The sequence below is a fragment of the Streptomyces sp. AgN23 genome (assembly GCF_001598115.1).
Lineage (GTDB): Bacteria > Actinomycetota > Actinomycetes > Streptomycetales > Streptomycetaceae > Streptomyces > Streptomyces antimycoticus.
The window spans coordinates 4,358,263-4,412,818 of record NZ_CP007153.1; the positions used below are offsets into that span (position 1 = coordinate 4,358,263).

Consider the following 54,556-nt stretch of genomic DNA (forward strand, 5'->3'; position numbering starts at 1 on the left):
CACCCGCCCCGGTACCGGCCAGCACGCCGGCCACGGCGAGCGACGTGATAAAGATGCGAATAGGCGACATGTTCCCCTCCAGTGCGACACATTCGGCATTGTGCCGAATTGATGGCGTCGCTGAATCTTCCGCACTGGAGACACCCATGCCAGGGTCCACCACCGGCGCACCGTGGTGGGGACCGGGTCGAGCGCGGCTGGTGCGCCGGTCGATCACGCCTAGCCGCCCCTCGAGGAGGGGCCCTTGGGTTGCGCGGCTCGGCCGGGTGCGACGCCGTCTCGCGCCTTCGGCGCATTCGAGCAGCGGGGCAGGGGGTGGGGGCGCGGCCACGTCGCCGAGCGCCGGGCAACCGGATGTGACCGTCGGTGGCGGCTACGGCCTCCCGAGGCAGGGCCGTTGCCGGACCGCCTGCCGGGGGGGGTGGGGCACCCCTCTCGAAACTGTTTGACCAATTAGTTGCTTTAGATCAAGCGTTTTTGGGAGGGGTACCCGGAGGGGTCGCCCTGAGCCCGTCGACCCACACCCCGGATCGGCCCCGACCCTCGGGCACGGAAGCCCGCCACGGCGCCGGCCCCCACGGCCCGGCCCCCACCGGCCCGGCTGCCGGCGGCGAGGCCCCGGCCCCCCATCCCCCGGACCCATGCTCAAAGTCACCTCGCCTCGGTGATCCGCGCCCATACGGTCTTGCCCGGCCCCCTTCGCTCCCTGATGCCCCAGCGATCCGCCACCGCCTCGACCAACATCAGCCCCCTCCCCTCCTCGTCGTCCGACGTGGGCGCCTTCGGCACGGGGCACTTCTCATGGGTGTAACTCACCTCGATCTCCAGGACGCCGCCCCGCTCGTCGTACGCCAGCCACACCGCGAAGTCCCGCCCCGGTACGCGCCCATGGAGCGCCGCGTTGGCCGAGAGCTCGGCCACGACCAGGATCGCCGCGTCATAGCCGCCCACCCCCGGGGTGAGCCCCCACGCGGTGAGCTGGTGCACGGCCAGCAGCCGGGCGAGCCGGGCACCGCGCCGGGTGGCGGAGGAGCAGTACGAGCAACAGGTCGTCGCGCACCTGGCTGGGCAACGCCTGCTCAAGGAGCGGCCGAACACCTCGTTCTGCTTCACCACTGAACAGGCGCTGCTGGAGCGGCACTTCGGCGGCCCGGAGGTGACCAAGGCCCCTCCTCGATCACCTGCTTGAGCAGCAGCGGCGCCGGAACGTGGAGGTCCAGATCATGCCGCTGCGACAGGAGGACCCCCGGCTTCGAAGGACCGATGCGCCTGGCGGAAACGGCGGACCACCGGTGGATCGGCTACGTCGAAGCACATGACTCCCCCGAAGCCTGGGACGCCTTTATCGCACACATCTGACCTGCTCGCGCCGCCGCCGCTAAGCTGTTCGGATCGGAGGTGGCGGTGGCGGCGCACTCGCATTCGCATTCGCATGCGCGGGGGATGACGAACGACATCCAGGAACGCATCAAGCGGCTGATCATCGACCAGCGGCTCCCCTCGGACACCCCGCTGCCCACCGAGACCGAGCTGATGGAGCTGCTCGGCGTCAGCCGCAACTCCGTGCGGGAGGCGCTCAAGGCGTTGCAGGCGATGGGGATCGTGGAGATCCGGCACGGCTTCGGGACGTACGTCGGGCCGATGTCGATGGCGCCGATGATCGAGGGGCTGATCTTCCGTACCGTCGCCGGGCACTACCGGGGCGAGGACAGCCTGCTCCAACTCCTCGAGCTGCGCGAGGCCGTGGAGACGGGGCTGATCGCGCGGCTGGCAGGCCGCATCCCGGAGGCGGATCTCGCCGAGCTGGACGCGGTCGTGCGGCGGATGGAGGCGGAGGCGGCGGAGGGCTCGGTGCGGGCCGAGACCGACCGGGCGTTTCACGCCGCGCTCTACGGGAGCCTGGACAACACGCTGCTGAGCGAGGTGCTGGAGGCGTTCTGGGACGCCTTCCACCGGGTGCGCACCGATCTCGTGGACGTACCGACCGATCCGCGGGTCACCTGCAAGCAGCACCGGGAGATCCTGGAGTCGGTGCGCTCGGGGGACGCCCTACGGGCCGAAGAGGCGATCCGCGACCACTTCGGGAACATCCGCATCCGACTGCGTTCGGCGCAACGCGACTAAGGGGTCCTTGCTCGACGCCCGCCCGGGTCGCGCGGTCTGGCACCCCACCTCGCCGCTTTGCCGAAAAGCCCTGGTAGCTCCGCTACGAGGACTTTCCGGCGCCTTGCGATGCTCCCCCAGCTACCGCTGGGAGGTGGATCGGCGGAAGTCGACTGCGACGCGAAAGGCCGCACTGAAGGGGCCCGGGGCTGTGCCGACGTGCGGATCCCCGCGTAGCAGGGCTTCGCCCATGAACTCCGGGGTCTGGGCGGAGCCCAGTTGTGGAAAGGGGCGGGGAGGGGAATAGCCCGCCGCAGGCGTCACGGCACCTCCCGGATCCATCTTTTCTTCCTGCTGCTCTTCGGCGGGTCGCTCGCCTCTTCCTTCTACTTCGGCCACAGTCATCCAGCGATGACCGTTTGGGCATCAATTGCCCTGGCTGTCACAGCCGCACCGATCATCGCCTGGCGGTGGACCGTCCGCCAGGAGAAACGGAACCCGCAGCCCGCTCTTGGGGGACGATAAGAAGTGAAGTACCGACCGAGTCGCCGCACCCGTCGCTTCGGGATCGGTGCGGCGGCAATCACCGTGCTGGCCGGGATGAACGGCCCGGCTCTCTACCGTTTCAGCTCGGACAAGTACCACGCGTACAAAATCAACCAACCGGAGTACAAGGCGGAGAACGGCCACTGGGATGTGGTCGACGTCCCCCAGCAATACCGGATCAATACAATCCACGCCGCCCTGCTGCATACGGGCAAGGTGCTGCTGGTGGCCGGCTCCGGGAACAACGCCAAGAACTTCGCCGCCAAATCCTTCCGCAGCGTCCTGTGGGATCCGGAGAAGAACACCTTCACCAACATTCCGACCCCCAAGGACCTCTTCTGCTCCGGGCACTCCCAGCTCCCGGACGGAAAGCTGCTGGTGGCGGGCGGCACCCAGCGCTACGAGAAGCTCAAGGGCGATGTCGAGAAGGCGGGCGGACTGATGTTCGTCCACAACGAGGACCCCGACAATCCCAAAACCCTCCCCGCCGGGACCCGCTTCACCGGGAAGGAGAGCGGCAAGACCTTCGTGTCCAAGGACCCGCTTCTCGTTCCGCGCGCGACGAAGAAAACGAACCCCAAGACCAAGAAGGTCACGGTCAGCGCGAGCACGGCACGGGTCTATGTGGAGGCGCTGCGCAAGGGCAGGAAGTACCAGACCGGCACCGAGGACAATTATCGGATCGCCGGACTGAAGGGCAAGGACCGGCAGAACTTCTACGGCATCGCGCAGAAGCTGTCGTTCGACAAGAAGGACTTCCAGGGCATCAAGATGGCCTATGAGTTCGACCCGGTGGCCGAGCGGTACATCCCGGTCGATCCGATGAACGAGGCCCGCTGGTACCCGACGCTGACCGGCCTCCAGGACGGCAAGGTGCTCGCGGTCTCCGGACTGGACGAGATCGGCCAGGTGGTCCCGGGGAAGAACGAGATCTACGACCCCAAGACCAAGAAGTGGAAGTACCTGCCCAAGAAGCGCTTCTTCCCGACGTATCCCGCGCTGTTCCTGACCGGCAAGGGACGGATCTTCTACACCGGCTCAAATGCCGGATACGGCCCGGACGACAAGGGCCGCACCCCCGGCATCTGGGATCTGAAGAGCAACCGGTTCGACGTGGTCCCGGGCATCAGTGACCCGGACGCGCTGGAGACCTCGATGTCCGTGCTGCTGCCGCCCGCACAGGACCAGCGGTACATGGTGCTGGGCGGGGGCGGGGTCGGCGAGGACGCCACGTCCACGGCGAAGACCCGGATCGCCGATCTGCGTGCCGATAAGCCGCGCTTCAGGAACGGGCCGGAGCTGTATGCGAAGGCGCGCTATCCGAGCAGTGTGATCCTGCCCGACGACACCGTCCTGACCACCAACGGCTCGGGCGACTACCGGGGCCGCGGCGACACCAATGTGCTCAAGGCCGAGCTCTACACCCCGAAGACCAACACCGCGCGTCCGGTGGCCGATCCGCTGGTGGGCCGCAACTACCACTCGGGTGCGCTGCTCCTGCCGGACGGCCGGGTCATGACCTTCGGCTCGGACTCGCTCTTCGGCGACAAGGCGAACACCAAGCCGGGTGAGTTCCAGCAGCAGATCGACCTCTACACCCCGCCGTATCTCTTCCGCGACTCCCGTCCGAAGCTCACCGACACCGCGCCCAGGACGGTCAAGCCGGGCAGGAAGTCCACGTACCGGACCGCGCACCCATCGGCGATCACCAGGATGCGGCTGATCCGGCCCGGGTCCTTCACCCATGTGACCAATGTCGAGCAGCGGTCGATCGCGCTCGACTTCACGCGGACGAAGGACGGGGTGACGGTGACGCTGCCGAAGGACGCGTCACTGGTGCCGCCGGGGTGGTACATGCTCAACGCGGTGGACGACCAGGGCACACCGTCGAAGGCGGTGTGGGTAAAGGTGCCCGCGCCCGCGCCCCCGAAGAAGTAACAGCCTTCGGGCCGCCCTTCAGCTGCCCTTGCGGTTGGCGTTACGGGCGAGATCGAGCGCGTACCGGGGCCACCACCGACCCGCGGTGGGACCGCCCTTGCAGGTGCCGTCCGACTCGCCCGGACGCTTGATCCACAGATAGGCGTCGACCAGTTTGTCCCCGGTGTCGGTGGTCGGCCGCTCGCCCAGTGCCCGGCCCTTCGGGTTGCACCATGCCTGCGGGTCGCCCTTACCGGGGGCCGGCCCATTGCCGTTACGACTGGTGTCGATCACGAAGGGCTTGCCGCCGGTCAGCGCGGACAGCCTCTTGCCGTACGCCCTGTTCTCCTGGGTCGTCTGGTAGTTGGAGGTGTTCAGCGCGAAGCCGTCGGCCTTACGGATACCGGCCCGCTTCAGCGGCTCGACCATCCGGCGCGGGTCCTTGATCCAGTGGGGGTTTCCGGCGTCCAGATAGACCTTGGTGCGCGGCAGCCCCTTGAGCTTGTCCACAGCGCCGGTCAGTAAGTCGTACCGCTCCGCGTGGAACTGCTTGGGCGTACAGCCGTCCACCACGTGCGGCAGCGCGTCGGGCTCCAGGATGACCGCCGCCCGGCGGTCGCCGATCCCCCGGACCACCTTGTCCAGCCAGGTGCGATAGGCGTTGCCGTCGGCGGCGCCGCCCTTGGAGTACTGCCCGCAGTCGCGGTGCGGGATGTTGTAGAAGACCAGCAGCGCGTCCCGGTTCACGTGAGCCGCGGCCGCGGTGAACCACCGCGCCTGCCCCTCCGGATCGTCCACCCCGAGCCACTCCGCGACGGGCTGCTCCGCGATCTTCTGTATCAGCCTGGCCTCGCCGTCCGCCCCCTTCTTGCGATACGCCGCCACCTGCCGCGCCGCGCTGCCATCCGGATTCACCCAGTAGGGAACCGTGGACTTGGGCCGCTGCTTCGCCTGCCAGGCGAGGGAGGCATGGTCGCTGTCCCCCTTCGAGGCCCCGAAACACCCGGAGAGCGCCACGAACGACAGCAGCGCCCCAGCGGCGGAGAGAGCGCGGATGCGGGTACGGGCAACGTGCCGCGAACGGCCGGTGCAACTGCCGTACATCCACTCCCCCTTGGGTGCACGCTCCGGGGAACAGGCGGTGATCCCCCGGCGGGACAAGACCGGTCGAATCAATCCTTACACACCACCCCGAACCACCGCGGCCTCATCCACAACCCACCCCGTTTTTCGCCCATACGCCATGACACGGTGCGCTCCGCGGCAGGGATGGCGCCCCGAGCGGGGGTGCGGGGCGCTGTGCCCCAGCGGGGGCGCGGGGGGCCGTGCCCGAGCGGGGATACCAGGCGCCATGCCCCAGCGGGGGCGCGGGGCGCCATGCCCCGAGCGGGGATACCAGGCGCCATGCCCCAGCGGGGGCGCGGGGCGCCATGCCCCGAGCGGGGATACCAGGCGCCATGCCCCAGCGAGGGCGCGGGGCGCCATGCCCCGAGCGGGGATACCAGGCGCCATGCCCCAGCGAGGGCGCCAGGCGCAGTGCCCGAGCGGGAACACCGGGCGCCATGCCCCAGCGAGGGCGCCAGGCGCAGTGCCCGAGCGGGAACACCGGGCGCCATGCCCCAGCGAGGGTCCACGGCGGAGCCCCGAGCAGGGATGCGGGAGGCGGAGCCCCAAGCCGGGGTCTCCGGGGCACAGTCCCGAGCGGCGGCCGGGGCTGAGCCCCAAGCGGGGGCGCGGGGCGCCATGCCCCAGCGGGGGTGCGGGGGGCCGTGCCCGAGCGGGGGTGCGGGGCGCCATGCCCCAGCGGGGGCGCGGGGCGCCATGCCCCAGCGGGGGCGCGGGGCGCCATGCCCCAGCGAGGTGCCGGGCGCTGTGCCCCAGCGAGGTGCCGGGCGCTGTGCCCGAGCGGGGACACCGGGCGCCAGGCCCCAGCGAGGGTCCACGGCGGAGCCCCGAGCAGGGATGCAGGGGGGGCGGAGCCCCAAACGGGGGTGCAGGGGCACAGTCCCGGGCGGGGACAGGAAGGCAGTCCCGGGCGGGGGTGCAGGGCTGAGCCTCAAGCCGGGGGCAGGGGGCGCAGCCCTGGGCGGGGACAGGGGCGCAACCCCGAGCAGAGCCAGGGCGCAGCCCCGGACGGGAGCCAGGGGCGCAGCCCCGGACGGGAGCCAGGGGCGCAATCCCAGGCGGGGGCAGGGGGCGCAGCCCCGAGTGGGGGCAGGGGGCGCAGCCCCGAGTGGGGGCAGGGGGCGCAGCCCCGAGTGGGGGCAGGGGGCGCAGCCACCTGGTTTCGGGGAGGGGCGGGGTGGGGTGGGGGCTTTGCCCGCCGCAGGCGCCCGCACCCGCCCCGAACTAGTGCGCGCTGCGACTGCCGGCCGACACGTTGTGGGCGGAGCCCGTCGTGCCGGTCAGGTAGGCCGAGACGACGACGTTCGCCGTATACGTCCGGGTCGAACGGTCGAACTTCCCTCCGCAGGTGATCAGCCGCAGCTCCGCGCGGTCATGGGACCGCGACCCGTACACCCGTCGCGCGTCGAAGTGCTTCTCCGGCACCACCTCGACGTCCTCGACCGTGAACTCCGCCGTCGTGCCGTCCGATCGCGCGACCCGCACCCGCTCCCCCCGCTTGAGGTCGCTGAGCCCGTGGAAGACCGCCGGTTTGCTCTTCGTGTCCAGGTGGCCGACCAGCAGCGCGGCGCCCGGGGAGCCGGGCTCGGGGCCGGCGCGGTACCAGCCGACCGTGCCGGGGCGGCTGACGGACGGGGGTTTCACCGCTCCGTCGCGGTCGAGGCCGCTGGCGACGATGGGGGCGCGGACCCCCGCCGCCTCGATCACGACCCGCTTCGGCCGGGCGGACGCCAGTGGTGCGTGCGCCGGAGGCAGCGGATGGGCGGACGGGCGTCCGACCGCGGCCACGTCCCCGGTCATCGGCGCCGGACCGCCCGTTCCCTCCGTGGTGTCCCGGCCCCACATCCACAGGCCGAGCAGCAGCGCCACCCAGGCCACCCCGGTGGCCAGCCGTCCGAGTCCGGAGAAGCGATTCCCGTCCACGTACCCGTCCATCTCGGTATCCATGTCCATGGCGATCAGCCCGCCGTACCGGAGGGATGACGGCGGCGGTGGACCGCGAGGCCGCCGACGGCCAGGGCCGTACCGCCCGAGAGCACCAGGCCGTACGCCTCCGCACCGCCGATGCCATCGCGCGCCCGGGCCTCGTCGTGCGCGGTGCCGCCGCCGCCCGCGCGGACAGGGGCGACGGGCGAGGGCGGGCGTTCCACGGCGAGGGAGACCCCGCTCATGCCGCCCTTACCGTCCTCACGCGCCTCACGGTCCTCGCGCGAGAGACTGTCCGCGCAGTCGACGGTGACCCGGTGCGCCCCCTTGGTCGCCGTCGAGCGGATCGTCGCCTCGCTGAAGAGCGCATTCCCCTCCGGCGTCAGCTCCGCGTCGTCCACGAACACCGGTGACGATGCCGTGGCCTCCCGGTCAGGGCAGCCGAAGGCCCAGATCTCGACCTCGGCGCCGGGGGCGAGTGCGTGCGGACTGATCCGGATCGTGGTGGTGACGGAGTGGCGCTGGTCGGCGAGGGCCGGAGCAGCGGCCGTCACCGCCGCGACAGCGGCGCATGCTGCGGTGCAGAGAGTGAGTGCGACGATGCGCATGGTGACAACCTCCCGATACCAAGAGGCTCACGCGCCCGGCAGGGGCCCGCATCCGCTGCGGGCCCCTACTGCGCCATCCGGGGCACAGCGGCCGCCGGTGGGGCGGGCAGGGGGCCCGGCGGATCAGGCAGGGGTGACCGGCGGGTCAGGCGATGCGTTCCACGAGATTCGCGATGGAGTCGACGACCGTGGACGGGCGGTACGGATACCGGTCCACCTCTGCCGCCTTGGTCACCCCGGTGAGCACCAGGAAGGTCTCCATACCGGCCTCGAGCCCGGCCCGGACATCGGTGTCCATCCGGTCGCCGATCATCGCGCTGGTCTCGGAGTGGGCACCGATCGCGTTCAGCCCGGAGCGCATCATCAGCGGATTGGGCTTGCCGACGAAGTACGGCTTCTGGCCGGTCGCCTTGGTGATCAGCGCGGCCACGGAACCGGTAGCGGGCAGCGCACCCTCCGCGGAGGGGCCGATCTCATCGGGGTTGGTGGCGATGAACCGCGCACCGTCGTTGATCAGTCGGATGGCCTTGGTGAGCGCCTCGAAGCTGTACGTACGGGTCTCGCCGAGCACCACATAGTCCGGCTCGACATCCGTGAGGACGTAGCCGATGTCGTGCAGCGCGGTGGTCAGCCCCGCCTCCCCGATCACATACGCGGTGCCGCCGGGGCGCTGCTCATCCAGGAACTGGGCGCTGGCCAGCGCCGACGTCCAGATGTTGGCCACCGGGACGTCCAGCCCGATCCGGGACAGCCGGGCGTGGAGGTCGCGCGGGGTGTAGATGGAGTTGTTGGTGAGCACCAGGAAGGGCGTGCCGGACTCGCGCAGCCGCTTGACGAAGGCGTCGGCACCCGGCACCGGTATCCCCTCATGCATCAGGACACCGTCCATGTCGGTGAGCCATGACTCGATCGGCTTGCGCTCTGCCACTGGTTGCTCTCCGCTCGGAATCGGCCTCTGGCGACGACCTCAGCCTAACCGGGGAAAGTCCCGGGGGGACCGCCCCGTGTCCGGGAGCACAATGCGTTCGCCGTCCGTTCGCGCCGCGTCCCAGCGCGACAGATCCGCACAGGTGTCTGATCCTGAGGGAGGGGCGGATTCCGCCTCCCTGGAACGAGCCGGACCGTAAGGAGGCCGCGATGGGCATGATGGACAAGCTCAAGGGCGCGATCAGCAAGAACCCGGACAAGGCTCGGAAGGGCACTCGTAAGGGGGCCGAGGCCGCTGACAAGAAGACGGGCGGCAAGTACTCGGAGCAGGTCCAGTCCGGCTCGGACAAGATCGACGACGAGCTGCGCCGCCGGGGCGAGGGGCCCCGGGGCCAGTAGCTCGGAGTTGAGGGCGTCGGGGACGTCGGGGCTTCAGGTCCCCGACCGCCGGGATTTCACCACGAGGACGGTGCCGCAGGTCACGAGCGCGGCGCTGATGACGCCGAGCCCCGCGAGCAGGGCGGTGTGACGACCCGTCGCGGCGAGTTCGGGCACCCGCTCGCGCTCGTGGCCGCCGTCCTCCTCATGACGTCCATCGGTGCCGGTGCCGGTGCTGGGGTCGACTCGGGACTCCTGTCCGGGGTCGGTCTCGCCTCCGGGGTCGGTCTCGGCACCCGGATCGGTCTCGGCTCCGGGGTCGGTGCCCAGGTCCGTCCCGGTGCCCAGGTCGGATTCGGCGCTGGGGTCGTCGGTCTCCGCGCCTAGCTCGGTGTCGGTGCCCAGGTCAGTGTCCGTACCGAGGTCGGTGTCGGTGTCCACACCTTCGTCGAGGCCGGTGCCGACGTCGGCGTCCACCTCGGTGTCGGTACCCGCCTCGGTGTCGGCGCCCGTACCGGCGTCGGTGTCCGTACCGGCGTCGGCGTCCGTACCGGCGTCGGTGTCCGAGCCGAGGTCCGCGTCCGCGTCGGTGTCCACGTCCGTGTCGACATCCGCACCCAACTCGGTATCAGTGCCCGTATCCGTCTCGGCATCCGCTCCGGTCCCTGTGTCCGTTTCGGCACTGGGATCGGTGTCGACGTCGGCCTCCGCGCCGACGTCGGCGTCCGCCTCCGCGTCGGCACCAGTGTCGCTGTCGGCACGGGGCGGCACCGTGGCCGGATGGCTCTCCTCATGGCTTGCGCCGGCGCTCGGCGTCCGGCTCGGCGCGGCGGAGGGCCGGGTCTTCTCGGGCGTGCGCGTCGGAACGGCCGTGGGGCTCTTGGAGCGAGTGGTCGGCTGCGGGGCGGGCTTGGTCTCGGTGGCTCCGTCGGTAGCGGCTCCGGCGCCAACACCGGTATCCGTCTCCCTATCCCTGACGGCGCCCGTAGCCGCCCTCGTCCGCGTTCCGGTACCCGCCCCGGCCTCCGTACCCGCCCCGGCCTCCGTACCCGCGCCCGCGCCCGAACCCGAACCCGTGCCCGAAGCCGCCCCCGTCGCCGCCGGGCCGATGTGGAATGCGTAGTCGTTCGACTGCCCCACCCAGTCGCCGTCGTTCGCGCGCCGCTGTACGGCGATGGCGTTGGCCGTCACCGGCCCCTCGGGCGCGTCCTCGGTGAACCGCGTGCGCACCTGCACGTCGACGGTCTTGTGCGCGGGCACGGTGAAGCCCTTGAAATGGCTGTTGTCGAAGACCCCGATGTTCTCGTCCTCGTCCGTCGTCTGGAAGGAGACGGCCCGCCAGGTGGCGCCGCCCTCCGCGGACGGGTCCAGGAACTCGAAACCAATATGGCGGGGCCGCAGTTCACGGGCCTCGTCGATCAGGACGGCGATGGGGTGGATGGCGCGGCACCCGGTGTCCGTGGCGTTGCGCAGTTCGAGGTGCCAGCCGCGCCAGCCGCCGCCCCGGGCGTACTGATCCGGACCATCGCGCAGATGGGCTTCGATCGGGAAGTCGGGGGCGTTCCGGCCCCCGCAGGCGGCGGACTCGGCCTCGGCGGCGTACACCGGGATTCCATAGAGGGCGGGGGCGAACGCGAGCGCGGCCGCCGGAAGGACAGCTCGTAGGGACAGTGCGGTGGGCAAGCGCATGAGTGACCTCTGCTGTGCGGGGTTTCCCCGAGCACTGCGCTACATTCCGCGTCCGCACGCCGACACACCGCACCAGGCCCGGATTGCCCCCGACTGGCGGTCAGGATCCCCCTCGATCAGCCCAGTGCGAACAGCGGTGCGAGGACGAGCCGGGCGGCGCCCTCGACGACGGCCCGCCCGCCCCGCTCCACCACATCCACGGGCACGGTAAGGCGGCTGGCGCGGGCGGAGTCCTCGGCGATCATCGTGGCCACACCGCGAACGTAGGGCTCGGGGTCGGCCAGCACCACCCGGCCGCCCAGCAGCACCCGGTCGATGTCGAGGAGCCGTACGAGGTTGGCCGCGCCGACGCCGAGCAGCCGCGCCGCGTCCGCATGGTCGTCGCGTGCGACGGCGGCGAGGCACAGCGCCTCCAGGCAGCCGCGATTGCCGCATGCGCAGGGCGGACCGTCCAGCTGGATCACCTGATGCCCGAACTCCCCCGCGTCGGTCCGCGCCCCCCGGTAGACCTCCCCGCCGAGCATCAGACCGGCGCCGAGGCCGGTGCCCAGATGGAGATACGCGGCCGATGGGGCGGTCCCGGCGGTCACCAGCCCGAGCGCCGCGGCGTTGGTGTCCTTGTCGAGGACGACGGGCAGGCCGAGCCGCTCGGCGAGCGCGTCGCGCAGCGGGAAGCCGTCCCACTGGGGGAAGCCGGTGACGCGGTGCAGCACGCCGGAGCCGTGGTCGAGCGGTCCGGGCGCGGCGACGCCGACACCGAGCAACCCGCCGCCCAGGCCACCGCCCGCCGCGGCTCCGGTCGCGCCACCCGTCTCCGTACCGGTCTCCGTAAGGCCGGTACAGGCGTCCGCGAGGAGCGCCCTGACCTCGGCGGTGGCCGCCGTGAGCGCCTGCTCCGCCCCCGCGCCGAAGTCGAAGGGCGCCGTACGGGCGGCGACCGGTGTGCCCGCGAGGTCGACGAGAACGGCCGTCAGCTCATCGCGGTCGAGGTGCAGCCCGATCGCATGGCGGGCGCCCGGGACCAGGCGGAGTACGGCGGGCGGTTTGCCGCCGGTCGAGGCGCGCTGACCGGCCTCCACCGCCAGCCCCTCCGTCCTCAGCCGCGCCGTGATCTTGCTGACGGCCTGGGGGGTGAGGCCGGTGTGGCCGGCCAGCTCCGGTCGGCTGACGCCGTCCTCGCCCGCGTCGCGCAGCAGACGCAGGACGAGCGCGGCGTTATGGCTGCGCAGGGCGGTCAGATTGGCTCCGGGCCCGGCCGCCCCCGACATGGTGCTGTTCACCCCTCCATTGTGGCCACCGCTTGCACTTTGGCAACACTGTTGCCAAAGTTGCCTTATGGATGCCATGGATGACAGCAGCACCGTCCGCGTGGGACTGATCGGCTACGGCCTGGCCGGATCCGTCTTCCACGCCCCCTTGATCGCGGCCACCGAGGGACTGGTGCTGGACACCATCGTCACCTCCAGCCCGGAGCGGCAGCGGCAGGCACGCGCCGAGTTCCCCGATGTCCGTCTCGCGGACTCCGCCGATGAGCTGTGGGGCCGGGCGGATGAGCTGGACCTGATCGTCATCGCCTCCCCGAACCGCACCCACGTCCCGCTCGCCCGCGCCGCCGTCGAGGCGGGGCTGCCGGTCGTCGTCGACAAGCCGCTGGCCGCGACCGCCGCCGAGGCCCAGGAGCTGGCCGCGCTCGCCGAGGCCCGCGGACTGCTGCTGAGCGTCTTCCAGAACCGCCGCTGGGACAACGACTTCCTCACCCTCCGCAAGCTGCTCGCCGAGGGCGCGCTCGGCGACGTGCGGCGCTTCGAGTCCCGCTTCGAGCGGTGGCGGCCGCAGCTCAAGGGCGGCTGGCGGGAGTCCGGCGACCCGGCCGAGGCCGGCGGGCTGCTGTACGACCTGGGCAGCCACCTCGTCGACCAGGCGCTCACCCTCTTCGGCCCCGTCGAGTCCGTCTACGCCGAGGTGGATGTGCGCCGTCCCGGGGCGCAGACCGACGATGACACCTTCATCGCCCTCACCCACACCAGCGGGGTCCGCTCCCATCTGTGGATGAGCGCGATCACCGCCCAGCTCGGCCCGCGCTTCCGGGTGCTGGGCAGCGGGTCGGGCTATGTGAAGTACGGTCTCGACCCGCAGGAGGCCGCCCTGCGCGAGGGGCTGCGCCCCGGCGACCCGTCCGCGGAATGGGGCGCCGAGCCGGAGAGCGCATGGGGCCGTCTGGGCGCCGGAGAGTCCCCGCTGACCGGCGGCGGGGTCCCCGTGCCGACCCTCCAGGGCGACTACCCCGCGTACTACGCCGCCGTCGCCGCAGCCCTCCGCGACGGCACCCCGCCGCCGGTCACCGCCGCCGAGGCCGCGGCCGCCCTGCATGTGCTGGAGGCGGCCCGGGTGTCGGCCGCGGAGCGCCGTACCGTCCGGATCGAGGTCCCCGCATGAGCGAGCACGCCGAGCTGATATCCCGCATCGAGGAGCAGGAGCGCCGGCTGCGGCTGCCCCGCTTCGACAACGACGACGCCTGGCGTCTGGGCTGCCTCATCGCCGACCTGGCCCAGGAGCGCGGCGCCGCCGTCACGATCGGCATCCACCGGGCCGGTCAGCGGCTCTTCCACCGCGCCCTGCCGGGCACCTCCCCCGACAACGACGCCTGGCTGGAGCGCAAGTGCCGGGTCGTGGAGCGCTACGGGGCGAGCTCATTCCTCGTCGGCGCCCGCTTCCGCGCCAAGGGCGCCGGCTTCGAGGAGTCCTCCCGCCTCGACCCCGACCGGTACGCCGCGCACGGCGGCGCCTTCCCCCTCCATGTGACGGGCACGGGCGTCATCGGCGCGGTCGCCGTCTCGGGGCTGCCGCAGGCCGAGGACCACGCGCTGGTGGTGGAGGCGCTGGAGCGCTATCTGGCGGCGACGGCCTGACGGCCGCACGGTGGGGCGGCCCCGACGGGCCGCCCGCCCGGCATCCGGCTACGCGTCCTTGAACTCCTGGCGCTGGCGGCCCAGCCCGTCGATCTCGAGCTCGACGACATCGCCGGAGCGGAGGTACGGCTTGGGCTCGGGTCGGCCCATGGCCACGCCCGCCGGGGTACCGGTGTTGATGACATCGCCGGGGTAGAGCGTCATGAACTGGCTGAGGTAGCGGACCACATGGGCCACGCCGAAGATCTGGTTCGCGGTGGTGCCGTCCTGCTTGACCTCGCCGTTGACCCAGAGGCGCAGGCCCAGCGCCTGCGGGTCGGGGATCTCGTCGGCGGTCACCAGCCAGGGGCCGAGGGGGTTGAACGTCTCGCAGTTCTTGCCCTTGTCCCACTGGCCGCCGCGCTCGATCTGGAAGGCGCGCTCGGAGACGTCGTGGGCGATCGCATAGCCCGCGACCGAGGCGAGGGCGGCCTCGTCGGAGTCGAGGTAGCGGGCGGTGCGGCCGATGACGACGGCGAGTTCGACCTCCCAGTCGGTCTTCACGCTGCCGCGCGGGACGAGGACCGTGTCATCGGGGCCGACGACCGTGTCCGGGGCCTTCATGAAGATGATGGGCTCTTCGGGGGCGCTGGCGCCGGTCTCGGCGGCGTGGTCGTGGTAGTTCAGCCCGATGCACACGATCTTGCCGATACTGCCGAGCGGCGGGCCGATGCGCACTCCGCCGTCCTCGATCACCGGCAAGGCGTCGTCGCCCTCGGCGGCCGCCGCCGCGCGCAGCCGCGCGAGGGCGACCTCGTCGGCGAGGAGGGCGCCGTCGATGTCCGGGACCAGGGCGGACAGGTCGCGCAAGGTGCCGTTCTGATCGAGCAGCGCGGGGCGCTCCGCGCCCGCCGGTCCGACTCGCAGCAGTTTCATCCCAAGGCTCCCGAGGTCACAGGCCGGTGCGAGGCGCCTTCCGGCTGATCGATCCTCCCTTCAGGGGCATCCAGCCCGCAAGACCTCATTCACGGACTGGGACAGCGGTTTCGCTCGTGACTTCGACGGGTGCCGTTGTGGGCGCCGTTGGGGCCCCGCCACGGGTGCCGCCGTGGGTGCCGCCACGGGTCCGTCATGGGTGCCGCCACGGGTGCCGTCATCCGCGGTGCAGCAGGGCCCGCTCCACCGCCGTCCAGGTGGTGCTGGTCGCCAGGTACAGCGCCGCCGCCAGCGGGACCACGGCGGCGGTGACGAGGGTGCCGAACGACAGCAGCGGCAGCGCCCGGGCCACTCCGGGCGCCCCGGGGACGGTCGTCCTACGGGCGCGGAGGTACGTCCAGGTCGCCACGGCCGCGATCAGCGCGAAGAGCCCGAGGTAGACCAGGCCCGGCGCACCGCTGAGCGCCCCGCCCCACCGGTCGCCGAGCGGGGCCCCGGCGAGGGTGTGGTCGAGGAGGTCTCCGGCGCCGCTGCCGGTGGAGAACACGTGGTACATGACGAAGAAGACCGGAAGCTGGGCGAGCGCCGGGAGACAGCCCGCCAGCGGTGACGCGCCCTCCTTCGCCCGCAGCTCCGCCATGGCGCGCCGCAGCCGCTCGGGGTCGCCCTTGTGCTTGCGGCTCAGCTCCGTGAGCTTCGGCGCGAGCGCGGCCCGCGCCTTCTCACCGCGCACCGCGGCACGGGCGAGGGGATGCAGTGCCGCGCGGACGCACAGCGTGAACAGGACGATGGCGGCCGCCGCCGCGGACGCGCCGAAGAGCGGGTCGAGGCCGCCCGCCATGGTGGTCAGCAGGGAGCCGAGGGAAGAGAAAAGGGACATGGGAGCCCTCCGCGGGTCTCGTCGTGCCGGAGTGAGGAAGACATCGGCGTGACGAGCCGCATGGCGCGACGGTACGGATCGGCCTGGCCGGACGAGGAGTGCGGACCGTGGGCCCGACGGGGGCTTCCGGGACCAACGCCCCGGATCCCGCTCCTCAAACGCCGGAGAGGCTGAAGGTGGTGCGCCTACGCGGCCGTCGGCAGCCGACGGCCCGGTGCTCGCGGCCTCGGACGTCCGGAGGCGTCGGGATCCCGCTGGGGCAGGAACGCCGTACGGCGCTCGCGGTCCCGTATCGCGGTGCGAATCCGCCCGGCGGGGGCGGGTATTCGGCCGCGGGAGGCAAGGATCGCGCAGGTGAGCAGCGCCGTGGCGACGGCGGCCGTGGCCGCCACGGTGGTGGCGAGGGCGACGGCGCTGACGGCCCCGCTCTGCGCCAGCAGAACCCCGGTCAGCAGAAACAGGCAGACGCCCAGCTGCATGCGCAGCGCTTCGAGTCGTCGCGACACCGTCACACCCCCTCTCCCGGCCGGTCTCCCCACCTGGCTCCGCCAGTCTAGTGGCCCCCGCTGACAGCCCGTGGGGCGGCGGCCCGCAGCCGGGCCCAGACCACCAGGCGGTAGCGGGAGGTGAATTCGGGGGTGCAGGTCGTCAGCGTGAGGTAGTAGCCCGGTTCGGTGTAGCGGTAGCGCGGATGGGCGGAGCTGTACGGCACCCGGGCGATCACCGTGCCGTCGGCGGGCGAGGTGCGCGGCAGGGTGCGCTCGACCGTGTACGTGTAGCGGGCGTCGGCGGTGTCGATGCGCACCGTGTCGCCGGGGCGCACCTCGTCCAGCTGCCGGAAGGGCTCGCCGTGGGTGTTGCGGTGGCCCGCTAGGGCGACGTTGCCCGCCTGGCCCGGCTGGGCGGTCCGCGGATAGTGGCCCACGTACCCCTTGTTGAGCACCGCCGCCCGGCTGATGCCCTCGGCGATGGGCACCGTAAGGCCGATGCGCGGGATCCGGAGCACGGCGTACGCCTGGTCCCGGCGCGGCCCCTGGCCCCCGCCCCCAGTCGCCCGGTCACGGTCGTGTCCGTCCCCCCGAGGGGATTCGGAGGGTCGCGTCGCCCCCGGCGCCGGCGTGGCGGACTCGGCGGCCCCGTCGCGCCATTGCCGCTCCAGTACGCCCACCTCGTGCCGTGCGCCGGCCCTCGCCTGCCGGTTGGTCCACCACAGCTGGTGGACGACCAGGAGCAGCACCACGACCCCGAGGGTGACGGCGAGTTCACCGGCCGTCCACAGCCCCCGGGCGAGCACGGCCCGCCCTCCACGACGTCGCACGCGCGCACCATAGGCCAGGCCGCGCGCACCTGCCAGAGACAGGGCGCGGCTATCCGCCCAGCGCCCGCGAGACCGTATAGATCACCAGCCCGGCCAGGGCACCCACCACCGTGCCGTTGATCCGGATGAACTGCAGATCCCGGCCGATATGGGCCTCGATCTTCCGGGAGGTGTGCTCCGCGTCCCAGCCCGCCACCGTCTCGGTGATCAGCGAGGTGATCTCGTCCCGATACGTCGTCACCACATAGACGGCGGCGTCCTCCAGCCAGCCGTCGACCTTGGCCCGCAGCCGTTGGTCCGTCACCATCCGCCCGCCCAGCGACAGAACCGCCGCCCGCGCCCGCTGCCGCAGCTCGCTGCGCTCGTCCTCGGCCGCCGTGACGATCATCGCCCGGACCGAGGCCCAGGCCGTGGCGATGATGTCCTGGACGTCCCCGCGCCCCAGCACCTCGCTCTTCACCCGCTCCACCCGCGCCCGGGTGTCGGTGTCGGACTGCAGATCCCCGGCGAAGTCGGTGAGGAAGCGGTCCAGGGCGCCGCGCGCCGGATGGGCGGGCATATCGCGCATCTCGGTGACGAAGCGCAGCAGTTCCTTGTAGACGCGGTCGCCGACCTTGCGGTCCACGAACCGCGGCGTCCAGCCGGGGGCGCCGCCGGCCACCGCCTGCATCACCGAGTCGTTGTGCTCCACCAGCCAGTCGTGGGCGCGCAGGCAGACCAGGTCCACGGCGCGGCGGTGGCCGCCCTCCGCGACAACGCGCTCCAGCAGCTTGCCCAGGCCCGGCGCGACCTCCTGGGCGTCCGCCCGGCGGGTGATCGCCTCGCCCACCACCGCCTGCACATCGGAGTCGCGCAGCACCGTGAGCGCGCCGCGCAGCGCGGTCGCCAGCTCGGCCGTCACCCGCTCGGCATGCTCGGGCTGGACGAGCCAGGTGCCGAGCCGGCCGCCGATGCCGACCGCGCGCAGCCGCATCCGTACGACGTCCCCGGAGAGGAAGTTCTCCCCGACGAACTCCCCAAGGCTGGCCCCGAGCTGGTCCTTCTTGGTGGGGATGATCGCCGTATGGGGGATGGGCAGCCGCATGGGCCGCCGGAAGAGCGCGGTGACCGCGAACCAGTCGGCCAGGGCGCCCACCATGCCCGCCTCGGCGGCCGCGGCGACATAGCCGGGCCAGCCGTCGACACCGGAGGAGCGCGCCCAAGTGGCGAGCACGTACACCAGTGCGACCCCGATCAGCATGCCGGTGGCGAGCGCCTTCATCCGGCGCACTCCGCGCCGCCGCTCCACGTCCAGCGGGCTGTCCGTGACAAAGGGCACAGCCGCGCCCCGAGGCGGCGGGGCCGCTGTCTCACCAGTCGTTCTTCGCTCCATACGCTCCACCCGGTCGGCCCGTCCCCTCACGCATTGTCTCTTTCCGGTCTCAGTCGCCCATGGGTGGAACGAACGGTGAGTTCCCGTCGTCTGTCCGGGGGAGCGACCCAGCACATTGGGGGCAGGCCGACAGGCGGAGCCGGGTCCCACCGTGGGATCATGAGTCACCGACCGGACCGCATCGGCGCTGCCGGATACCACCCGCCGTTCCCGTCCACTTCCGGAGCCTCGGGCTCCGTCCGCCCGAGGAGACAACCCGCTCATGAGCATGCCCCCAATGCCCAGACGCACGGGGTATGCCGTGCTCGCTGCGCTGGCGGCTGTGGTGATCCTCGTCTCCACCGCGATATTCATCGGGCTCGGTGGCGACACGGGCGGTACGGACCCCCGTGCGCAGGGTGCCCGCGGCTCGGCCGACCCGGCCTCGGCCGGGTCCTGGGTGGGCACCTGGTCCACCTCGGCCGCGGCCGCCGAGCCGCGGACGCTGCGCGGCCTGTCGGGCATGTCGATACGGAACGTGGTGCACACCACCATCGGCGGCACCAGCGCCCGTATCCAGCTCTCCAACTTCTACAGCAGCCGTCCGCTGACGATCACGCATGCCTCGCTGGCGGTGGCCGCCGCGCCCAGCAACCCCACCGCGGCGACCGGCACCATGCGCCGCCTCACCTTCAACAACCGCTCCTGGGTGACGATCCCGCCCGGTAAGGCCGTCACCAGCGACCCGGCGCGACTCGCCGTCCCGGACTCGGCCGATCTGCTGGTCACCACCTACACCCCGCAGGCGTCCGGCTCCGTCACCTACCATCCGCACGCCCGGCAGACGTCGTACCTGGCGCGGGGCGACCGTACGGAGGACACGGCGGGCGCCGCCTACACCCAGCAGAGCCCGTACTGGCGCTATCTGACCGGCGTGGACGTGTGGTCCAAGCAGGCCGAGGGCGCGGTCGCGGTGCTGGGCGACTCGATCACCGACGGCATCACCTCCACCGCCGGGGCCAACCACCGGTGGACCGACTTCCTCTCCGAGCGGCTGCGCAGCGAGCCCGGCGCGCCTCGCTTCGGCGTGCTCAACCAGGGCATCAGCGGCAACCGCGTGCTGAGCGACGGCACGCAGTACCCGCCCAACAACCCCAGCGGGCTCTCCCGCTTCAACCGCGATGTGCTGTCCCGTACGGGCGTCAAGGCCGTAATCGTCGAACTGGGCGTCAACGACATACTCCGCATCCCCCACGAGACCGACCCCAACCGGATCGTGTGGGGCCTGAAGCGGCTGACCGAACAGGCCCACGCCCGGGGCCTGCGGGTCGTCGGAGCCACCCTGACGCCCTTCTACGGGCACCGCGGCTACACCCCCCAGCTCGACGCCGTACGCGAGCGGGTCAACGCGCAGATCCGCGCCGGGAGGGTCTTCGACGAGGTCGTGGACTTCGACAAGGCGCTGCGCGACCCGATCAGCCCGCTGCGGCTGCGCCCGATGTATGACTCGGGCGACCATCTGCACCCGAGCGACAACGGCTACCGGGCGATGGCGCGGGCGCTGGACCTGGACCACCTACGGGGCCGCACGGCGGCCGAGCTCTAGCCGCAAGCTCAGCCGGGGCCAGCCGGAGCCTCTTCAGAGGCCCCGCAAAAGCCCTAGTAGTCGTCGCGGCGGCGTTCCTTCTCCAGGGACAGCCGGCGCTCCTCCCGCTCCTCATGGCGCTCATCGCGCCGTGCGCCCCGCAGTTCCCGGCGCTCGGCGCGCAGCTCGTTCCTGCGCTCGGCCTTCACCCGGCGGCGCTCCTCCTTGAGGCGCTTGTGCTCCTCCTTACGGAGCTTGCGCTCGACGCCGACCCCGCCGAAGAGCGCGAGGCCGGTGACGGTCACCCGCGGTGCGCCGGGCTCGCCCTCGCCCCCTCCGCCGTGGTCGAAGCCGCCCATGATGCCGATGCCGCTGACATGCGTGTCGACGCCCGGCTCCACGGTGATCTGAACGCCGCCCATCAGGGCGAAGCAGCGGATGACGACCTCGCGGTCCTCGAAGCGGGCCTCGCGCAGATCGATCTCACCGCCGCCCATGAGGGTGAACGCGGTGAAGCGGCGCGGCACGGTCCAGGCGCCCTTGCGCTGGAAGCCGCCCATGATCGCGATCCCCATGCGGGACGTCGGGGTGCCGCCGATCCGCTCCCTCCAGCCGGTGGGATCGGCCGGGGTCGGCGGGGCGGGAGCGACGCTGCCGGGCACCGGGAGGTCCCGTACCAGCGGCTCCAACTCGCCATGGGTGCGCGCCGTGTAGGCCGCGTTCAGCCGCTCGTCGAACTCCTCCATGTCCAGGCGGCCTTCGGCGACGGCGTCGCGGAGGACCTCCGCGATCCGCTCACGCTCGGCGTCGGAAGCCCGCATCCCGGCCGGGTCCGGTAGGTCGGGGCTCGCCCCCTGGGGAGAACCAGCGCTCGTCATACGGACAGACTAACGGCGGGCACCGGCCGTGGCCCGTATCTCGCACGCGGGTGCCGCCCCCGATCTGTCGCCCGCGTACCGGCCCCAGCGTCCCGCTCACGCTCCGCGCCCCGCCACCCCGCCCTCCCCGCTGTGCAGCATCCTCGCGATCACGTCCTCGATCTCGGGCTCGCGCACCGAGAGGTCCACCAGCGGGTAGCCGTCGGCGACCGCCGCGACGATCGGCGCGGCGCTGCTGGTCGCCGGGAAGGCCAGCCATTGCCGGGGTCCCTCGACCCGCACCGTCCGGGAGCCGGGGATCTCGATGGGCGGCAGCTCCTGCTCCAGGTCGACCACGAGGGTGCGTTCGCTCTCCCCCACCGCGTGCAGCCCGTCGAGCCCGCCGTCGTAGACCAGCCGGCCGTGGTCGATGACCATCACCCGCTTGCACAGCAGCTCGATATCGGTCAGATCGTGGGTGGTGAGCAGCACGGTGGTGCCCTGCTCGGCGTTCACATCGCGCAGGAACTGCCGCACCTTCGCCTTGCTGACCACATCGAGACCGATGGTCGGCTCGTCGAGATAGAGCACCTCGGGGTCGTGCAGCAGGGCGGCCGCGATATCGCCGCGCATCCGCTGGCCGAGCGAGAGCTGACGCACCGGTACGTCCAACAGCTCGCTCAGGTTGAGCAGTTCCACACAGCGGTCCAGGTTCTCCCGGTAGCGGTCGTCGGGGATCCGGTACATCCGCCGCACCAGCGCGTACGAATCGCGCAGCGGCAGATCCCACCACAGGGTGGTCCGCTGCCCGAAGACCACCCCGATCCGGCGCGCGAGCCGCGCCCGCTCCCTGGAGGGGTCGATTCCGGCGACCCGCAGCCGTCCGCCGCTGGGCACCAGGATCCCGGTCAGCATCTTGATCGTGGTGGACTTCCCGGCGCCGTTCGGTCCGATGTAACCCACCATCTCGCCGCGCGGCACCTGGAAGCTGATGCCGTCCACGGCGCGCACCTCGCGGCGCTCACGGCGCATCAGCCCGGCTCTGCGCCGTACCTGGAACACCTTCTCGACCCCGTCGAGCTCGATCAGATCGTCCACGGCCATACTCCCCCTCAACTCCCCGTGCTCTGGTACGCCCGCAGCCCCGCCCGCCAGGCCAGTCCCGCCACCGCACAGCAGCCGCACGCGACCAGCGGCGCCGCGAAGCCGATCCGGGCCGGGAGCCCCAGCGGATCGGGGCGGCCCAGGATGTGCAGCGCCGGCAGCCAGTTGACGAAGGCCAACGGGATGACGAAGGTGACGCCCCGCAGCAGTTCCTTGCCGAAGACCGTCGGCGGGTACTCCAGCAGCGTGGTCCCGCCGAAGGTGAAGGCGTTCTGCACCTCGGAGGCGTCCTTGGCCCAGAACTGGAAGGCGCCGCCGAGGACGAACAGCGCCCCGAAGATGGCACCCCCGCTCAGCAGCATCACCGGCATCAGCAGCGCCCGGTCCACCGTCCAGTCGATGTCCAGCCGGCTCAGCGACCAGCCGAGCAGCACCGCCCCCTGGGTGATCCGGCCCAGCCGGCGCAGCGCGAAGCGGTCGGCGGCGACCTGGGCGAGTATCGGCACCGGCCGCACCAGCAGGGTGTCCATCGTGCCGTCGCGCACCCGCTGCCCCAGCCGCCCCATGGAGCCCAGCGTGAGATCGGCGAGGCCGAAGGCGACGCTGGTGGTGCCGTAGAGGAAGGCCACCTCGTCAAGGGTGAAGCCGCCGAGCTGCCCGATGTGGGTGAACATCAGCGCGATCGCGACGAAGTCCAGTCCGGTCGCGAGGAGGTTCCCCAGCGTCATGATCAGGAACGAGGTGCGGTACGCCATCGTGGAGCGCACCCACATCCCGACGATCAGGACGTAGGCCCGGAGCCCGGACGACACGGCGGATTCAGCCACCCTGGACCACCACCTTCCGGGTCGCCACCGACTGCAGCACCCGCCCCGCCGCCAGCAGCGCCACCATCCACCCCACCTGGAAGGCGAACGCCCCCAGCAGCCCCGCCCCCCGGTGCTCCTCCAGGAAGACATCCGCGGGCACCTGGAGCATCGCCGCCCAGGGCAGCGCACGGGCGATCTCGCCCAGCTGCCCGGGGAAGACGTTGAGCGGCAGGATCATCCCGGAGAAGAACAGGCACAGCAGCCCGCTCAGCATCGACAGCCCCGTCCCGTCGAGCAGCCAGAAGGAGGCCAGCGACACCAGATAGCGCACCGCGAAGCCGACGCACACCGCGAGCGCCACCGACAGCAGGAACCACAGCCAGGTCAACGGCGAGGCGGGCAGGCGGAGTTCGAAGACCAGCGCCCCGATCCCCATCGGCACCACACCGCGCCCCAGCAGCTGGAACAGCGCCCGGCCGAGCTCGGTGGCCAGCCACCACGACTGGAGGTCGACGGGGCGGTAGAGGTCCACCGCGATGTCACCGGAGCGGATGCGGTCCTGCAGCTCCTCCTGAAAGCCGCCGCCCATCAGCGCGACGGCCGCCAGCAGCGCCTGGCCGAGCCAGACGAAGGTCAGCGCCTGGGCGAGGTCGTAGCCGCCGAGGTGCGGCCGCTCGTCCCACAGCGCGGTGTAGGTGTAGGCGAGGATGAAGCCGAAAACGGTATTGGTGAAGACCCCGGCCACGGTGGCGACCCGATACGTCGCGTAGCGTTTGAAGCCGCTGACCGCGACGGCCGCGTACAGCCGCATCCGCCCGCCCCTCCCTCCCCCGACCGCGGCGCCCGGCCGGCGCCAAAATCCGGAGCCTAGTGGGAGGGCCGGAGGGACGGCCAGGCAATATTCACCGGATGGTGTGAGCGGAATCATCCATGTGGCCGGTCACAGACCAGTCACGGGTGCGCGCCACGTCCTCGGCCCGGAACGGATGATGCGACAGTGTTTTATCGGGCGTACGACGCGAATCGCCCGACCGTGCACGATCCTGCCGCCGTGCAACCCTCGACGGCGGCTGAGGAGTCTCTGGAGACATGAGCGACGAGCCCCAGTTGATCGACGGTGGCCCGGCCGGAACGGGTACCCGGTCCGGCATCGACGATGGCAACCACGACACGCCGCACCGCGCGGACGGCCTCCCCGCGGGCAAACCGGCCAAGGGCAGAAAGGGCCGTCCCCAGCGCACCGGATGGCGCCGACTGCTGCCCACCTGGCGCATGGTCCTCGGCGGCTTCCTCCTGATCGTCCTGCTGATCGCGGGCGGGCTCGTCACCGGTTATCTGCTCGTCGACATCCCCCCGGCCAATAGAGCCGCCATCGCCCAGAGCAATGTCTTCCTCTACTCCGACGGCTCCCAGCTGGCCCGCGAGGGCAAGGTCAACCGGGAGAACGTCCAGCTCAGCCAGGTGCCCAAGCGGATCCAGCACGCGGTGCTGGCGGCCGAGGACCGGGACTTCTACGCGGAGTCGGCCATCAACCCCGAGGCGATGGTCCGGGCCGCCTGGAACACCGCCACCGGCAAGGGCAAGCAGTCCGGCTCCACCATCACCCAGCAGTATGTGAAGAACTACTACCTGGACCAGGAGCAGACGGTCACCCGCAAGGCCAAGGAGTTCTTCATCGCGATCAAGCTGGACCGGGAGGTGAGCAAGGACAAGATCCTCGAGGGCTACCTCAACACCAGCTACTTCGGTCGCAACGCCTACGGAATCCAGGCGGCCGCCCAGGCGTACTACGGCAAGGACATCGGCGAGCTCAACACCGCCCAGGGCGCGTATCTGGCGACCCTGCTGAACGCCCCCAGCGCCTACGACATCGTCGCCCATCCCCAGAACAAGGGGCGGGCCACGGCCCGCTGGCGCTACGTCCTGGACGGCATGGTGAAGAAGGGCTGGCTGACCAGGGCCGACCGGCAGAAGATGACCTTCCCGCCGCCTTCCGAGGCCAGGGCCCCCTCCGGCATGTCCGGCCAGCGCGGCTATCTCGTCGAGGCCGTCGAGGACTATCTCACCAGCAACGGGATCATCGACGAGCAGACCCTGGCACGCGGCGGCTACCGCATCACCACCACGATCGACAAGAAGAAGCAGGACGCCTTCGCGGAGGCCGTGCGCGACCGGCTGATGAGCAAGCTCAGCCCGGAGGACCGCAAGGTCGACCGCTATGTCCGCGCGGGCGGCGCCTCGATCGACCCGAAGACCGGGAGGGTGGTCGCGCTCTACGGCGGGATCGACTACACCAAGCAGTTCGTCAACAACGCGACCCGCCGTGACTACCAGGTGGGATCCACGTTCAAGCCATTCGTCTTCACCTCGGCGGTGCGCTACGGGTCCACCACCCAGGACGGTCAGACGATCACCCCGGACACCCTCTACAACGGCGACAACAAGCGCGAGGTCGTCGGCCCGGAGGGGCCCATCGGCTACGCCCCCGCCAACGAGGACGACGTCGACTACGGCGACATCGACGTCACCACGGCCACCGACAACTCCGTGAACTCGGTGTACGCGCAGATGGCTCAGGACGTCGGCCCCTCCAAGGTCAAGCAGACCGCCATCGACCTGGGCGTCCCCAAGGACACCCCCGATCTGCACGCCTCCCCCTCCATCGCGCTCGGCCCCGCCACCGCGAGCGTGCTGGACATGACCGAGGCGTACGCGACCCTCGCCAACCACGGCGAGCACGGCAAGTACAGCCTGGTCGAGGAGGTCACCAAGGACGGTGCGCGGGTCGATCTCCCGGAGCGGGAAAACCGGCAGGCCATCCCGCGCAGCGCCGCCGACACCACCACCTCGATACTGCAGAGTGTGGTCGACGGCGGCACCGGCACCGCCGCCCAGGCCGCCGAGCGCCCGGCGGCGGGCAAGACCGGCACCGCGGAGGAGGACAAGGCCGCCTGGTTCGCGGGCTACACCCCGGATCTGGCGACCGTGGTCGCGGTGATGGGCCAGGACTCCAATACCGGCGTGCAGAAGCCGCTGTACGGGGCGACGGGTCTGGAGCGGATCAACGGCGGCGGCTATCCCGCCGAGATCTGGGCGCAGTACACATCGGGCGCGCTGGACGGCAAGCCACCGGCCGAGTTCGATCTGCGGCTGGAGGACGGGGCGAGCACCCCCGACGGCTCCCAGACCGACCAGCAGCCGCAGGGCTCCCTGCCGCCGGTGGTCACCACTCCCCCGACCGACGCCCCGTCGGACACCTCGGTCCCCACGGCGCCGACCGACAACCCGTCGACGCTGCCCACCACGCCCCCGACCACCCCCACCCCGCCGACGGACATCCCCACCGACGGGCCGACGACCGAGCCGGGCCCGGGCGGGCCGGGTGATCCGGGTGGCGATCCGGGCGGCCCAGGGGGGCCGGTGGGCGGCTGAGACCGCGGACCGCGAACAGCGGAGGGTGGTGACGCATAGCGTCACCACCCTCTGTCATGTCCGATCCCGGCAGGGAAAGTCCCGTATCCCCGCGGGGTAGGTCCCCTGCGCCTACAGGTAGAGCCCCGTGGAGTCCTCCGCGCCCTCCAGCCGCTCCGCGGCCACCGCGTGCAGATCGCGCTCCCGCATCAGGACGTAGGCGACCCCGCGGACCTCGACCTCGGCCCGGTCCTCCGGGTCGTAGAGCACCCGGTCACCGGGCTCCACGGTCCGTACGCTCTGCCCGACCGCGACCACCTCGGCCCAGGCCAGCCGCCTGCCGACCGCCGCGGTGGCGGGGATGACGATGCCGCCGGACGACCGGCGCTCGCCCTCCGGAATGTCGGTGCGGACCAGCACACGGTCGTGCAGCATCCGGATGGGCAGCTTGTCATGGGTCGTGTTCGCACTCACGCCATGACGGTACCTGGCCGGACGGCGCGATGACGCCTCAGGGCCGGTGCCGGCCGCCTTCGCTCAGTGCCGCCGCTTGGAGCACCTCGAGGAGCGGGACGCCTTGGCGGACCGGGAGGACCGCGCCGAGAGCGCGAACAGCCCGACCAGTCCGGCCACGGCGAGCGCGACCGGCACGATCCGCTCCATGCGGGGCTGGCCCTCCTCCGACACCAACTGGCCGCGCACGCCCGCCACCACGCGGTTGGCGGACACATAGGCCCGCCCGGCGGTCCGGTCCACGGCCGACGCCGCCTTCGCCTTCGCATCCCCGATGATCGTCTTCGGGTGCACCCGCACCCCGATCTCGTCGAGCGTCACGGCGAGCTCCTGCCGCCTGCGGGCGATGTCCGCCTCGATCTGCGCAGGGGTCCTGGCATCCGACACCGCGCTGCCTCCGTCAGTCTCGATGATTCGTGATGGACAGTCTGTCAGCTCGCCCTCCTCCCCGCCCCACGGCACCCCCGGACGGGAAGCTGGCTAATGTCGGGTACGTACCCCCGATGCCACGAGGAGCACCAGACCATGAGCGAGCGACTGCAGCCCGGCGACACCGCCCCCGCCTTCACCCTCCCCGACGCGGACGGCAGGGAGGTCTCGCTCGCCGACCACGCCGGCCGCAAGGTGATCGTCTACTTCTACCCCGCCGCGCTCACCCCCGGTTGCACCAAGCAGGCGTGCGACTTCACCGACAACCTCGCCTTCCTGGCCAACCACGGCTACGACGTCATCGGCATCTCGCCGGACAAGCCCGAGAAGCTGGCCACGTTCCGCGACCAGGAGGACCTGAAGGTCACGCTCCTCGCCGACCCCGCCAAGGAGACCCTGGAGGCGTACGGCGCCTTCGGCGAGAAGAAGCTCTACGGCAAGGCGGTCATCGGCGTGATCCGCTCCACCGTCATCGTCGACGAGCAGGGCAAGGTCGAGCGCGCCCTGTACAACGTCAAGGCCACCGGCCACGTAGCCAAGATCATCAAAGACCTGGGGCTGTGACGGACCCGGGGCTGCCGCCCCGGACCCCGTTCACCAGGCAGTACCATGACCGTGCCGAGCGGCCGTGATGGAATTGGCAGTCATGCTGGGTTTAGGTCCCAGTGGGGTAACTCCCGTGAGGGTTCGAGTCCCTCCGGCCGCACGCCGCGCGAACCCAGGCCCGGCCCGCCTATCGCGGGCCGGGCCTGCGGCGTCCTACGGGGCTCACCCCAGCAGTTCGCGGACGATCGGGGCGATGGCGCGGAACGCCTTGCCGCGGTGGCTGATGGCGTTCTTCTCCTCCGGGTCCAGTTCGGCACAGGTGCGGGTCTCACCGTGGGGCTGGAGGATCGGGTCGTAGCCGAACCCCCCGCCGCCCACGGACTCATGACGGAGCGTGCCGGTGAGCCGGCCGGAGACGACGCGCTCGGTGCCGTCGGGGAGGGCGAGGGCGGCAGCGCAGGCGAAGTGGGCGCCGCGGTGTTCGTCGGGGACATCGGAGAGCTGGGCGAGCAGCAGGTCGAGGTTGGCGCGGTCGTCGCCGTGCCGGCCCGACCAGCGGGCCGAGAAGATGCCGGGGGCGCCGCCGAGGACGTCCACACAGAGGCCGGAGTCGTCGGCGATGGCGGGGTGGCCGGTGGCCCGGGCGAGGGCGTGGGCCTTGAGGAGGGCGTTCTCCTCGAAGGTCACGCCGGTCTCCTTGACGTCCGGGACCTCCGGATAGGCGTCGGCGCCGACGAGTTCGGCGTCGAGGCCGGCCTCGCCCAGGATCGAGCGCAGTTCGTTGATCTTGTAGGCGTTGCGGGTCGCGAGGACCAGACGGCGGCGGTGTGGGCGGTGTCCCTCAGTGTGTTGCTGCATAGCTCTCGATTATCGAGGGGAGGTCAGGGCGAGCAGACACCGGTCAGCTCGCCCGCCGCGTCCCTGACCGGAGTCATATCGGGGTGCTTGCCGCTGTCCACCGACTTCTGGACGTTGTCCAGGGCCCTCTGGAGGTCGTCCACGGCCTTGCCGACGTCCGCGATGTCGGTGCGGTCGCCCACCTTGTCGATGTCCTTGTCGAGGGCGTCCAGGATCTTGTCGGCGTCCTGCGGATTGGCCGCGGCGCCGCTCAGAGCGTCCTGGAGGTCGTCCATGTCGTTGGTTATCTCGACCGCGAGCTGGGCGCAGTCGAGGGCCTTCTCCGCCGCGCCGCACCCGACGGTGACCGGCACGATGAGCGCGACGGCGGCGAGTGCGGTGACGGCGGTGGTACGGCGGTGACGGTGGCGCGGCGCCATGGAGTGGGTCCTTCCCCGGGAACGGTGCTGGTACCTGACTAAACGCCGGGCGCCGCGCGACGGTTGCTCGGTGCCCTCGTCACATCTCCTGGGCCAGCGCCGCGCGCTGGATTCCCGCCAGGGTGTCGCAGCCGGCCACGGCGAGGTCCAGCAGCCCGTTCAGCTCCTCGCGGGCGAAGGGCTCGCCCTCCGCCGTGCCCTGCACCTCGACGAAGCGTCCGTCACCGGTACAGACCACGTTCATGTCGGTCTCGGCGCGCACGTCCTCCTCGTAGCAGAGGTCGAGCAGCGGGATGCCGCCGACGATGCCGACGCTGACGGCGGAGACCGTGCCGGTCAGCGGCTGCCGGGTGGCCTTGATGAGCTTCTTGCCCCGGGCCCAGCCGATGGCGTCGGCCAGGGCCACATAGGCGCCGGTGATGGCGGCGGTGCGGGTGCCGCCGTCGGCCTGGAGGACATCGCAGTCCAGGACGATGGTGTTCTCGCCGAGCGCCTTGTAGTCGATCACCGCGCGCAGCGAGCGGCCGATGAGACGGGAGATCTCATGCGTACGGCCGCCGATCTTGCCGCGGACGGACTCGCGGTCGCCCCGGGTGTTGGTGGAGCGCGGCAGCATCGCGTACTCCGCGGTGACCCAGCCCTCGCCGCTGCCCTTGCGCCAGCGCGGCACGCCCTCGGTGACGCTCGCGGTGCACAGGACCCGCGTATCGCCGAAGGAGACGAGGACCGAGCCCTCGGCATGCTTGCTCCATCCGCGCTCGATGGTCACGGGTCGGAGCTGGTCAGGGGTGCGGCCGTCGATACGAGACATGAGATGAGCCTATCGGCATCGCGGAGGCCCCCGGTCCGCGTCCGCGGCGGGACCGTGTTCCGGGGGACGGCGATGGGCTCAGCGGGTCACATCAGGTCCTCGATCTCGGCGGCGACGGGGTCCGCGTCGGTGCCGATGACCACCTGGATCGCGCTGCCCATCTTCACCACGCCATGGGCGCCCGCGGCCTTCAGCAGGGCCTCGTCGACCAGCGAGACGTCCTTGACCTCGGTGCGGAGGCGGGTGATACAGCCCTCGACCTCGACGATGTTGTCGATGCCGCCGAGCCCCTCGACGATCTTCTCAGCCTTGCTGGCCATGTTCGCTCCCTGTCTCGTCCTGCTGTCCACGTCGCAACCAACCAAGAATGGTCTACACCATTATGCGGGGTGGGGGGTCGGCCGCCACATGGAAGGATAGATTCCTTTATCGGACCCCTACGTGTTACGGAGCCCTACGTGCTACAACAGGTCTACACCACATGTGGTTTAGACCATAGCGCGGGCCGCCCCCATCCCCTGAGAGCCCGCCTCACCAGGAGGAACTCGTGACGACGGCCAGCGCCGCCCCCGCGGCGGAGAAGAAGAAGGGCGCCAGCGTGATGGCCGCGCTCCAGCGCATCGGCCGCAGCCTGATGCTGCCGGTGGCGGTGCTGCCCGCCGCCGCCCTCCTGGTGCGCCTCGGCAACACCGACATGCTCGGGCGCCCGGAATTCCCCGCCTTCCTGACGAAGATCGCCTCATTCATGGCCGCCGGCGGTAATGCGATCCTGGACAACATGCCGCTGCTGTTCGCCGTGGGCATCGCGATCGGCTTCGCGAAGAAGTCGGACGGCTCGACCGCGCTCGCCGCGGTCGTCGGCTACTTGGTCTTCAAGAACGTGCTCGGCACCTTCACCGACAAGAGCCTGCCAAAGGTGGCGACTGCCGTCGACGGCAAGGTCGTCATGGTGGACGCCCCGGCCGACGCCAAGGTGCTCGGCGGTGTGGTGATGGGTCTCGCCGTCGCACTGATCTACCAGCGCTTCTACCGCACCAAACTGCCGGACTGGGCGGGCTTCTTCGGCGGCCGTCGACTGGTCCCGATCCTGGCGGCCCTCGCCGGTCTGGTACTCGGCATCGTCTTCGGCTACATCTGGCCGGTCCTCGGTACCGGTCTGCACAACTTCGGTGAGTGGTTGGTGGGTTCGGGCTCCATCGGCGCCGGCATCTTCGGTGTCGCCAACCGCGCGCTGATCCCGATCGGCATGCATCACCTGCTGAACTCGTTCCCCTGGCTACAGGCGGGCGACTACCACGGCAAGAGCGGCGACATCGCGCGCTTCCTGGCCGGCGACCCGACCGCGGGCCAGTTCCTGACCGGCTTCTTCCCGGTCATGATGTTCGGCCTCCCGGCCGCCTGCCTCGCCATCGTGCACTGCGCCCGCCCGGAGCGCCGCAAGGTGGTCGGCGGCATGATGCTCTCGCTCGCGCTGACGTCCTTCGTCACCGGCGTCACCGAGCCGATCGAGTTCACCTTCATGTTCATCGCGCCGGTCCTGTACGCGATACACGCGGTCCTCACCGGTATCTCCATGGCTCTGACCTGGGCGCTGGGCATGCGGGACGGCTTCGGCTTCTCGGCCGGCGTGATCGACTGGGCTCTGAACCTGGGCATCGCGAGCAATCCATGGGGACTGATGCTGGTTGGCCTGTGCTTCGGCGCCGTCTACTACGCGATCTTCCGCTTCGCCATCACCAAGTTCAACCTGCCCACCCCGGGCCGCGAGTCGGACGAAGAGCTGAAAGAAATTCTGCAGGCCGAGGCCAAGTAGGACCTCCCGAAACTCGATCCCGCCGAATTCCCCGGCCGCACCGCGGATCGGGGAATTCGGCGCGCCCGTTCCGCGAATCCCACCGAAAGCCCTCTGTTTGCCAGATGCAATTTCCGGCCCGGAAGATCCAGTGATCATAATCACGGATCCCCTCCTTGATCACGCCGAAATCTTCAGCCTACGGTGTCGACCAGGTCAATCATGGCCTAGGCCAACGACAAACTGGGGAATCTATGAGCCTGCAAGCTCTGCGTGAGCTGAAGTTCGCCGCACTCAGCGACGAGGAGGCGGCCGCCGCCTCCGGCGAGGGCAAGAAGCCGAGTCGCGCCCAGTGCGAGTGGATTTTCGCCCAGATCGGCAATCCTATGGGCTGCAGCTACGGCGACTACTACAAGCTCTGGAAGTCGCTGGGCTGCGACAAGCTGTAGTACGGATACGCGCCCGCCTCGCCCGGAGGCGGGCGCATTCTTTTTCCCGCCAGGAGTTCTTCCGTGAAGTGGCAGAGATACCACACCCATCAGTCGGGGGACACCGACTGCGGCCCGGCGTCTCTGCGCGCCGTGCTCATGCGGCACGGGGTCGTGGTCGACGCGGCACTCCTGCGCGAGTCCACGGGGCTCGGCGAACGCGGCTCCAATCTGCTCCGGCTGCGCGAGGTCCTGCGGGGCTACGGCGTCGACAGCGAACTCCTCCGGCTGGACACCGACCAGTTGCGGCAGGCCGTACGTCTTGCGGGACCGACGATCATCCTGCTGGACGAGGACGGTGACCGGCACTTCGTTGTCGTCCACGAGGCCACCGACAGCGGCCACTTCATCATCGGCGACCCACTGCTCCAGCGTCCGATGCGCGTAGCGCCCGAGGTCCTCGCCGAGGTCTTCCACGGGGAGGCCCTGGTCACCGACAGGCCGATGGCGCGGCTGCCGCTGGGGGCCCGGATCCGCGCCTCCCGTACGCGCGGTCTGGTGTGGCAGGCCGTCCGCGCCCATCGGGGGCGGCTCCTGCTGATCCTGGCGGCGACCGTCGTCGTGGCCCTGGTGGCCTTGCTGAACAGCCTGTTCGTCCAGATGGCCGTGGATCGCGTCATGCGGGACGGCTCGCGGCGGGCACTGGCTGTCATGTCGGCCGAGTTCATCGGGATCGCCCTGGCGGCAGCGGGCGTCCAGTATCTGCGGGGCCGCGCCATCGTGGCCCTGAGCCAGTCGCTCCAACGGCAGTTGTCGGAACGCTATCTGCACAAACTCCTGCGGCTTCCGGCCGGTTACTTCAAAAGCCGCAGAGCCGGTGACCTGGTGAGCCGGATCGACGATGTGCAGGAAATCCAGGGACTCGTCACCGCGGCCTCCGTCAGGGCGGCCATCGACATCTGTGTCGTCCTCTCGGTCGGCGGCTATCTGCTCGTGACCGGGCCCTCACTCTTCCTGTTCCTGATCCCACCCGCCGCGGTCAACGTGCTCAGCTCCGTCCTCCTCTACCCGCACATCAGGAACGCCGCGGCGGAAGCTCTCCAGCGGGACGCCACGCTTAAATCCGAGACACTCAACTCCCTGCGGGGGCATATGGAGTTGACCGGTTACGGCAGGGGCGACTACGCCTTCGGCCGCATGAGCAGGGCGTTGCGGCGCAGAATCGAGTCGGAGACGCGGCTCGGCCGTCTGGAAAACGTCAACTCCGTGATCAAGACGGCCAGTCAGACCGTCTTCACGGTAGTGGCGGCCTGGGCGGGGCTGAGCCGCATGATGTCCGGGGCACTCACCGTCGGCCAGGTCTTCGGATTCCTGACCATGGCCGGCTACTTCCTCGGCGCCATGGACTCCGTCGCGTCCCTCCAGGTGACCGTTCAGCGCACCTCTGCCGCCCTGGGCCGGTACCGGGACGTGGTACTGCAGCGCGACGACGCGCGGCTCTCGCTGCCGGCGGAAGAGGCGGAGACGCCACGGGAGCCGGCCGACCTCTCGATCAGGTCCCTGCGGTTCCGCCATCCCGGCGCCCGGCAGGACACGATCCGCGGGCTCGACCTCGATGTCCCGTACGGCGCGAGCATGCTCCTGCGCGGCGCGAACGGCTCGGGCAAGAGCACGCTCCTCACCCTGCTCGCGGGCGCGCACCCTGGATACGAGGGCAGCATCACCCTCGGTGGCGCCGAGATCAGCCATATCCCATCGGCCGAGTTGCCGCGGCACGTCCTGTACGTCCCGGAGACCCCGGTCCTGCTCACCGCCTCCCTGCGCGAGAATCTGACCCTGGGCGTACCGCACAGCACGGCCGACGTTCTGGATGCCTGCCGCTTCGCCTGTTTCCTGGACGTCGTCGACAGCCTTCCTGAAGGGCTGGACGAGCCGGTGCGGGAGACCGGCGCGGGGTTCTCGCGCGGCCAGATCCAGCGTCTGTCGATCGCCCGCGCCGTCCTGCACGGCCCCCGGATCTACCTCTTCGACGAGACGTTCAGCGGCATCGACCGGAGCACCCTCGCCCGGATCTGGGACGCGCTCCAGACGGTCGAGGGGACGAAGATCATGGTCTCGCATGGGCACGTCGGAGACTGCGCGTTCGCCCTGGAGCACTCCCTCTCCCCCTCGTCCGACCTCTGCCAGGAAAGCCCTCTGCCGCGATGAAGTTCTCGCACCTGCTCGATCTCGTCCACGTGCCCGGGGCCATCCCCGCCTCCCGCCTGGCGTCCGACCTGGCCCTGGTCACCTCCGTGTCGCTGGACCTCGCGGACACCCCGCTGTCCTCCGCCGACCCCGCGGACCTGGCAGCCGGCTACGCCTCGTACCGTCCCCGCCCGGTGACCGCCGTCGTGCTCACCTCCAACGAGGAGGAGCGCATCGCCGGCTGTCTGCGCGCGCTCGCCGACGACGTCGACCACTGTCTACTGGTCGATTCCGGGTCCGTCGACGGCACCGTCGAGCAGGCGCTGCGCGCCCGAGGCGACGCGCGGATCCTGTCCGCGCCCTGGGCCGACGACTTCTCCCGGCAGCGCAATCTCGCCTTCGGCGAGGTCACCGACGGCTGGCTGTGCCATGTGGACGCCGACGAGGTCCTCGCGATGTCGCACGCGGGCCGGCTCCGCCGTGCGCTATCGGTGCTCGACTACCTACTGCCCGACTCCAATTTCGTCGTCTCCCCCGTCATCGCCGACGTGGGCGGCCCCGTGTACACCAATACCCAGCGTGTGCTACGGGCGGACGGCCCGTTCCGATTCCGGGGACGGGTCCACGAGCACCCGTACGACCCCGACGGCCGCGCCCCGGCCCGGGTGCAGGTCGATGCCCGCTTCGACCACTCCGGGTATCTGCCGGAAGTGGTCGACCAGAGGGGCAAGCGCGAGCGGTACGTCAGGCTGGACCGGCTGGCGCGGGCCGAGGAGCCGGACAATCCGAAGTGGGTGTATTACGAGGTCCGAGACGGGCTCGACCACCGGTCGGCGTCCGAGGAGGAGTTGCGCGCGGCGTTCGTGCTGCTGGCCGCGCATGCGGGCGAGACCCTGCCCACCGGTCCGCCCGGCTACCGCTCCGAGCGGATCGTCGACTCCTGGAGTCTGCTGTGCGAGTTGGCCCTCGGGCTCGGCGAGGCCGACGCCCTGCGGAGGTACGCGGCCCTGCTCGGCGAGGCGGGACGGACCGTGGAGGCCACGTACTATCGCACGCTGCTGGAGTCGAGCCGGCTCCTCGGCCGGCTCTCCGCCCTCGTCGACGAGATCGGATCGGTGCAGGGCGCCGAGGAACCGGCCAATCGCCATCTCATGGCCCGTCTGTTCGAACTGCAATCGACGCTGGCCCTCGCCAGCGGCCGCTACGAGACGGTCCTGGCCGCGTACCAGAAGTCGGTCGAGCGAGGCGCCGGTCACCATGTGACCGAGGACTTCGGGATGCTCGCCCGGGTGCTGGCACAGCTCCCGGACGGGGCCGCCTGACCCGGCACGGTGCCCGCCCACGCGGTTCCCGGGACGGACCGTTCCGGGACGGTCCGTTCCGGAAGGGCGGGCTCAGATCTCGTACGTGATCCCCGGGGCGGCCAGCTCCACCGGGCCGCCGAAGACCGCCTGGGCGTCGCGCTGGTTGATCTCGGGGTCCGTCCACGGCGGGATATGGGTGAGCACCAGGGTCCCGGCCCCTGCCCGCAGCGCGTGCTCGCCCGCCTCGCGGCCGTTGAGGTGCAGCCCCGGGATGTCCTCCTTGCCGTGCGTGAAGGCCGCCTCGCACAGGAAGAGGTCCCCGCCCCGGGCCAGGTCCACCAGGGCCTCACAGGGGCCCGTGTCGCCCGAGTAGACCAGCGAGCGCCCGCCGTACTCGATCCGGAAGCCGAACGCCTCCACGGGGTGGCAGACGCGCTCGGCGCGGATGGTGAAGGGGCCGATGTCGAAGCTGCCGGGCGTCAGGGTGCGGAAGTCGAAGACCTCACGCATCGACTTCTCATCGGGCAGGTCGTCGTACGCCTGGACCAGCCGCCGCTCGGTGTCCTCGGGGCCGTAGACGGGGATCGCCTCGGCGCGGCCACCGTCGTGCCGGTAGTAGCGCGCGACGAAGTATCCGCACATGTCGATGAAGTGATCGGGGTGGAGATGGGACAGCAGTACGGCGTCGAGGTCGTAGAGACCGCAGTGGCGCTGCAGCTCGCCAAGGGCGCCATTGCCCATGTCGAGGAGCAGCCGGAAGCCGTCGGCCTCTACGAGGTAGCTCGAGCAGGCCGATTCCGCGGACGGGAACGACCCTGAGCATCCGACGACGGTGAGCTTCATGAAGCAGGAACCTCCTTGAGGGGTCCCCATGCCGAAGGCCATGGGCGGGTGCGGGGGGTCATGCGGTGCCCACGAGCGTAAGGCGCGAAAGCCCAGGCAGCTCCTCCACGGGGCCGCGTTGTGGGCGGAATCACCAGGACGGAGCCGGGTGGCTCCCGGCCATGCCCCCCGCCGGCCGATCGGCCCGATGGACTACGCCCAGAGCTGGCCGTGCAGCGTCGCGATCGCCTCCTCGGTGGTGGCCGCCGTGTAGACACCGGTGGAGAGGTACTTCCAGCCGCCGTCGGCGACGACGAAGACCACATCGGCGCTCTGCCCGGCCTTGACCGCCTTACCGGCGACACCGAGCGCGGCGTGCAGGGCCGCGCCGGTCGACACACCCGCGAAAATGCCTTCCTGGGCGAGGAGTTCCCGGGTGCGGGCCACCGCGTCCTCGGAGCCGACGGAGAAGCGGGTGGTCAGCACGGACTCGTCGTACAGCTCGGGGACGAACCCCTCGTCCAGGTTGCGGAGTCCGTAGACGACGTCGTCGTAGCGCGGTTCGGCCGCGACGATCTGAACGTCCGGCTTGTTCTCGCGCAGGAAGCGGCCCACGCCCATCAGGGTCCCGGTGGTGCCGAGACCCGCGACGAAGTGGGTGAGGGAGGGCAGGTCGGCGAGGATCTCGGGGCCGGTGGTGGCGTAGTGGGCACCGGCGTTGTCCGGGTTTCCGTACTGGTAGAGCATCACCCAGTCCGGGTGCTCCTCCGCCAGCCCCTTGGCCACCCGGACGGCGGTGTTGGAGCCGCCGGCGGCGGGCGAGGAGATGATCTCCGCGCCCCACATGGCGAGCAGCTGGCGCCGCTCCTCGCTGGTGTTCTCCGGCATCACGCAGACGATGCGGTAGCCCTTGAGCTTGGCCGCCATCGCGAGCGAGATGCCGGTGTTGCCGGAGGTGGGCTCGAGGATGGTGCAGCCGGGGGTCAACCGGCCGTCCTTCTCGGCCTGTTCGATCATGTGGAGCGCGGGGCGGTCCTTGATCGAGCCGGTCGGGTTGCGGTCCTCCAGCTTGGCCCAGATCCGTACGTCGGAGGAGGGCGAGAGCCGCGGCAGCCGGACGAGCGGCGTATTGCCGACCGCGGCCAGCGGGCTGTCGTACCGCATCAGAGCATGCCCACCCGTCGCCCGGCCGCCACCCCAGCAGGACGGGGCTCCGCCCCGAGAGCCCCACCTGCGACGGCGGGGAGAATCGTCACGTTGTCGCCGTCCGAGAGCTTGGTGGAGATGCCGTCGAGGAAGCGGACGTCCTCGTCGTTCAGATAGACGTTGACGAAGCGGCGCAGCTCACCGCCGTCGACCAGGCGCTCCTGGATCCCGGCGTGCCGGGTCTCGAGGTCGGTGAAGAGCTCGGCGAGCGTGGTCCCGCTGCCCTCGACCGCCTTCTGGCCGTCGGTGTAGGTGCGGAGGATGGTCGGGATGCGGACCTCGATGGCCATGTCTGGGCTCCTGTCGGAGGGCGGGGTGGGCTCCCGGGCCGGAGCGGCCGGGAGGGCGTCGTCGAAGGGCGTCGGGGCGTCTCGGGCGCGCGCTCAGGCGGCCACGGCGCGGCGCGGACACATCGCGCTGGCGAGCCGGCACAGGTCGACGTGGAGCCGCGCCACGAGCAGCATGCCCGGCGTCTTCTCGCTCACGTCATCGAAAACCATGGACTCATCGTATCGATTCCCGAACCGGACTCCGGTAGGTCATCTCATGATACGGATGGGTAACGACCGCGATACGAGACGCGCAGGCCATTCAGCCGCCCGGAGCGATCTCGACCTCTTCCTCGGTGACCTCGCCGTCCACGATCCGGAAGGACCGGAACTGGACGGGCCCCTCGTCATTGCCGCATTCGGCCGTGGAGACCAGGACGTAGTGGGCACCGGGCTCATTGGCGTAGGAGATATCGGTACGGGAGGGGTATGCCTCGGTGGCGGTGTGCGAGTGGTAGATCACGACCGGCTCCTCGTCCCGGTCGTCCATCTCGCGGTAGAGCTTGAGCAGGTCACCCGAGTCGAACTCGTAGAAGGTGGGCGAGCGGGCCGCATTCAGCATCGGGATGAACCGCTCGGGGCGGCCGCTTCCGGCCGGGCCCGCGATCACGCCACATGCCTCGTCGGGGTGGTCGGCGCGGGCGTGCGCGACGATCTTGTCGTGGAGCGCCTGGGTGATGGTCAGCATGAGCACACAATAGGAAAGAAAAAAGGGGCGGCGCGCAGGGGGCACCTCCCGGACGAAGTCCGGGGGAGCCTCCGTTGAGGGTGGTGGTGGGAGACGGGCGGGCTCCGGACCAGCGTCCGGAGCCCGCCTGCTGAGATACCGCGCCCGAAAGGCGATACGGCTTACTTGTGCGCGAGCTCCGGCTCCGCCGCGCCGGTCTGCCCGAGCGGCTGGGCACCGCCGCGGGCCTTGAGGACGTACCAGCCGATCACCAGGCAGACGGCCCACCCGGCACCGACGTACAGGGAGACCCGGGCGTCCTTGTCGTAGGCGACCAGGCAGGTCACGAACAGCAGGAAGACCACCGCCACCCAGCTGAAGACCGAGCCGCCGGGAGCCGGGAAGGACGAGGCGGGCAACTGGCCGGCGCGGAACGCGCGCCGGTACCGGATGTGGGCGAACAGGATCATCAGCCAGGTGAAGATACCGCAGGCCGTGGACACCGAGGTGACGTAGGTGAACGCCTTCTCGGGGACGACGTAGTTGAGGAGCACGCCGATAGCCATGAAGAGGACCGAGAAGGTGATGCCGATGGCCGGGGACTTGCGGAGGTTGAGCCGGGCGAAGATCCTCGGCCCCTCACCGCTGGTCGCCAGGTCGCGCAGCATCCGGCCGGTGGAGTACATGCCGGAGTTGCAGGACGACAGGGCCGCGGTCAGGACGACGAAGTTGACGATACCGCCGGCGAGCGGGATGCCGATCTTGGAGAAGGCGTGCACGAAGGGGCTCTCACCGGCCGAGAACTCGGTCCACTTGACGACGGCGAGCAGCACCATCAGGGAGCCGACGTAGAAGATGATGATGCGCCATGGCAGCGTGTTGATCGCCTTGGGCAGGGTCTTCTCCGGGTCCTCGGACTCGCTCGCGGTGACGCCGACCAGTTCGACGGCGAGGTAGGCGAACATCACACCCTGGAGGGTCATCAGGCTGTCGCCGATGCCGTTGGGGAAGAACCCGCCGTGGGACCAGAGGTTGGAGGCGGCCGCCGTGTCACCGGCGTCGGAGAAGCCGAGGGTGAGCACGCCCAGACCGATGACGATCATGCCGATGATCGCGGTGACCTTGACCATCGAGAACCAGAACTCGACCTCACCGAAGACCTTCACCGAGATCAGGTTGACGCCGAACAGCACCACCAGGAACACCAGGGCGCTGACCCACTGCGGGATCGAGGGGAACCAGAAGTTGATGTAGATGGCGGCGGCCGTGAGCTCGGCCATGCCGGTCACCACCCACAGCAGCCAGTAGGTCCAGCCGGTCACATAGCCGAAGAACGGGCCCAGGAACTCCCGGATGTATTCCGCGAAGGAGCCCGTGGACCGCCGGTAGAGGAGCAGCTCACCGAGCGCTCTCATGATGAAGAAGACGACCACGCCCGCGAGGGCGTACATCAGGATGATGCTCGGGCCGGCCTTGGCGATGTTCGCCCCGGCACCCATGAACAGGCCGACGCCGATGGCGCCGCCAATAGCGATCATCTGGACCTGGCGACTACCAAGGCCCCGCTCATAGTCCTCTTCAGGAGCCGCTGAGGTCATATTGCTGCGCCTTTCTCCCTGTGGCGGCTGGTCTGGCGATCGTGAAGATTTACCACGACGGCCCCACCGACCGAGCGGGCCACATGTGGCACACACCACAGGAAGAAGCGGACAAAAGTTACCGCGCTCAATAAAGTTACTGAGCGCGGTGATGTGATCGTTATCCGGAGTTGAGCATCCTCTAAACGAACACTCAGTAATTTCCGGAGGAGATCACTCCGGCATGAGCGTCTCGATCAGGGTCTCCTGGAGCCCGCCGAGCCAGAAGTACGCCATGACCATCGGCTTGCGCGGATCGGAGTCCGGCAGCCCCAGCAGCTCACCGCCGTCGGCCTCGTCGGTGACCTCCAGGCGGGTCCCGATGGCCAGCCGCAGGTCGTTCAGCGCGCCCAGCCAGTGCCGGGCCTTCTCCGGTGCCAGCTCCAGCACGCCCGGGGCCCCGGCGGACGCTCCGGAGGCCAGCGAGTCCAGGTCGCGCACGACCGTCAGGGCGTCGTCGCGCTTGCGCGCCCGCAGGTCGTTCTCGGTGAAGCGGCGGAACTCCGCGGACGCCTCCCGCGCCTCCTGCTCCTCCCGCGCCCCGAGCTGCTGGTCCGGCGGGGAGTAGGCGTCCGGGAAGAGCCGGGCGAGCGCCGGATCCTCCGGCGGCTTGCTGGGGCCGTCCGCGAAGAGCGCGGCCAAGGGGTCCTCGCCCCCGGCGGGCTGGTCGCCCGGGCCGATCAGCTCGGCGAGCTGCATGGCCAGGCTGCGCAGGATGGAGATCTCCACCTCGTCCAGGGCGATGGCGGCGCCGCCGCCCGGCAACGGCTCGAAACGTCCCGACATCAGCGCTCCTGCTGGAGGGTCGCCCACAGGCCGTAGCCGTGCATCGCCTGCACGTCGCGCTCCATCTCCTCGCGGCTGCCGCTCGAGACGATCGCGCGGCCTTTGTGGTGGACGTCGAGCATCAGACGGTTGGCCTTGTCCTTGGAGTAGCCGAAGTAGCTCTGGAAGACGTAGGTCACATAGCTCATGAGATTGACGGGGTCGTTATGGACCACCGTCACCCAGGGAACGTCGGGCTCCGGCACCGACGAGGGTGCTTCACGGGATTCGGGACGTTCGATCTCCACGGGCGCGACACTCACACGTCCCATGCTGCCACCCGGCACGGGTCGCCGCCTAAACCGGCACCCAGATCTCGTCACTCTGACGAGTACGGGAGGTAGCATCGTCAACCATGGACACTGCGGACTTGGGACTGCCGGTGGACGTGCCGTCGACCGCACTCTTCACCGACCGGTACGAACTCACCATGCTGCAGGCCGCGCTGCGGGCGGGCACCGCCGACCGCCGCTCGGTCTTCGAGGTATTCACCAGGCGCCTCCCCGAGGGCCGCCGCTACGGTGTCGTCGCCGGCACCGGGCGGGTGCTGGACGCCGTCGAGAACTTCCGCTTCGACGCGGGCGTGCTGGACTTCCTCGCCCAGCAGCGGATCGTGGACGAGCCGACGCTCGCCTGGCTCGCCGACTACCGCTTCCGCGGCGACATCTGGGGCTACCCCGAGGGCGAGGTCTACTTCCCCGGCTCGCCGATCATGCGGGTGGAGGGCACCTTCGCCGAGGCGGTGCTGCTGGAGACGGTCATTCTCTCCATCTTCAACCACGACTCCGCGGTGGCCGCCGCCGCGTCCCGGATGTCCACCGCCGCCGGCGGCCGGCCGCTCATAGAGATGGGTGCCCGCCGCACCCATGAGCTGGCCGCCGTCGCCGCCGCCCGCGCCGCCTACGTCGGCGGCTTCGCCACCACCTCCGACCTCGCGGCCGGATTCCGCTACAACATCCCCACCGTGGGCACCAGCGCCCACGCCTTCACCCTGCTGCACGACAGCGAGCGGGACGCCTTCACGGCGCAGGTCCAGGCGCACGGCAGCGGCACCACCCTGCTGGTGGACACCTATGACGTCGCCGAGGCGGTGCGCACCGCCGTGGAGGTGGCCGGCAAGGACCTGGGCGCCGTGAGGATCGACTCCGGCGATCTGCTGCTGCTCGCCCACCGGGTGCGCCAGCAGCTCGACGAGCTGGGCGCCAAGAACACCAGGATCACGGTGACCAGCGATCTCGACGAATACGCGATCGCCTCGCTGGCCGCGGCCCCCGTGGACGCGTACGGGGTCGGCACCCAGCTGGTCACCGGCAGCGGCCACCCCACCTGCTCGATGGTCTACAAGCTGGTCGCGCGGGCCGGTTCGGACACCCCGGACGCGCCGCTGCTGCCGGTGGCCAAGAAGTCCATGGGCGCGAAGTCCTCGGTGGGCGGCCGCAAATGGGCGGCGCGGCGGGTGGACGAGCACGGTGTGGCCGAGGCCGAGGTGGTCGGCACCGGGGCGGTCCCCGAGGAGCTGGCGGGCCGTCAGCTGCTGGTGGAGCTGGTGCGCGGCGGCGAGATCGTGGCCCGGGAGCCGCTGGACGCGGCACGGGACCGGCATATCGCCGCCCGGGCCGGGCTGCCGCTCTCGGCGACCCAGCTCTCGCGCGGCGAGCCGGTCCTGCCCACCGAGTACCTGACGGCCTGAGGCGCGTCATGAGGGGAAACGCGGGGCATGCCCACTGCCGCAATCGACGCGGAGTGTCTACCCTCGGTGACATGCACCGGGCACTGATCGTCGTCGACATCCAGAACGACTTCTGCGAGGGCGGAAGCCTCGCGGTGACGGGGGGCGCGGATGTCGCGGCCGCGATCACCGATCTGATCGGGGAGGCGACGCCCGGTTACCGCCATATCGTCGCCACACGTGATCACCACGTCGCCCCGGGCGATCACTTCTCGGACAACCCGGACTACGAGCACACCTGGCCGGTGCACTGCGTCGCGGGCACCGAGGGTGTCGGGTTCCACCCGAACTTCGCGCCCGCCGTCGCCTCCGGCGCGATCGAGGCGGTCTTCGACAAGGGCGCGTACAAGGCGGCGTACAGCGGTTTCGAGGGCGTCGACGAGCACGGCACCCCGCTCGCCCAGTGGCTGCGCGAGCGGGAGGTGACCGAGGTGGACGTGGTGGGCATCGCCACCGACCACTGTGTGCGGGCCACCGCGCTGGACGCGCGCCGCGAGGGGTTCGCCGCGCATGTCCTGCTGGACCTGACCGCGGGCGTCTCCCCGGGCACGACCGAGCGCGCCCTGGGCGAGCTGCGGGCGGCCGGGGTCGAGCTCAGCGGCAAGCCGGTCGTCTGAGGGCGCCGGAGGCGCTCTGCGCGCCTCCCAGCCGCCCTGGCGGCCCCTGCGGCCGCCCTCCGGGCCCCGGCGCCACGAGGGGCCCCGGCGCTACGAGGCCGGGGCCGACGGTCTGAGCAGAGCGGCGATCGGATGCCACAGCTCCCCTCCCCGGTCCGGCGCGGTGCGCCAGACCAGCCCGTCGGGATGGTGCAGCACCGCCGTCACCTCGTCGGGCGTCGGCGGGGCCATATTGCCGCGCAGATAGATGGCGCGAAGCCCGAGATTGCGCAGCCTGGTCAGGGCGCGCTGGCGGTTCACGGCGTGTACCAGGACGCGGACGCCGCCCTCGCCCAGCGGGCTCGGCAGCGTCAGTGCGACCACCACGCTGCCGCCCGGCAGCTTGGTGAATCCTCCGTTGGCCATTGCGGGTCATGTCCCCCGTGAGACGTCGTGTCAACAAGTTGGTCGTAGGGGCATCTAAACGCGAACGGCCGCCGCCCGCTAGAGGGCGACGGCCGCTACTGCTCTGACCTGCGAAAACGCAGACGGTGTGGATCTAGGAGGCGGATGGTCCGACCTGGACGGTCATCGTCGAGCCGCCCGGGAGCTCCTTGAGGATCTTGATCCGGGTGTTGGTGTCAGCAATCTTCACACTGCCGGTCGGATTACCCTTGTCCCAGTACGTCGCCTTGTGGTCATCGAAGACCGGGATGCCCGGCTTCGGCTTCACCTTGGCGGCCTTGCCGTCCTTGTGCAGCGTGAAGCCGTCCGACGGGAGCCGGCTGAAGGGCGAGTCGTACGCCTGGATCCGGTTGCGCATCAGCGTGCCGTCCGCCCACTTCTCGGGGGTGGCGTGCGCGTCGATCGGCAGGATCAGGCCGCTGCCCGGGTGGACGCCGACGTTGTTGTCCGGCTGCGAGGTGTCCCACTGCCAGATCAGCAGCCCGTTCTGGTACGGGAAGTGCTCGACCCAGTCGGGCCGGGTGGAGGCCCAGCCGAAGTTGTACGGACCGGTCTTCAGGGTGGTGTCGTACGAGACGTACTGGCGGTTCTCGGCGATGTAGTACTGCGGGTAGTCCTTGCTGAAGGACGCGCCGATGCGCGAGAAGCCGTTCGCGGTCCAGCCGTTGTCATCGCCCTCGGCGCCGTCGCTGAGGACCGGGGCGCCGTCGGCGGTCAGGGTGATCGCGTCGGCCGCGAAGCCCTTCTGCGCCACACCGCCGTCGGTCTGGTAGCGGAAGCGGAGCTCGATCTTCTTGCCCGCGTAGGCGTCCAGCGGGAAGGAGAGCTTCTTGTACGCCCCGGCGGTGCCGGTCAGCGCGGGCTTGTCACCGGCGTCGCGCGGAATGGCCTTGCCGTCCGCCGTACCGTCGATCGGCGTCCAGTTGGCGCCGCCGTCGGTGGAGACCTCGGTGTAGAGGTAGTCGAAGTTCTCCTCGATGTCCCACCAGCCCTGCAGATCCAGGCTCGCCTTGGACTTACCGGTGAGGTCCACGGACCGGGTGAGGGTGTTCTTCAGGTCGTCCCCCATCCCGCTCCACCACTGCTTGGTGCCCTCGGCGGGGGCGACCACCTCGGTGGTGACGGGCTTGGCGGGCAACTCCACGACCAGCGCCTGCTTGTTCCTGGTGTTGTACTCGGCGACCCCGAGCGTGTGGGTCGACTTCTTCCCGGCCTTGGCCGAGGCGTAGTTCAGCCACCCGAGCTGCAGCTTGTCCCAGGCGTTCATATCGCCGGGCAGATCGCCGATGGCGTCCTTACCGGTGCCGAGCCACGATCCCGCGGACATCAGCGACCAGTAGGCGACGGACGACTCCCCCTTACCGGTGGTGTCGTACTCGTCCGGCAGGCCCAGGTCATGGCCGTACTCATGGGCGAAGACACCGAGGCCGCCGTTCTCCGGCTGCATCGTGTAGTCGCCCACCCAGATGCCGGTGTCGCCGATCTGGGTACCGCCCGACTTGTTCTCGCCCGGGCCGGTGTTGCCCGCGTCGGTGCCGTACGCGTACCAGCGGTGCGCCCAGATGGCGTTCTCGCCCTCGGCCCCGCCGCCCGCGGACTCGTCCTCACCGGCGTGGACGATCTGGAAGTGGTCGATGTAGCCGTCGGGCTCGTTGAAGTTGCCGTCGGCGTCGTAGTCGTAGCGGTCCCACTGGTCGTACTCGGCCAGGTCCGCCTTGATCTGCGCGTCGGTGCGGCCGGCCGCCTTCTGGTCCTTGGCCCACTGGTTGACACCGTCGCGGATCAGGTCCCAGGCGTTGGCGCAGTTGGTGTCGCCGCAGTAGTTGGAGCCGTACCGGGCCTCGTTCCAGTCGACCTTGACCCAGTCGGAGACCTCGCCGTCCACGGAGTAACGGCCCGAGGACTGCTTCTCGTAGTACTTCTTCAGGGACTGCTTCTTCTTGTCCTTGGAGAAGTAGAGGTCCTGGAAGTGCTCGCGGTTGTAGTCCTTCTGCCAGGCCGTGCTGTTGTCGTCGGCGCGGTCCGGCTCGGCGATGGTGTTGTGCGCCGGGCCCGGGTCGCCGCCGTACTTCTTCACCGGCGGCTCGGGGCCGTCACCGTCCGGGTCGTACATGGTGGTGTCGTCCACCTTGTCGCCGAACTCGACCAGGATGGTGAAGATCTTGTCGGTCTTCTCCCGGGCCAGCTCGACGTACTTGCCCTTGCCGAGCTTCACCACCTTCGACGCCCCGCGCGTGGCCGCCTTGGTGTCACCGGAGATGACCTGACGCAGCGCCTCCTGGCGCTGCGCCTCCTGCTGCTTGCTGTACGGGCCCTCGAGATCGTGCTGGACATCCGTCTTCGCGGGCGCCGGATCATGGCGCTCAACACGCGTAGACGGCGCGTCCGCCTGAGCCATGCCAGTCGAGAGTGCCGCCGCGCCGAGCGCGGCCACCACCGTGGCTATGGCGGCCGATCTGGCCGTTCTCCATTGGCTGTTCACTCGCTCAGTCCTCCCCTTTCACACCGGTGCCGGACATTTGACCGGAGTGGCAGGCGAAAAGACAGACCTTGACTTGGACTGATGAGACAAGTACGTTCTGCGATCCCGGCGTTCCGGTTAACGGACAGCACCGGGCGCGCCGTGCGCGCCGGTTGGAGAGACCGATGATTCCGTGCGCCCCCTGTGCAACGGCGCCGTGGGTGAGGTCACGCTTACTTCCGTTCCCCTCGGGCATTCACCACCGTAGAGTCAAGCTGACGGTCACATCAGCCTGACCCATGCCCCCTGCATATCGCCCCCGAGGACGGATACCGCCATGCCGCGTCCGACTCCTGCACAGCTTGCCTATGGTTCGGCCACCGTCGTTCTTTCGACCTTCGCCATGCTGCTGCTGTCCCAGACCCGATCGGGACTCGGTATCGCGGTGGTCACCGTGGTCGGGCTCGCATCCGGGCTCCTCGTCGCCGTCACCGTGCCGGTGGCCCGGGTCTCCCGCCCCAGCCGCACCGTCCGCACCAGCGGCCCCGCGGCGGGGTCCGGACCGGCCGACTCAGCGGGGGCGCGCACCCGGGCGCACGCCGACTCAATGCGCGGCTGACACCACCACGGTCCGCGCGGCCTTGTCGTGCAGACAGCGCTGGAACGGCTTGTCCCACAGCAGTGATGCCGAGTTGACCAGCCAGAAGACCGTGCCGACGAGCAGCGGGATCAGCATCCCGGGCAGGACGTAGACCGCCGCGCGGACCCAGCCCTGACCGGCCGGCACATCCCCGTCGGACAGCATCGCCACCCGGATGCGCAGCGCCTTCTTGCCGAGCGTCTGTCCGCTGCGGGCCAGCATGACGCCCTCGTAGCCGAAGTAGAGGGCCATCGTGATGATGAGTGCGAGGGTCACCTTGCCCATGTCCTGCTCGCCCGGGTGGTCCAACGTGTACTGGAGCGCGCCGGTCGCGATGAGCGCCACCGTCCAGATGACGCCGAGGACGATGATGTCGATGAGCCGGGCGGCGAAGCGCTGACCAGGGGTGGCCAGCGGGGGCATCCCGGTGGGGAACGCGTGCGGGGGCGAGGACAGCGGGTCGGGGGCCATGCCCCCGATTACATCAGCGCTCCCGGTGGACCGGAAGCTCAGGGTGGCACCTCAGGGGCACTGGCGCTCAGGGCACGGCCGAAGCTCAGGGCACGGCCGAAGCTCAGGGCACCGCCGAGACCACGAGGGTCTTGGCCGCCTTGTCGTGCAGGCACTGCCGATAGGGCCGGTCCCAGGTGCACCACAACACATTGATCAGCCAGAAGACGAAGCCGCAGCAGGGCACGATCTCGGGCAGGGCGTACACCCCGGCGCGCACCCAGCCGGCCGGGCCGGCCGGCGGCTGGCCGTTCTCCAGCAGGGCGACCCGGATCTTCATCGCCTTCTTGCCGACCGTCTGGCCGTCCCGGGTCAGCATCAGCCCCTCGTAGACGAAGTAGACCAGGACGTAGATCAGCGTGACGATGGTCGAACGGGCGCTGCCGTCGACCGGGTCGTAGCCGCCGGTGATCGCGCTCAGGACGAGCCCGACCGGGATGCCGATGAGCAGCGCGTCGATGATCCGGGCGATCAGACGGCGGCCGAGGTGCGCGAGCGGAGGCATCCCGGCGTGCGGCTCGGCCCCGGCGGTGCGCTCCTCGTACGGGGAGCCGTTCGCCCGTGGATATTTGGCGAACGGATCGCTGCTGTCCCGGTCCCGGGGCTCATCGGGCCCGGGGGGCGGCTGGTCGGTGCTCATGGCCCGAGTCGACCCCGGAGCCGGGCCTGTCGCATCCGGCGCGCACCGTTCGGGCGACCGGGATCGTCCATCCGCCTCAGTGGGGGCGGGCGGGAGGGAGGCTCGATGGTCGGGAGGGGAGCAGCAGCGCTCACTCCGCCGCGGCCGTGCTCACTCCGCCGCGGCCTAGTCGGCCGCCGCGACGAAGGTGCGGGCCGTCTTGTCGTGCCAGCACTGCCGCCACGGGCGGTCGAACAGGCACCACAGCACGTTCAGCACACCGATGACGAGCACCCCCAGCACCGAGTAGACCAGCCAGCGGCGCAGCGCCGCGCCGAACGACGGGGTGTCGTGCCCCTCGATGTCCAGCACCCGCACCCCGCTCAGCTTCTTGCCCAGCGTGCGGCCCCACTTGGCGGTCGGCAGCGTCTCCAGGACGATGCCGAGGACGAGCAGCAGACCGAGGACGATGCCCAGATAGCCGCCGGTCGTGCCGTCCAGGAAGTAGACCGTGACGGTCTCACCGCTCTGCTTGGCCGTCTCGACCTTCTCGTCGATGTGGTCGCTCGCCTTGCCCCACAGCGGGAACGCGACGGCGCCGACGACGCCGAGCAGCACCACCGTGTCGATCAGCCGGGCGGCGAGGCGACGGCCGAGCGGGGCGGGCCGTCCCTGGGCCTGGGCGGCCTGCAGGAAGGGGTTGTCGACGGGCGGCTTCCAGGGGATGACGCCCTCGGGCGCGCCCGGCGGGGCACCATGCGGTGCGACCTGCGGCGCGCCCTGCGCCGGGCCGGGCTGCTGGGCGAACGGGTGCCCCTGCTGCTGCCAGGCCGGGCCGCCGCCCTGGGCGGGGATACCGCCGAAGGGCTGCTGGGGCTGGTACGGCTGTGGGGGCTGCTGAGGCTGATGTGTCTGCGGAGGCTGCTGGGGCTGCTGGGGCTGCTGGGGCTGCTGGGGCTGCTGGGGCTGGTGCGGGGGCTGGGCCGGAGGTGCCGCTTCGGCGCCCTTGCGCGCGCCGCCGCGGCCGATCGCCCGGATCGCCATCGTCCCGTCGTCACGGCCGGACGCCGGGTTCCGGCCCTGGCCCTGGCCCTGGCCCTGGCCCGTCGTGGGCGCCGCTCCGTCGCCGCGCCCCACCGCGCGGATCGTCATCGTCCCGTCGCCCGCCGCGGCGGGCGTCTCCGCGTCGTCCGCCGAGGGCAGCTCCGGGGCCCGGCGCACCGGCGGCAGGGCCTGCGTCGAGCGGTCCACCGTCCCTCCGCTGCCGCCCCCGCGCATGGTCAACGTGCCCTCATCGCGACCGGCGCCCTCGCCCGGGCCCGCCCGCCGCGGGTCGGGCACCCCGGGCCACTGCCCGCCACCGGCCTGGGCGCCGCCGGGGGCGTCCGTATCCGAGCCCCAGGAGATCCGGCGGTCCTGCTCACCGCCGAATCCGCCCTGCCGGGACGCGTCCGCCTGCCAGGTCGACCCGGCATCGGGACGGGTGCCGTACAGCCGCTGGGGATCGTTCCAGTCGACGGGGGCCGGGACGCCACCGGGCGGCACCGGCTGGGGCCCCATGCCACCGGCCGCCGCCTCGGGCGGCCCGCCCGCGCCCCGGACGTCCATCTCGGCGCTCCGGCGCAGCTCGGGCAGGGCGCTGCCGGTCTCCTCGGCGGGCCGCGGCTCCGGCTCCTCGTCCAGGAACATCGGGCCCGTCTCGTCCGGCGCCGGGCTGATCACCTGGGTATGGGTGACGCCGGGCGGCGGCGCGGGCATGGCCTCGCCCGCGGCCGGGGCGGGGCGGCTGGTGCCGGGCACCCAGGCGGCACCGTTCCAGTAACGGATGTAGCCGGGGATGGACGGATCAGGATAAAAGCCAGGAATGGAGCTGCCGTCCGCGGATCCTGAGGTAGGGGCGCTCATGATCTCCGATGTCCCATATCTGCTCGGCCGTGCTGTACTGCGCTGCGCCTTTACGGTGCCTCGCGGTGAGGGGGGCGTAAGCAGTTTGCCGTACAGGAGCCGCTGTGCAACCCGGAACGCGCGCTGTCATGGTCTATCAGACCGGCCCGCCGACGGCGCCCACAGCTCCTCCACCACTCTCCCGTGCGAGCGCCACAAAACCTTACGAGCGGCGACGGCCCGCCTGGCACCACCCGGCCTAGGTTCAACAGACCTACTCTGACACGCTCGGTTGGCCTTTCCGTTGCCAATACTGGAACCCATGGACCGCAATACCGAGCTCAGTGAGTTCCTGCGGAGCCGCAGGGCTCGCCTGAGCCCTGGGGACGCGGGCGTGAGCGTGACCAACGACAGCCCCCGTCGAGTGCCGGGGCTGCGCCGCGAGGAACTGGCGCAGCTGGCCGGGGTGAGCACGGACTACTACACGCGTCTGGAACAGGGCCGTCACCTCAATGTGTCGGAGACGGTGCTGGACGCCGTGGCCCGTGCGCTGCAGCTCGACGAGACCGAGCGCGCGTACCTCTTCGAGCTGACCCGGCCGCGCCCCCGGCGCACGGTGCGCCGCCGGCCGCCCCGCCCCCAGCGGGTGCGGCCCGGGGTGCATGCGCTGCTGCGGACGCTGGACGGAATCTCACCGGCCTTCGTCCTCGGGCGCAGGGGCGACGTCCTGGCCTCCAACCAGCTGGCCCGGGCACTGATCATCGACTTCGAGGCGCTCCCGTACCACGAGCGGAACATGGCCCGCTTCATGTTCCTCGACGAGGCGGCCCGTTCGCTGTGGCCGGAGTGGGAGACGGTCGCGGCGGAGGGGGTGGCATCCCTCCGGCTGGAGGCCGGGCGTCATCCCGACGATCCCCGGCTGACCGAGCTCGTGGGCGAGCTCACCATCAAGAGCCCTGAGTTCCGCACCTGGTGGGCCGACCACAACGTGCGGGAGAAGACCCACGGCGTCAAGCTCTACCACCATCCAGTGGTCGGGGACATGACGCTGGCCTACGAGAACGTGACCGTGCCCGGCGATCCCGACCAGGCTCTGTACATCCACACGGTCGAGCCCGGCTCCCCCTCCGAGGCGGCCCTGCGGCTGCTGGCGAGCTGGACCGCGACTCCCTCGGCCGATCCCTCCGCGCCCTCGTCCGAAGCGCGTCCTTCGGGGGCACCGTCCTCCGACGTCTCCCCCTGATCCCACCCCTTTCCCCGCACACCCTTCCCCCCTCCCCCGCACACCCTTCCCCCTTCCCTTCACCCATCCTCTTTTTCCTAGTTCGTCGCAGGGAGACACGTTTATGACCACCAGCGTCACCGCCTACGCAGCCCCCGCTCCGAAGGCCCCGCTGGAAAGGACCACCGTCGAGCGCCGCGCCCTGCGCGAGCACGACGTGCTGATCGAGATCGCCTACGCCGGTATCTGCCACTCCGACATCCACCAGGCCCGCGAGGAGTGGGGCACCGCTCTCTTCCCGATGGTGCCCGGCCATGAGATCGCCGGTGTGGTCGCCGAGGTCGGCCCCGCCGTCACCGAGTACGCCGTCGGCGACCGGGTCGGCGTGGGCTACTTCGTCGACTCCTGCCGTGAGTGCGAGAACTGCCTCGCCGGCGAGGAGCAGTACTGCCTCAAGGGCGAGGTGACCACGTACAACGGCAACGAGTACGACGGCGCCCCCACCTACGGCGGCTACAGCACCCACATCGTGGTGGACGAGAACTACGTGCTGCGCATCCCCGAGGGCATCTCGCTGGACGTCGCCGCCCCGCTGCTGTGCGCCGGGATCACCCTCTACTCCCCGCTGGCCCACTGGAACGCCGGTCCCGGCAAGAAGGTCGCCATCGTGGGCCTCGGCGGCCTCGGCCACATGGGCGTGAAGATCGCCCATGCGATGGGCGCCGAGGTGACCGTGCTGAGCCAGACGCTCCGCAAGAAGGACGACGGGCTGCGGCTGGGCGCCGACCACTTCTACGCCACCGGCGACGAGTCCACCTTCACCGAGCTGGCCGGCACCTTCGACCTGATCGTCAACACGACCTCGGCGAACCTCCCGCTGGACGGCTATCTGTCGCTGCTGAAGCTGGACGGCACGCTGGTGCACGTGGGCGCGCCGGAGAACCCCAGCGCGTTCAGCCAGTTCTCGCTGATCATGGGTCGGAGGTCGATGACGGGATCCAAGATCGGCGGCATCCGGCAGACCCAGGAGATGCTCGACTTCTGCGCCGAGCACGGGCTCGGCGCGGAGATCGAGGTGATCAACGCCGACCAGATCAACGAGGCCTACGACCGCGTCGTGAGCAGCGATGTGCGGTACCGCTTCGTGATCGACATCGCCTCGTTGAAGGCCTGATCGGCATCGCCTTCCTGAAGGCGTGATCGCGTTCTGAAGCCGAGGCCGTCCGGACCACCCCCGGGTCCGGGCGGCCTCACCGTCTCAGATCTTTATTTCAAGCTGCCTTCAGATGGGCGACTTCGCGCGCCCGTTCGGCGACACTGCGCACAACCGGCAGCGACGCATACGGCTTGAGGCCGGTGCGCAGGTTCCGCAGGTGCTCATCCCCCCGCGCAGAGCTGATCATCTGGTGCTCGTCGAGGAACTCGTTCCAGGTGGCACAGGCCGCCTCGACGTGCCGCATGGCCATCTGCCGTTGAGCGATCACCCCAAGGCAGTGCACTCGCCCCTGACGTTCCTGGAGGCTGCGGGCGGCGTTGGAGCGGCGCAGGGCCTTGATGCTGCCCGGCCCGTCCTTGAGTGACCACCTGACGTGCGCCTCGTGGAAGTGGAAGGCGGCTTCGTCGTACCCACCCACGGCATCCCGCCGGCTGTCCGCCTGAGCCAGCGCGGCCTCCGTCTCACGCAAGCGCGTCACAGCGGTGTTCCGGTCGCCGGTCATCGCCGCCGCAGCGGCCTGCTGTCCACGCAGGAACGCCACCAGACGCGGCCCGGATGCGGGTGCTGCCTCCGCTGCTGCGTCCGCAAGTTCCAACGCCTTTGGCCCGTAGCCGAGGTGGGACGCCTGCAAGGACATGCCTCGCAGGGTCCGGCAGTAGGTGACGTGGTCCTCGCCCCTCGCCGCGAGATCGAGCGCGCGCAGGTAATACTTCTGCCCAAGCCCTTGCTTCATCTCATACATCGCCATCCAGCCCGTGAGGTACACGAAGTCCGAGACGGCCGCGAGCATGGCCTTGCGCACCTTGTCCGAGGCGTCAGCGCGCAGATAGGTGCCGATGGTGTTGGTGATGAACGCCGCCGCCATCGGCCGAGCGTGACCAGCTCCGATCTCGTCCAGGATCTCGGCGACCTTGTCCGTCATCTTGGCCACGGTCTCAACGTCGCTCATTCCGATACGAAGAGGGCTCCCCGCGCGGGTGTCCTTCACACGCTGGTCCGGTTCCCCGGCTAGCTCGTCGTATGTGGGGACCACCAGCGTGGCCGCGTACATAGCCGCGGTCAGCACGCTGCGGCGGGACGGTTCCATATCTGCTCGGCTCAGCGCCATCACTCCAGAAACAACATCGCGCTCTTCGGCCGGATCGTCCCCCCAGCCGACTTCGGCGGACGTTACCGGCCGCCCAGCGAGTCGGGAGAGCGCTTCGAGGATCGCGGGCCGTGCCTGCGGCTTCGGTGTACTGCCGGCGAGCCACTGCGAAACGCTCGACTTGTCGTAATGCAGCGTGACCCCGAGTTCTTTTCCGACGGCGTTTGTGCGCCGCGCAAGCTGCGCGTTTCCGATCCCCTCCGTCTGCATCAGGCCCGCGAGAGCCCTGTTCGGCGTGCGCAGTCGTCGTGCCATTCCGACCCCCGAGCTGTGTTCAACCAGTTCAACCGTGCCTCCACTCTGCTCCCTTACCCCGATGCACGCACTGGAGTTGAGTGATTACCGGCCGTTCGGTGATCGAGACCGGGCGGCCGGTTGACGGTCGCACCGGTTTCTTCACCCTCAACCTCCTAGAAGGACCGGCGCGGCTTTCCCCCGCCCCCCCTGACCAAGGCGTGATCCATAACGATGACGGCAAGCAGAGCCCGCGCGACGGGATGCCAGGGCTACAGCGAGACCCACCCGCGCACAAAAGAGACGGCGTCCGTGGCTCGCGGCCTGGTCCGCACGGCGTGCGCCGCGTGGGGCCTCGGCGACGAGACGGCGGAAGCCGCCGCGCTGGCCATGTCCGAACTCGTCACCAACGCCGTGAACCACGCCCGGGGGCACAGCCTGCGCGTGATCGTGGACCGCCCGGCGAATGACCGGCTGTACCTGGCGATCGTGGACATGGACCCGTCCCGGGTGCCGATGCTGCGCACCCCCGGAGGCGACGACACCGACGGGCGGGGCCTGATCCTGGTCGACGTTCTTGCCGACCGGTGGGGCTACGACCTGTTGGGCCCCGCGCGGCGGCCGAACCGTAAGCGTTGCTGGGCCGAAATGAAGGCGGCCCCGTGATGCTGCTCGACGGCTTGGACGAAGCGGTGAAGGAGG

The 54,556-nt window shown here is 70.5% G+C and carries 56 protein-coding genes, 1 tRNA gene and 1 pseudogene (1 of these 58 cut by a window edge); 21 read left to right on the plus strand and 37 right to left on the minus strand.

Annotation, left to right across the window (positions count from 1 at the left end; genetic code table 11):
• Nucleotides 1-70, minus strand: partial view of a choice-of-anchor C family protein gene (locus tag AS97_RS18695; protein WP_210565311.1) — the 5' end (the start) only. 518 nt of this gene lie to the left of the window's left edge; only the first 70 of its 588 coding nucleotides appear in the window; its start codon is at nt 68-70; the stop codon falls past the left edge of the window.
• A 581-nt stretch (nt 71-651) separates the two neighbouring features.
• On the minus strand, nt 652-996 hold the full coding sequence (locus AS97_RS18700) for an ATP-binding protein (protein ID WP_247204816.1): 345 nt from the start codon (nt 994-996) through the stop codon (nt 652-654).
• Here AS97_RS18700 and AS97_RS47425 point away from each other — a divergent pair.
• The 4 genes and pseudogenes from AS97_RS47425 (at nt 974) to AS97_RS18710 (ending at nt 4,587) form a co-directional block, all read left to right on the plus strand.
• Entirely contained in the window at nt 974-1,189 is a 216-nt protein-coding gene (locus AS97_RS47425) for a hypothetical protein (protein WP_247204890.1), read from the plus strand. The genes AS97_RS18700 and AS97_RS47425 overlap by 23 nt on opposite strands.
• A gap of 254 nt (nt 1,190-1,443) precedes the next feature.
• Nucleotides 1,444-2,124, plus strand: a complete 681-nt coding sequence (locus tag AS97_RS18705; protein WP_059148490.1) for a FadR/GntR family transcriptional regulator — start codon at nt 1,444-1,446, stop codon at nt 2,122-2,124.
• A 303-nt stretch (nt 2,125-2,427) separates the two neighbouring features.
• Nucleotides 2,428-2,628, plus strand: a pseudogene (locus AS97_RS47430) (glycosyl transferase); the annotation flags it as partial.
• A gap of 3 nt (nt 2,629-2,631) precedes the next feature.
• A complete protein-coding gene (locus tag AS97_RS18710) occupies nt 2,632-4,587 on the plus strand; it encodes a kelch motif-containing protein (protein WP_210565312.1) in 1,956 nt (651 codons plus the stop codon).
• 18 nt (nt 4,588-4,605) lie between these two features.
• On the opposite strand, the gene AS97_RS18715 is transcribed toward AS97_RS18710, so the two are convergent.
• The 4 genes from AS97_RS18715 to AS97_RS18730 form a co-directional block, all read right to left on the minus strand.
• Nucleotides 4,606-5,670: a glycoside hydrolase family 6 protein gene (locus tag AS97_RS18715; protein ID WP_210565313.1), complete on the minus strand. Its 1,065-nt coding sequence runs from the start codon at nt 5,668-5,670 to the stop codon at nt 4,606-4,608.
• A 1,245-nt stretch (nt 5,671-6,915) separates the two neighbouring features.
• Nucleotides 6,916-7,644, minus strand: a complete 729-nt coding sequence (locus tag AS97_RS18720; RefSeq protein ID WP_210565314.1) for a class F sortase — start codon at nt 7,642-7,644, stop codon at nt 6,916-6,918.
• 5 nt (nt 7,645-7,649) lie between these two features.
• A complete protein-coding gene (locus AS97_RS18725; RefSeq protein WP_210565315.1) occupies nt 7,650-8,225 on the minus strand; it encodes a hypothetical protein in 576 nt (191 codons plus the stop codon).
• 145 nt (nt 8,226-8,370) lie between these two features.
• On the minus strand, nt 8,371-9,153 hold the full coding sequence (locus AS97_RS18730; RefSeq protein ID WP_059144445.1) for an HAD-IIA family hydrolase: 783 nt from the start codon (nt 9,151-9,153) through the stop codon (nt 8,371-8,373).
• A 209-nt stretch (nt 9,154-9,362) separates the two neighbouring features.
• Here AS97_RS18730 and AS97_RS18735 point away from each other — a divergent pair, with 209 nt between their 5' ends.
• A complete protein-coding gene (locus AS97_RS18735; RefSeq protein ID WP_059144446.1) occupies nt 9,363-9,551 on the plus strand; it encodes an antitoxin in 189 nt (62 codons plus the stop codon).
• 33 nt (nt 9,552-9,584) lie between these two features.
• Here the strand turns inward: AS97_RS18735 and AS97_RS18740 are convergent, their stop codons facing one another.
• Nucleotides 9,585-11,219, minus strand: coding sequence for a hypothetical protein (locus AS97_RS18740; RefSeq protein WP_210565316.1), 1,635 nt, complete (start codon nt 11,217-11,219; stop codon nt 9,585-9,587).
• Between the two features lie 116 nt (nt 11,220-11,335).
• A complete protein-coding gene (locus AS97_RS18745) occupies nt 11,336-12,487 on the minus strand; it encodes an ROK family transcriptional regulator (RefSeq protein ID WP_059144554.1) in 1,152 nt (383 codons plus the stop codon).
• Nucleotides 12,488-12,554: 67 nt separating this feature from the next.
• Between AS97_RS18745 and AS97_RS18750 the strand changes: the two genes are divergently transcribed.
• Complete coding sequence (locus AS97_RS18750; RefSeq protein ID WP_210565317.1) at nt 12,555-13,655, plus strand: Gfo/Idh/MocA family oxidoreductase; 1,101 nt, start codon at nt 12,555-12,557, stop codon at nt 13,653-13,655.
• Nucleotides 13,652-14,128, plus strand: coding sequence for a heme-degrading domain-containing protein (locus tag AS97_RS18755; protein ID WP_125759998.1), 477 nt, complete (start codon nt 13,652-13,654; stop codon nt 14,126-14,128). The genes AS97_RS18750 and AS97_RS18755 overlap by 4 nt, the downstream gene beginning before the upstream one ends.
• A gap of 48 nt (nt 14,129-14,176) precedes the next feature.
• On the opposite strand, the gene AS97_RS18760 is transcribed toward AS97_RS18755, so the two are convergent.
• From AS97_RS18760 to AS97_RS18780, 5 genes are all read right to left on the minus strand, one after another.
• The gene (locus AS97_RS18760; RefSeq protein ID WP_059144450.1) at nt 14,177-15,043 is read right to left on the minus strand and encodes a fumarylacetoacetate hydrolase family protein; all 867 of its coding nucleotides are present in this window, start codon (nt 15,041-15,043) and stop codon (nt 14,177-14,179) included.
• Between the two features lie 217 nt (nt 15,044-15,260).
• Nucleotides 15,261-15,923 carry a membrane protein insertase YidC gene (locus AS97_RS18765; protein WP_059144451.1) on the minus strand — a complete coding sequence of 221 codons (663 nt, stop codon included), beginning with the start codon at nt 15,921-15,923 and terminating at the stop codon, nt 15,261-15,263.
• A gap of 185 nt (nt 15,924-16,108) precedes the next feature.
• Nucleotides 16,109-16,402: a DUF6412 domain-containing protein gene (locus AS97_RS18770; RefSeq protein ID WP_210567236.1), complete on the minus strand. Its 294-nt coding sequence runs from the start codon at nt 16,400-16,402 to the stop codon at nt 16,109-16,111.
• Nucleotides 16,403-16,476: 74 nt separating this feature from the next.
• Entirely contained in the window at nt 16,477-17,241 is a 765-nt protein-coding gene (locus tag AS97_RS18775; protein WP_086710316.1) for a class E sortase, read from the minus strand.
• A 49-nt stretch (nt 17,242-17,290) separates the two neighbouring features.
• Complete coding sequence (locus tag AS97_RS18780; RefSeq protein ID WP_247204817.1) at nt 17,291-18,502, minus strand: DUF445 domain-containing protein; 1,212 nt, start codon at nt 18,500-18,502, stop codon at nt 17,291-17,293.
• 388 nt (nt 18,503-18,890) lie between these two features.
• Here AS97_RS18780 and AS97_RS18785 point away from each other — a divergent pair, with 388 nt between their 5' ends.
• Complete coding sequence (locus AS97_RS18785) at nt 18,891-20,198, plus strand: SGNH/GDSL hydrolase family protein (RefSeq protein WP_059144454.1); 1,308 nt, start codon at nt 18,891-18,893, stop codon at nt 20,196-20,198.
• A 53-nt stretch (nt 20,199-20,251) separates the two neighbouring features.
• Here the strand turns inward: AS97_RS18785 and AS97_RS18790 are convergent, their stop codons facing one another.
• The 4 genes from AS97_RS18790 to AS97_RS18805 form a co-directional block, all read right to left on the minus strand.
• Nucleotides 20,252-21,055, minus strand: a complete 804-nt coding sequence (locus tag AS97_RS18790; RefSeq protein ID WP_247204415.1) for a DUF1707 domain-containing protein — start codon at nt 21,053-21,055, stop codon at nt 20,252-20,254.
• 96 nt (nt 21,056-21,151) lie between these two features.
• Nucleotides 21,152-22,138, minus strand: coding sequence for an ATP-binding cassette domain-containing protein (locus AS97_RS18795; RefSeq protein WP_210565318.1), 987 nt, complete (start codon nt 22,136-22,138; stop codon nt 21,152-21,154).
• A gap of 8 nt (nt 22,139-22,146) precedes the next feature.
• Complete coding sequence (locus tag AS97_RS18800) at nt 22,147-22,911, minus strand: ABC transporter permease (protein ID WP_236670138.1); 765 nt, start codon at nt 22,909-22,911, stop codon at nt 22,147-22,149.
• A gap of 46 nt (nt 22,912-22,957) precedes the next feature.
• Nucleotides 22,958-23,758 carry an ABC-2 family transporter protein gene (locus AS97_RS18805; RefSeq protein WP_086710320.1) on the minus strand — a complete coding sequence of 267 codons (801 nt, stop codon included), beginning with the start codon at nt 23,756-23,758 and terminating at the stop codon, nt 22,958-22,960.
• Between the two features lie 278 nt (nt 23,759-24,036).
• Between AS97_RS18805 and AS97_RS18810 the strand changes: the two genes are divergently transcribed.
• Nucleotides 24,037-26,379, plus strand: a complete 2,343-nt coding sequence (locus AS97_RS18810; protein ID WP_059144458.1) for a transglycosylase domain-containing protein — start codon at nt 24,037-24,039, stop codon at nt 26,377-26,379.
• A gap of 111 nt (nt 26,380-26,490) precedes the next feature.
• On the opposite strand, the gene AS97_RS18815 is transcribed toward AS97_RS18810, so the two are convergent.
• Nucleotides 26,491-26,793 carry a co-chaperone GroES gene (locus AS97_RS18815; protein ID WP_052393151.1) on the minus strand — a complete coding sequence of 101 codons (303 nt, stop codon included), beginning with the start codon at nt 26,791-26,793 and terminating at the stop codon, nt 26,491-26,493.
• 102 nt (nt 26,794-26,895) lie between these two features.
• Nucleotides 26,896-27,258: a DUF3618 domain-containing protein gene (locus AS97_RS18820; protein WP_086706507.1), complete on the minus strand. Its 363-nt coding sequence runs from the start codon at nt 27,256-27,258 to the stop codon at nt 26,896-26,898.
• A gap of 138 nt (nt 27,259-27,396) precedes the next feature.
• Between AS97_RS18820 and bcp the strand changes: the two genes are divergently transcribed.
• On the plus strand, nt 27,397-27,864 hold the full coding sequence (gene bcp / locus AS97_RS18825) for a thioredoxin-dependent thiol peroxidase (protein ID WP_059144460.1): 468 nt from the start codon (nt 27,397-27,399) through the stop codon (nt 27,862-27,864).
• A gap of 58 nt (nt 27,865-27,922) precedes the next feature.
• A tRNA-Leu gene (locus tag AS97_RS18830) sits at nt 27,923-28,006 on the plus strand.
• A 62-nt stretch (nt 28,007-28,068) separates the two neighbouring features.
• On the opposite strand, the gene rdgB is transcribed toward AS97_RS18830, so the two are convergent.
• The 4 genes from rdgB to AS97_RS18850 all read right to left on the minus strand — a co-directional run bounded on the left by rdgB (nt 28,069) and on the right by AS97_RS18850 (nt 30,254).
• Nucleotides 28,069-28,704, minus strand: a complete 636-nt coding sequence (gene rdgB, locus AS97_RS18835; RefSeq protein ID WP_059144461.1) for an RdgB/HAM1 family non-canonical purine NTP pyrophosphatase — start codon at nt 28,702-28,704, stop codon at nt 28,069-28,071.
• A gap of 23 nt (nt 28,705-28,727) precedes the next feature.
• A complete protein-coding gene (locus AS97_RS18840; protein WP_210565319.1) occupies nt 28,728-29,123 on the minus strand; it encodes a hypothetical protein in 396 nt (131 codons plus the stop codon).
• A 79-nt stretch (nt 29,124-29,202) separates the two neighbouring features.
• Complete coding sequence (rph, locus tag AS97_RS18845) at nt 29,203-29,934, minus strand: ribonuclease PH (RefSeq protein ID WP_059144463.1); 732 nt, start codon at nt 29,932-29,934, stop codon at nt 29,203-29,205.
• A gap of 86 nt (nt 29,935-30,020) precedes the next feature.
• Nucleotides 30,021-30,254, minus strand: a complete 234-nt coding sequence (locus AS97_RS18850; RefSeq protein ID WP_069863737.1) for a PTS glucose/sucrose transporter subunit IIB — start codon at nt 30,252-30,254, stop codon at nt 30,021-30,023.
• 227 nt (nt 30,255-30,481) lie between these two features.
• Here AS97_RS18850 and AS97_RS18855 point away from each other — a divergent pair, with 227 nt between their 5' ends.
• From AS97_RS18855 to AS97_RS18870, 4 genes are all read left to right on the plus strand, one after another.
• Nucleotides 30,482-31,747, plus strand: a complete 1,266-nt coding sequence (locus AS97_RS18855; protein WP_210565320.1) for a PTS transporter subunit EIIC — start codon at nt 30,482-30,484, stop codon at nt 31,745-31,747.
• A 233-nt stretch (nt 31,748-31,980) separates the two neighbouring features.
• The gene (locus tag AS97_RS18860) at nt 31,981-32,175 is read left to right on the plus strand and encodes a hypothetical protein (protein WP_069863733.1); all 195 of its coding nucleotides are present in this window, start codon (nt 31,981-31,983) and stop codon (nt 32,173-32,175) included.
• Nucleotides 32,176-32,238: 63 nt separating this feature from the next.
• Nucleotides 32,239-34,362, plus strand: coding sequence for an ABC transporter transmembrane domain-containing protein (locus tag AS97_RS18865; protein WP_210565321.1), 2,124 nt, complete (start codon nt 32,239-32,241; stop codon nt 34,360-34,362).
• Nucleotides 34,359-35,663: a glycosyltransferase gene (locus tag AS97_RS18870; RefSeq protein WP_210565322.1), complete on the plus strand. Its 1,305-nt coding sequence runs from the start codon at nt 34,359-34,361 to the stop codon at nt 35,661-35,663. The genes AS97_RS18865 and AS97_RS18870 overlap by 4 nt, the downstream gene beginning before the upstream one ends.
• A gap of 72 nt (nt 35,664-35,735) precedes the next feature.
• Here AS97_RS18870 and AS97_RS18875 read toward each other — a convergent pair whose 3' ends face one another.
• From AS97_RS18875 to clpS, 8 genes are all read right to left on the minus strand, one after another.
• Complete coding sequence (locus AS97_RS18875; protein WP_210565323.1) at nt 35,736-36,488, minus strand: MBL fold metallo-hydrolase; 753 nt, start codon at nt 36,486-36,488, stop codon at nt 35,736-35,738.
• Nucleotides 36,489-36,680: 192 nt separating this feature from the next.
• Nucleotides 36,681-37,631, minus strand: coding sequence for a cysteine synthase (locus AS97_RS18880; protein WP_059144465.1), 951 nt, complete (start codon nt 37,629-37,631; stop codon nt 36,681-36,683).
• Entirely contained in the window at nt 37,631-37,963 is a 333-nt protein-coding gene (locus AS97_RS18885; RefSeq protein ID WP_210565324.1) for a MoaD/ThiS family protein, read from the minus strand. Before AS97_RS18885 ends, AS97_RS18880 begins: the two co-directional genes overlap by 1 nt.
• 93 nt (nt 37,964-38,056) lie before the next feature.
• Complete coding sequence (locus tag AS97_RS49025) at nt 38,057-38,173, minus strand: putative leader peptide (protein WP_014061047.1); 117 nt, start codon at nt 38,171-38,173, stop codon at nt 38,057-38,059.
• A 91-nt stretch (nt 38,174-38,264) separates the two neighbouring features.
• Nucleotides 38,265-38,690, minus strand: a complete 426-nt coding sequence (locus tag AS97_RS18890) for a M67 family metallopeptidase (protein ID WP_210565325.1) — start codon at nt 38,688-38,690, stop codon at nt 38,265-38,267.
• 161 nt (nt 38,691-38,851) lie between these two features.
• Nucleotides 38,852-40,267, minus strand: coding sequence for an amino acid permease (locus AS97_RS18895; protein WP_210565326.1), 1,416 nt, complete (start codon nt 40,265-40,267; stop codon nt 38,852-38,854).
• Nucleotides 40,268-40,480: 213 nt separating this feature from the next.
• Nucleotides 40,481-41,092: a DUF2017 domain-containing protein gene (locus AS97_RS18900; RefSeq protein ID WP_210565327.1), complete on the minus strand. Its 612-nt coding sequence runs from the start codon at nt 41,090-41,092 to the stop codon at nt 40,481-40,483.
• Nucleotides 41,092-41,403, minus strand: coding sequence for an ATP-dependent Clp protease adapter ClpS (gene clpS / locus AS97_RS18905; protein WP_086706501.1), 312 nt, complete (start codon nt 41,401-41,403; stop codon nt 41,092-41,094). The genes AS97_RS18900 and clpS overlap by 1 nt, the downstream gene beginning before the upstream one ends.
• Nucleotides 41,404-41,486: 83 nt before the next feature.
• Between clpS and AS97_RS18910 the strand changes: the two genes are divergently transcribed.
• Nucleotides 41,487-42,821 carry a nicotinate phosphoribosyltransferase gene (locus tag AS97_RS18910; protein ID WP_059144471.1) on the plus strand — a complete coding sequence of 445 codons (1,335 nt, stop codon included), beginning with the start codon at nt 41,487-41,489 and terminating at the stop codon, nt 42,819-42,821.
• A 71-nt stretch (nt 42,822-42,892) separates the two neighbouring features.
• Nucleotides 42,893-43,477, plus strand: a complete 585-nt coding sequence (locus AS97_RS18915) for a nicotinamidase (RefSeq protein ID WP_059144472.1) — start codon at nt 42,893-42,895, stop codon at nt 43,475-43,477.
• Between the two features lie 90 nt (nt 43,478-43,567).
• On the opposite strand, the gene AS97_RS18920 is transcribed toward AS97_RS18915, so the two are convergent.
• Both AS97_RS18920 and AS97_RS18925 read right to left on the minus strand, forming a co-directional pair.
• Nucleotides 43,568-43,882 carry a hypothetical protein gene (locus tag AS97_RS18920; RefSeq protein WP_059144473.1) on the minus strand — a complete coding sequence of 105 codons (315 nt, stop codon included), beginning with the start codon at nt 43,880-43,882 and terminating at the stop codon, nt 43,568-43,570.
• Nucleotides 43,883-44,015: 133 nt separating this feature from the next.
• A complete protein-coding gene (locus AS97_RS18925) occupies nt 44,016-46,319 on the minus strand; it encodes an immune inhibitor A domain-containing protein (RefSeq protein WP_247204416.1) in 2,304 nt (767 codons plus the stop codon).
• 400 nt (nt 46,320-46,719) lie between these two features.
• On the opposite strand from AS97_RS18925, the gene AS97_RS18930 reads away from it, so the two are divergent.
• Nucleotides 46,720-47,001 (plus strand): hypothetical protein, encoded by a 282-nt coding sequence (locus tag AS97_RS18930; protein ID WP_086706499.1) that lies wholly within the window; start codon nt 46,720-46,722, stop codon nt 46,999-47,001.
• Here AS97_RS18930 and AS97_RS18935 read toward each other — a convergent pair.
• The 3 genes from AS97_RS18935 to AS97_RS18945 form a co-directional block, all read right to left on the minus strand.
• Nucleotides 46,987-47,493, minus strand: a complete 507-nt coding sequence (locus tag AS97_RS18935; RefSeq protein WP_059144476.1) for an RDD family protein — start codon at nt 47,491-47,493, stop codon at nt 46,987-46,989. The genes AS97_RS18930 and AS97_RS18935 overlap by 15 nt on opposite strands.
• Before the next feature lie 103 nt (nt 47,494-47,596).
• Nucleotides 47,597-48,172 carry an RDD family protein gene (locus AS97_RS18940; RefSeq protein WP_210565329.1) on the minus strand — a complete coding sequence of 192 codons (576 nt, stop codon included), beginning with the start codon at nt 48,170-48,172 and terminating at the stop codon, nt 47,597-47,599.
• 165 nt (nt 48,173-48,337) lie between these two features.
• Nucleotides 48,338-50,056 carry an RDD family protein gene (locus tag AS97_RS18945; protein WP_210565330.1) on the minus strand — a complete coding sequence of 573 codons (1,719 nt, stop codon included), beginning with the start codon at nt 50,054-50,056 and terminating at the stop codon, nt 48,338-48,340.
• 301 nt (nt 50,057-50,357) lie between these two features.
• Here AS97_RS18945 and AS97_RS18950 point away from each other — a divergent pair, with 301 nt between their 5' ends.
• Together AS97_RS18950 and AS97_RS18955 are read left to right on the plus strand one after the other, a co-directional pair.
• The gene (locus AS97_RS18950) at nt 50,358-51,278 is read left to right on the plus strand and encodes a helix-turn-helix transcriptional regulator (protein WP_210565331.1); all 921 of its coding nucleotides are present in this window, start codon (nt 50,358-50,360) and stop codon (nt 51,276-51,278) included.
• A 103-nt stretch (nt 51,279-51,381) separates the two neighbouring features.
• Nucleotides 51,382-52,431 (plus strand): NAD(P)-dependent alcohol dehydrogenase, encoded by a 1,050-nt coding sequence (locus tag AS97_RS18955; protein ID WP_210565332.1) that lies wholly within the window; start codon nt 51,382-51,384, stop codon nt 52,429-52,431.
• Nucleotides 52,432-52,528: 97 nt separating this feature from the next.
• On the opposite strand, the gene AS97_RS18960 is transcribed toward AS97_RS18955, so the two are convergent.
• Complete coding sequence (locus tag AS97_RS18960) at nt 52,529-53,875, minus strand: hypothetical protein (RefSeq protein ID WP_210565333.1); 1,347 nt, start codon at nt 53,873-53,875, stop codon at nt 52,529-52,531.
• 213 nt (nt 53,876-54,088) lie between these two features.
• Between AS97_RS18960 and AS97_RS18965 the strand changes: the two genes are divergently transcribed.
• A complete protein-coding gene (locus tag AS97_RS18965; RefSeq protein WP_059144482.1) occupies nt 54,089-54,520 on the plus strand; it encodes an ATP-binding protein in 432 nt (143 codons plus the stop codon).
• Nucleotides 54,521-54,556 lie beyond the last annotated feature (36 nt).

Excerpts from the sequence above, each read along its gene's own strand:
- AS97_RS18705 (WP_059148490.1), top strand. The coding sequence starts at position 1,444 with ATGACGAACGACATCCAGGAACGCATCAAGCGGCTGATCATCGACCAG.
- AS97_RS18715 (WP_210565313.1), bottom strand. The coding sequence starts at position 5,670 with ATGTACGGCAGTTGCACCGGCCGTTCGCGGCACGTTGCCCGTACCCGC.
- AS97_RS18720 (WP_210565314.1), bottom strand. The coding sequence starts at position 7,644 with ATGGACATGGATACCGAGATGGACGGGTACGTGGACGGGAATCGCTTC.
- AS97_RS18725 (WP_210565315.1), bottom strand. The coding sequence starts at position 8,225 with ATGCGCATCGTCGCACTCACTCTCTGCACCGCAGCATGCGCCGCTGTC.
- AS97_RS18735 (WP_059144446.1), top strand. The coding sequence starts at position 9,363 with ATGGGCATGATGGACAAGCTCAAGGGCGCGATCAGCAAGAACCCGGAC.
- AS97_RS18740 (WP_210565316.1), bottom strand. The coding sequence starts at position 11,219 with ATGCGCTTGCCCACCGCACTGTCCCTACGAGCTGTCCTTCCGGCGGCC.
- AS97_RS18745 (WP_059144554.1), bottom strand. The coding sequence starts at position 12,487 with ATGTCGGGGGCGGCCGGGCCCGGAGCCAATCTGACCGCCCTGCGCAGC.
- AS97_RS18750 (WP_210565317.1), top strand. The coding sequence starts at position 12,555 with ATGGATGCCATGGATGACAGCAGCACCGTCCGCGTGGGACTGATCGGC.
- AS97_RS18755 (WP_125759998.1), top strand. The coding sequence starts at position 13,652 with ATGAGCGAGCACGCCGAGCTGATATCCCGCATCGAGGAGCAGGAGCGC.
- AS97_RS18760 (WP_059144450.1), bottom strand. The coding sequence starts at position 15,043 with ATGAAACTGCTGCGAGTCGGACCGGCGGGCGCGGAGCGCCCCGCGCTG.
- AS97_RS18765 (WP_059144451.1), bottom strand. The coding sequence starts at position 15,923 with ATGTCCCTTTTCTCTTCCCTCGGCTCCCTGCTGACCACCATGGCGGGC.
- AS97_RS18770 (WP_210567236.1), bottom strand. The coding sequence starts at position 16,402 with ATGCAGCTGGGCGTCTGCCTGTTTCTGCTGACCGGGGTTCTGCTGGCG.
- AS97_RS18780 (WP_247204817.1), bottom strand. The coding sequence starts at position 18,502 with ATGAAGGCGCTCGCCACCGGCATGCTGATCGGGGTCGCACTGGTGTAC.
- AS97_RS18785 (WP_059144454.1), top strand. The coding sequence starts at position 18,891 with ATGCCCAGACGCACGGGGTATGCCGTGCTCGCTGCGCTGGCGGCTGTG.
- AS97_RS18790 (WP_247204415.1), bottom strand. The coding sequence starts at position 21,055 with ATGACGAGCGCTGGTTCTCCCCAGGGGGCGAGCCCCGACCTACCGGAC.
- AS97_RS18795 (WP_210565318.1), bottom strand. The coding sequence starts at position 22,138 with ATGGCCGTGGACGATCTGATCGAGCTCGACGGGGTCGAGAAGGTGTTC.
- AS97_RS18800 (WP_236670138.1), bottom strand. The coding sequence starts at position 22,911 with ATGTGGGTGCGCTCCACGATGGCGTACCGCACCTCGTTCCTGATCATG.
- AS97_RS18805 (WP_086710320.1), bottom strand. The coding sequence starts at position 23,758 with ATGCGGCTGTACGCGGCCGTCGCGGTCAGCGGCTTCAAACGCTACGCG.
- AS97_RS18810 (WP_059144458.1), top strand. The coding sequence starts at position 24,037 with ATGAGCGACGAGCCCCAGTTGATCGACGGTGGCCCGGCCGGAACGGGT.
- AS97_RS18815 (WP_052393151.1), bottom strand. The coding sequence starts at position 26,793 with ATGCTGCACGACCGTGTGCTGGTCCGCACCGACATTCCGGAGGGCGAG.
- bcp (WP_059144460.1), top strand. The coding sequence starts at position 27,397 with ATGAGCGAGCGACTGCAGCCCGGCGACACCGCCCCCGCCTTCACCCTC.
- rdgB (WP_059144461.1), bottom strand. The coding sequence starts at position 28,704 with ATGCAGCAACACACTGAGGGACACCGCCCACACCGCCGCCGTCTGGTC.
- AS97_RS18840 (WP_210565319.1), bottom strand. The coding sequence starts at position 29,123 with ATGGCGCCGCGCCACCGTCACCGCCGTACCACCGCCGTCACCGCACTC.
- rph (WP_059144463.1), bottom strand. The coding sequence starts at position 29,934 with ATGTCTCGTATCGACGGCCGCACCCCTGACCAGCTCCGACCCGTGACC.
- AS97_RS18850 (WP_069863737.1), bottom strand. The coding sequence starts at position 30,254 with ATGGCCAGCAAGGCTGAGAAGATCGTCGAGGGGCTCGGCGGCATCGAC.
- AS97_RS18860 (WP_069863733.1), top strand. The coding sequence starts at position 31,981 with ATGAGCCTGCAAGCTCTGCGTGAGCTGAAGTTCGCCGCACTCAGCGAC.
- AS97_RS18870 (WP_210565322.1), top strand. The coding sequence starts at position 34,359 with ATGAAGTTCTCGCACCTGCTCGATCTCGTCCACGTGCCCGGGGCCATC.
- AS97_RS18875 (WP_210565323.1), bottom strand. The coding sequence starts at position 36,488 with ATGAAGCTCACCGTCGTCGGATGCTCAGGGTCGTTCCCGTCCGCGGAA.
- AS97_RS18880 (WP_059144465.1), bottom strand. The coding sequence starts at position 37,631 with ATGCGGTACGACAGCCCGCTGGCCGCGGTCGGCAATACGCCGCTCGTC.
- AS97_RS18885 (WP_210565324.1), bottom strand. The coding sequence starts at position 37,963 with ATGGCCATCGAGGTCCGCATCCCGACCATCCTCCGCACCTACACCGAC.
- AS97_RS49025 (WP_014061047.1), bottom strand. The coding sequence starts at position 38,173 with ATGGTTTTCGATGACGTGAGCGAGAAGACGCCGGGCATGCTGCTCGTG.
- AS97_RS18890 (WP_210565325.1), bottom strand. The coding sequence starts at position 38,690 with ATGCTGACCATCACCCAGGCGCTCCACGACAAGATCGTCGCGCACGCC.
- AS97_RS18895 (WP_210565326.1), bottom strand. The coding sequence starts at position 40,267 with ATGACCTCAGCGGCTCCTGAAGAGGACTATGAGCGGGGCCTTGGTAGT.
- AS97_RS18900 (WP_210565327.1), bottom strand. The coding sequence starts at position 41,092 with ATGTCGGGACGTTTCGAGCCGTTGCCGGGCGGCGGCGCCGCCATCGCC.
- clpS (WP_086706501.1), bottom strand. The coding sequence starts at position 41,403 with ATGGGACGTGTGAGTGTCGCGCCCGTGGAGATCGAACGTCCCGAATCC.
- AS97_RS18910 (WP_059144471.1), top strand. The coding sequence starts at position 41,487 with ATGGACACTGCGGACTTGGGACTGCCGGTGGACGTGCCGTCGACCGCA.
- AS97_RS18915 (WP_059144472.1), top strand. The coding sequence starts at position 42,893 with ATGCACCGGGCACTGATCGTCGTCGACATCCAGAACGACTTCTGCGAG.
- AS97_RS18920 (WP_059144473.1), bottom strand. The coding sequence starts at position 43,882 with ATGGCCAACGGAGGATTCACCAAGCTGCCGGGCGGCAGCGTGGTGGTC.
- AS97_RS18925 (WP_247204416.1), bottom strand. The coding sequence starts at position 46,319 with ATGGCTCAGGCGGACGCGCCGTCTACGCGTGTTGAGCGCCATGATCCG.
- AS97_RS18930 (WP_086706499.1), top strand. The coding sequence starts at position 46,720 with ATGCCGCGTCCGACTCCTGCACAGCTTGCCTATGGTTCGGCCACCGTC.
- AS97_RS18935 (WP_059144476.1), bottom strand. The coding sequence starts at position 47,493 with ATGGCCCCCGACCCGCTGTCCTCGCCCCCGCACGCGTTCCCCACCGGG.
- AS97_RS18940 (WP_210565329.1), bottom strand. The coding sequence starts at position 48,172 with ATGAGCACCGACCAGCCGCCCCCCGGGCCCGATGAGCCCCGGGACCGG.
- AS97_RS18945 (WP_210565330.1), bottom strand. The coding sequence starts at position 50,056 with ATGAGCGCCCCTACCTCAGGATCCGCGGACGGCAGCTCCATTCCTGGC.
- AS97_RS18950 (WP_210565331.1), top strand. The coding sequence starts at position 50,358 with ATGGACCGCAATACCGAGCTCAGTGAGTTCCTGCGGAGCCGCAGGGCT.
- AS97_RS18955 (WP_210565332.1), top strand. The coding sequence starts at position 51,382 with ATGACCACCAGCGTCACCGCCTACGCAGCCCCCGCTCCGAAGGCCCCG.
- AS97_RS18960 (WP_210565333.1), bottom strand. The coding sequence starts at position 53,875 with ATGGCACGACGACTGCGCACGCCGAACAGGGCTCTCGCGGGCCTGATG.
- AS97_RS18965 (WP_059144482.1), top strand. The coding sequence starts at position 54,089 with ATGACGGCAAGCAGAGCCCGCGCGACGGGATGCCAGGGCTACAGCGAG.